At 68.2% G+C, this 54,969-nt stretch carries 52 protein-coding genes and 1 tRNA gene (2 of these 53 running past the window's edge); 21 read left to right on the top strand and 32 right to left on the bottom strand.

The features are described from left to right. Both ROJ8625_RS09265 and xylF read right to left on the bottom strand, forming a co-directional pair. A protein-coding gene (locus tag ROJ8625_RS09265) for a sugar ABC transporter permease (protein ID WP_085791603.1) crosses the window boundary here: on the bottom strand, positions 1–1,204 show its 5' portion. 92 nt of this gene lie to the left of the window's left edge; only the first 1,204 of its 1,296 coding nucleotides appear in the window; the start codon lies at positions 1,202–1,204; the stop codon falls past the left edge of the window. Between the two features lie 132 nt (positions 1,205–1,336). Next, positions 1,337–2,368 (bottom strand): D-xylose ABC transporter substrate-binding protein, encoded by a 1,032-nt coding sequence (gene xylF / locus ROJ8625_RS09270; RefSeq protein ID WP_085791604.1) that lies wholly within the window; start codon positions 2,366–2,368, stop codon positions 1,337–1,339. 311 nt (positions 2,369–2,679) lie between these two features. Here xylF and ROJ8625_RS09275 point away from each other — a divergent pair, with 311 nt between their 5' ends. Next, on the top strand, positions 2,680–3,927 hold the full coding sequence (locus tag ROJ8625_RS09275; RefSeq protein WP_085791902.1) for an ROK family protein: 1,248 nt from the start codon (positions 2,680–2,682) through the stop codon (positions 3,925–3,927). Then, positions 3,924–5,441 carry a CRTAC1 family protein gene (locus ROJ8625_RS09280; RefSeq protein ID WP_085791605.1) on the top strand — a complete coding sequence of 506 codons (1,518 nt, stop codon included), beginning with the start codon at positions 3,924–3,926 and terminating at the stop codon, positions 5,439–5,441. The genes ROJ8625_RS09275 and ROJ8625_RS09280 overlap by 4 nt, the downstream gene beginning before the upstream one ends. Here the strand turns inward: ROJ8625_RS09280 and ROJ8625_RS09285 are convergent, their stop codons facing one another. Beyond that, the gene (locus ROJ8625_RS09285) at positions 5,442–6,767 is read right to left on the bottom strand and encodes a cytochrome-c peroxidase (protein WP_085791606.1); all 1,326 of its coding nucleotides are present in this window, start codon (positions 6,765–6,767) and stop codon (positions 5,442–5,444) included. It abuts the gene before it with no gap. 156 nt (positions 6,768–6,923) lie between these two features. Here ROJ8625_RS09285 and paaG point away from each other — a divergent pair, with 156 nt between their 5' ends. From paaG to ROJ8625_RS09305, 4 genes are read left to right on the top strand one after another with little or no spacing between them, the layout of a single operon-like run. Beyond that, the gene (paaG, locus tag ROJ8625_RS09290; protein WP_085791607.1) at positions 6,924–7,718 is read left to right on the top strand and encodes a 2-(1,2-epoxy-1,2-dihydrophenyl)acetyl-CoA isomerase PaaG; all 795 of its coding nucleotides are present in this window, start codon (positions 6,924–6,926) and stop codon (positions 7,716–7,718) included. Position 7,719: 1 nt separating this feature from the next. After that, a complete protein-coding gene (gene paaI, locus ROJ8625_RS09295) occupies positions 7,720–8,172 on the top strand; it encodes a hydroxyphenylacetyl-CoA thioesterase PaaI (RefSeq protein ID WP_085791608.1) in 453 nt (150 codons plus the stop codon). After that, entirely contained in the window at positions 8,172–9,482 is a 1,311-nt protein-coding gene (gene paaK / locus ROJ8625_RS09300) for a phenylacetate--CoA ligase PaaK (protein WP_085791609.1), read from the top strand. The genes paaI and paaK overlap by 1 nt, the downstream gene beginning before the upstream one ends. Position 9,483: 1 nt before the next feature. Then, a complete protein-coding gene (locus ROJ8625_RS09305) occupies positions 9,484–10,083 on the top strand; it encodes a TetR/AcrR family transcriptional regulator (RefSeq protein WP_085791610.1) in 600 nt (199 codons plus the stop codon). A gap of 6 nt (positions 10,084–10,089) precedes the next feature. Here ROJ8625_RS09305 and paaZ read toward each other — a convergent pair whose 3' ends face one another. From paaZ to pyrH, 8 genes are all read right to left on the bottom strand, one after another. Beyond that, positions 10,090–12,138 carry a phenylacetic acid degradation bifunctional protein PaaZ gene (gene paaZ / locus ROJ8625_RS09310; protein WP_085791611.1) on the bottom strand — a complete coding sequence of 683 codons (2,049 nt, stop codon included), beginning with the start codon at positions 12,136–12,138 and terminating at the stop codon, positions 10,090–10,092. Positions 12,139–12,166: 28 nt separating this feature from the next. Further along, positions 12,167–13,243: a 1,2-phenylacetyl-CoA epoxidase subunit PaaE gene (paaE, locus tag ROJ8625_RS09315; protein ID WP_085791612.1), complete on the bottom strand. Its 1,077-nt coding sequence runs from the start codon at positions 13,241–13,243 to the stop codon at positions 12,167–12,169. Between the two features lie 48 nt (positions 13,244–13,291). Next, positions 13,292–13,810 carry a 1,2-phenylacetyl-CoA epoxidase subunit PaaD gene (gene paaD, locus ROJ8625_RS09320; RefSeq protein WP_085791613.1) on the bottom strand — a complete coding sequence of 173 codons (519 nt, stop codon included), beginning with the start codon at positions 13,808–13,810 and terminating at the stop codon, positions 13,292–13,294. Further along, positions 13,804–14,634, bottom strand: a complete 831-nt coding sequence (paaC, locus tag ROJ8625_RS09325; protein WP_085791614.1) for a 1,2-phenylacetyl-CoA epoxidase subunit PaaC — start codon at positions 14,632–14,634, stop codon at positions 13,804–13,806. Before paaC ends, paaD begins: the two co-directional genes overlap by 7 nt. Then, a complete protein-coding gene (gene paaB, locus ROJ8625_RS09330; RefSeq protein WP_085791615.1) occupies positions 14,634–14,918 on the bottom strand; it encodes a 1,2-phenylacetyl-CoA epoxidase subunit PaaB in 285 nt (94 codons plus the stop codon). Before paaB ends, paaC begins: the two co-directional genes overlap by 1 nt. 40 nt (positions 14,919–14,958) lie before the next feature. After that, positions 14,959–15,951, bottom strand: a complete 993-nt coding sequence (gene paaA / locus ROJ8625_RS09335; protein ID WP_085791616.1) for a 1,2-phenylacetyl-CoA epoxidase subunit PaaA — start codon at positions 15,949–15,951, stop codon at positions 14,959–14,961. An 82-nt stretch (positions 15,952–16,033) separates the two neighbouring features. Continuing rightward, positions 16,034–16,909: a PaaX family transcriptional regulator C-terminal domain-containing protein gene (locus ROJ8625_RS09340; RefSeq protein WP_085791617.1), complete on the bottom strand. Its 876-nt coding sequence runs from the start codon at positions 16,907–16,909 to the stop codon at positions 16,034–16,036. 73 nt (positions 16,910–16,982) lie between these two features. Next, positions 16,983–17,708: a UMP kinase gene (gene pyrH, locus ROJ8625_RS09345; protein WP_085791618.1), complete on the bottom strand. Its 726-nt coding sequence runs from the start codon at positions 17,706–17,708 to the stop codon at positions 16,983–16,985. Positions 17,709–18,192: 484 nt separating this feature from the next. Between pyrH and ROJ8625_RS09350 the strand changes: the two genes are divergently transcribed. The 5 genes from ROJ8625_RS09350 (at position 18,193) to ROJ8625_RS09370 (ending at position 23,873) form a co-directional block, all read left to right on the top strand. After that, complete coding sequence (locus tag ROJ8625_RS09350) at positions 18,193–19,806, top strand: peptide ABC transporter substrate-binding protein (protein ID WP_234984221.1); 1,614 nt, start codon at positions 18,193–18,195, stop codon at positions 19,804–19,806. 132 nt (positions 19,807–19,938) lie between these two features. Beyond that, entirely contained in the window at positions 19,939–20,862 is a 924-nt protein-coding gene (gene oppB / locus ROJ8625_RS09355; RefSeq protein WP_085791620.1) for an oligopeptide ABC transporter permease OppB, read from the top strand. A 24-nt stretch (positions 20,863–20,886) separates the two neighbouring features. Further along, a complete protein-coding gene (locus tag ROJ8625_RS09360; protein WP_234984237.1) occupies positions 20,887–21,792 on the top strand; it encodes an ABC transporter permease subunit in 906 nt (301 codons plus the stop codon). Positions 21,793–21,906: 114 nt separating this feature from the next. Then, on the top strand, positions 21,907–22,875 hold the full coding sequence (locus ROJ8625_RS09365) for an oligopeptide/dipeptide ABC transporter ATP-binding protein (protein ID WP_085791622.1): 969 nt from the start codon (positions 21,907–21,909) through the stop codon (positions 22,873–22,875). Continuing rightward, positions 22,872–23,873, top strand: coding sequence for an oligopeptide/dipeptide ABC transporter ATP-binding protein (locus tag ROJ8625_RS09370; protein ID WP_085791623.1), 1,002 nt, complete (start codon positions 22,872–22,874; stop codon positions 23,871–23,873). Before ROJ8625_RS09365 ends, ROJ8625_RS09370 begins: the two co-directional genes overlap by 4 nt. A gap of 151 nt (positions 23,874–24,024) precedes the next feature. Here the strand turns inward: ROJ8625_RS09370 and ROJ8625_RS09375 are convergent, their stop codons facing one another. The 9 genes from ROJ8625_RS09375 to tgt form a co-directional block, all read right to left on the bottom strand. Continuing rightward, positions 24,025–24,885 carry a CE1 family esterase gene (locus ROJ8625_RS09375; RefSeq protein ID WP_085791624.1) on the bottom strand — a complete coding sequence of 287 codons (861 nt, stop codon included), beginning with the start codon at positions 24,883–24,885 and terminating at the stop codon, positions 24,025–24,027. 105 nt (positions 24,886–24,990) lie between these two features. Further along, positions 24,991–25,509 carry a YHS domain-containing (seleno)protein gene (locus ROJ8625_RS09380; protein ID WP_085791625.1) on the bottom strand — a complete coding sequence of 173 codons (519 nt, stop codon included), beginning with the start codon at positions 25,507–25,509 and terminating at the stop codon, positions 24,991–24,993. Between the two features lie 133 nt (positions 25,510–25,642). Then, positions 25,643–27,547, bottom strand: coding sequence for a glucans biosynthesis glucosyltransferase MdoH (mdoH, locus tag ROJ8625_RS09385; RefSeq protein WP_085791626.1), 1,905 nt, complete (start codon positions 27,545–27,547; stop codon positions 25,643–25,645). Then, positions 27,535–29,085 carry an OpgD/OpgG family glucan biosynthesis protein gene (locus ROJ8625_RS09390; protein ID WP_234984222.1) on the bottom strand — a complete coding sequence of 517 codons (1,551 nt, stop codon included), beginning with the start codon at positions 29,083–29,085 and terminating at the stop codon, positions 27,535–27,537. The genes mdoH and ROJ8625_RS09390 overlap by 13 nt, the downstream gene beginning before the upstream one ends. A 6-nt stretch (positions 29,086–29,091) precedes the next feature. Then, positions 29,092–30,327 carry an OpgC family protein gene (locus ROJ8625_RS09395; RefSeq protein ID WP_085791628.1) on the bottom strand — a complete coding sequence of 412 codons (1,236 nt, stop codon included), beginning with the start codon at positions 30,325–30,327 and terminating at the stop codon, positions 29,092–29,094. A 31-nt stretch (positions 30,328–30,358) separates the two neighbouring features. Further along, positions 30,359–31,732 carry a tetratricopeptide repeat protein gene (locus ROJ8625_RS09400; RefSeq protein WP_085791629.1) on the bottom strand — a complete coding sequence of 458 codons (1,374 nt, stop codon included), beginning with the start codon at positions 31,730–31,732 and terminating at the stop codon, positions 30,359–30,361. Between the two features lie 144 nt (positions 31,733–31,876). Then, positions 31,877–33,094 (bottom strand): CaiB/BaiF CoA transferase family protein, encoded by a 1,218-nt coding sequence (locus ROJ8625_RS09405; RefSeq protein ID WP_085791630.1) that lies wholly within the window; start codon positions 33,092–33,094, stop codon positions 31,877–31,879. Then, positions 33,078–34,694, bottom strand: coding sequence for a thiamine pyrophosphate-binding protein (locus ROJ8625_RS09410; RefSeq protein WP_085791631.1), 1,617 nt, complete (start codon positions 34,692–34,694; stop codon positions 33,078–33,080). The genes ROJ8625_RS09405 and ROJ8625_RS09410 overlap by 17 nt, the downstream gene beginning before the upstream one ends. A gap of 93 nt (positions 34,695–34,787) precedes the next feature. Further along, positions 34,788–35,915 carry a tRNA guanosine(34) transglycosylase Tgt gene (gene tgt / locus ROJ8625_RS09415; RefSeq protein WP_085791632.1) on the bottom strand — a complete coding sequence of 376 codons (1,128 nt, stop codon included), beginning with the start codon at positions 35,913–35,915 and terminating at the stop codon, positions 34,788–34,790. Positions 35,916–36,052: 137 nt separating this feature from the next. Here tgt and ROJ8625_RS09420 point away from each other — a divergent pair, with 137 nt between their 5' ends. Beyond that, positions 36,053–36,832, top strand: coding sequence for a DUF2189 domain-containing protein (locus ROJ8625_RS09420; protein ID WP_085791633.1), 780 nt, complete (start codon positions 36,053–36,055; stop codon positions 36,830–36,832). 81 nt (positions 36,833–36,913) lie between these two features. Continuing rightward, positions 36,914–38,329, top strand: a complete 1,416-nt coding sequence (gene rimK / locus ROJ8625_RS09425; protein ID WP_085791634.1) for a 30S ribosomal protein S6--L-glutamate ligase — start codon at positions 36,914–36,916, stop codon at positions 38,327–38,329. A gap of 63 nt (positions 38,330–38,392) precedes the next feature. Here the strand turns inward: rimK and ROJ8625_RS09430 are convergent, their stop codons facing one another. The 3 genes from ROJ8625_RS09430 to ROJ8625_RS09440 are packed head-to-tail and all read right to left on the bottom strand — an operon-like array spanning position 38,393 to position 40,363. Further along, a complete protein-coding gene (locus ROJ8625_RS09430; protein WP_085791635.1) occupies positions 38,393–38,782 on the bottom strand; it encodes a DUF4149 domain-containing protein in 390 nt (129 codons plus the stop codon). Further along, a complete protein-coding gene (ubiG, locus tag ROJ8625_RS09435; RefSeq protein WP_085791636.1) occupies positions 38,779–39,489 on the bottom strand; it encodes a bifunctional 2-polyprenyl-6-hydroxyphenol methylase/3-demethylubiquinol 3-O-methyltransferase UbiG in 711 nt (236 codons plus the stop codon). Before ubiG ends, ROJ8625_RS09430 begins: the two co-directional genes overlap by 4 nt. Continuing rightward, positions 39,482–40,363, bottom strand: coding sequence for a methyltransferase family protein (locus ROJ8625_RS09440; RefSeq protein WP_234984223.1), 882 nt, complete (start codon positions 40,361–40,363; stop codon positions 39,482–39,484). Before ROJ8625_RS09440 ends, ubiG begins: the two co-directional genes overlap by 8 nt. A 113-nt stretch (positions 40,364–40,476) precedes the next feature. Here ROJ8625_RS09440 and ROJ8625_RS09445 point away from each other — a divergent pair, with 113 nt between their 5' ends. From ROJ8625_RS09445 to ROJ8625_RS09455, 3 genes are all read left to right on the top strand, one after another. After that, a complete protein-coding gene (locus ROJ8625_RS09445) occupies positions 40,477–40,839 on the top strand; it encodes an SUF system Fe-S cluster assembly protein (RefSeq protein ID WP_085791637.1) in 363 nt (120 codons plus the stop codon). Between the two features lie 63 nt (positions 40,840–40,902). After that, positions 40,903–42,576 (top strand): mechanosensitive ion channel family protein, encoded by a 1,674-nt coding sequence (locus ROJ8625_RS09450; protein WP_085791638.1) that lies wholly within the window; start codon positions 40,903–40,905, stop codon positions 42,574–42,576. A gap of 122 nt (positions 42,577–42,698) precedes the next feature. Then, complete coding sequence (locus ROJ8625_RS09455; RefSeq protein ID WP_085791639.1) at positions 42,699–43,946, top strand: glycerophosphodiester phosphodiesterase family protein; 1,248 nt, start codon at positions 42,699–42,701, stop codon at positions 43,944–43,946. Positions 43,947–44,088: 142 nt separating this feature from the next. Here the strand turns inward: ROJ8625_RS09455 and ROJ8625_RS09460 are convergent, their stop codons facing one another. Beyond that, positions 44,089–44,499 carry a SufE family protein gene (locus ROJ8625_RS09460; RefSeq protein WP_085791640.1) on the bottom strand — a complete coding sequence of 137 codons (411 nt, stop codon included), beginning with the start codon at positions 44,497–44,499 and terminating at the stop codon, positions 44,089–44,091. 173 nt (positions 44,500–44,672) lie between these two features. Between ROJ8625_RS09460 and ROJ8625_RS09465 the strand changes: the two genes are divergently transcribed. Further along, positions 44,673–45,191 carry a hypothetical protein gene (locus tag ROJ8625_RS09465; protein WP_085791641.1) on the top strand — a complete coding sequence of 173 codons (519 nt, stop codon included), beginning with the start codon at positions 44,673–44,675 and terminating at the stop codon, positions 45,189–45,191. Between the two features lie 25 nt (positions 45,192–45,216). On the opposite strand, the gene rnd is transcribed toward ROJ8625_RS09465, so the two are convergent. Next, positions 45,217–46,389: a ribonuclease D gene (gene rnd, locus ROJ8625_RS09470; protein WP_085791642.1), complete on the bottom strand. Its 1,173-nt coding sequence runs from the start codon at positions 46,387–46,389 to the stop codon at positions 45,217–45,219. Positions 46,390–46,577: 188 nt separating this feature from the next. Here rnd and ROJ8625_RS09475 point away from each other — a divergent pair, with 188 nt between their 5' ends. Next, positions 46,578–46,775 carry a hypothetical protein gene (locus ROJ8625_RS09475; protein WP_085791643.1) on the top strand — a complete coding sequence of 66 codons (198 nt, stop codon included), beginning with the start codon at positions 46,578–46,580 and terminating at the stop codon, positions 46,773–46,775. Positions 46,776–46,787: 12 nt separating this feature from the next. On the opposite strand, the gene purN is transcribed toward ROJ8625_RS09475, so the two are convergent. Then, positions 46,788–47,375: a phosphoribosylglycinamide formyltransferase gene (gene purN / locus ROJ8625_RS09480; protein ID WP_085791904.1), complete on the bottom strand. Its 588-nt coding sequence runs from the start codon at positions 47,373–47,375 to the stop codon at positions 46,788–46,790. Continuing rightward, positions 47,372–48,415 (bottom strand): phosphoribosylformylglycinamidine cyclo-ligase, encoded by a 1,044-nt coding sequence (gene purM / locus ROJ8625_RS09485; RefSeq protein WP_085791644.1) that lies wholly within the window; start codon positions 48,413–48,415, stop codon positions 47,372–47,374. The genes purN and purM overlap by 4 nt, the downstream gene beginning before the upstream one ends. A 136-nt stretch (positions 48,416–48,551) precedes the next feature. Here purM and ROJ8625_RS09490 point away from each other — a divergent pair. Further along, positions 48,552–48,628, top strand: a tRNA-Ile gene (locus ROJ8625_RS09490). Between the two features lie 32 nt (positions 48,629–48,660). Here ROJ8625_RS09490 and ROJ8625_RS09495 read toward each other — a convergent pair. From ROJ8625_RS09495 to ROJ8625_RS09515, 5 genes are all read right to left on the bottom strand, one after another. Continuing rightward, complete coding sequence (locus ROJ8625_RS09495; RefSeq protein ID WP_085791645.1) at positions 48,661–49,350, bottom strand: fumarylacetoacetate hydrolase family protein; 690 nt, start codon at positions 49,348–49,350, stop codon at positions 48,661–48,663. Between the two features lie 120 nt (positions 49,351–49,470). Next, the gene (locus ROJ8625_RS09500) at positions 49,471–50,262 is read right to left on the bottom strand and encodes an FAD binding domain-containing protein (protein ID WP_085791646.1); all 792 of its coding nucleotides are present in this window, start codon (positions 50,260–50,262) and stop codon (positions 49,471–49,473) included. A gap of 106 nt (positions 50,263–50,368) precedes the next feature. Further along, a complete protein-coding gene (locus ROJ8625_RS09505) occupies positions 50,369–52,738 on the bottom strand; it encodes a xanthine dehydrogenase family protein molybdopterin-binding subunit (RefSeq protein WP_085791647.1) in 2,370 nt (789 codons plus the stop codon). A gap of 106 nt (positions 52,739–52,844) precedes the next feature. Beyond that, complete coding sequence (locus ROJ8625_RS09510) at positions 52,845–53,330, bottom strand: (2Fe-2S)-binding protein (protein WP_085791648.1); 486 nt, start codon at positions 53,328–53,330, stop codon at positions 52,845–52,847. Positions 53,331–53,417: 87 nt separating this feature from the next. Further along, positions 53,418–53,945 carry an SRPBCC family protein gene (locus ROJ8625_RS09515; RefSeq protein WP_085791649.1) on the bottom strand — a complete coding sequence of 176 codons (528 nt, stop codon included), beginning with the start codon at positions 53,943–53,945 and terminating at the stop codon, positions 53,418–53,420. A 196-nt stretch (positions 53,946–54,141) separates the two neighbouring features. On the opposite strand from ROJ8625_RS09515, the gene ROJ8625_RS09520 reads away from it, so the two are divergent. Next, positions 54,142–54,897 (top strand): lanthanide ABC transporter ATP-binding protein PedB/LutE, encoded by a 756-nt coding sequence (locus tag ROJ8625_RS09520; protein WP_085791650.1) that lies wholly within the window; start codon positions 54,142–54,144, stop codon positions 54,895–54,897. Beyond that, positions 54,894–54,969, top strand: partial view of a lanthanide ABC transporter permease protein PedC gene (locus tag ROJ8625_RS09525; protein ID WP_085791651.1) — the 5' portion only. Its footprint extends 716 nt past the window's final position; the window shows 76 of its 792 coding nt (coding positions 1–76); its start codon is at positions 54,894–54,896; its stop codon lies off the right edge, out of view. The genes ROJ8625_RS09520 and ROJ8625_RS09525 overlap by 4 nt, the downstream gene beginning before the upstream one ends.

The raw sequence follows: 54,969 nt of genomic DNA on the forward strand, positions 1-54,969 counted from the left end.
CGACGCCGACCATGGCCATCCCGGATTGCAGCGACTGCATGATGAGCGCACCGAGGATCGCGCCATAGATCGTACCGATCCCGCCGGCGAGCGCGGTGCCACCGATGACCGCCGCCGCGATCACGCGCAATTCGTCCAGCGTGCCGATGTCGTTGGAATGGAACGTCAGGCGGGCCGACGCGACCGCGGCCGACAGTGCGCAAAGAAAGCCCATGATCGCGAAGACCTTCACGGTCAGGAGCCGCGTGTTGATGCCCGACAACTCCGCCGCGTCGGGGTTACCGCCGGTGGCGAAGATGTATCGTCCGAGCCGCGTCTTGCGTGCCACCACCGTCATCACGATGGCCACGATGATGAGCAGGAGAACCGAATACGGGATGCCGTAGCCTTCGGTGTAGCCCTCGGGCATGGTCTCGCCGCGCGCCTCGAACAGGCGCTCCAGCCGGTTCTCCGGCACGTCGTAGGCATTCAGGACCGCCACGAAGCCTAGGATCACGGCCGCCATGATCGCGCCGAGGAGGATTTCCGCCCAGAGCGGTTTGACGGGGAAGTCGTGCGCCTTCTTGGAGCGGCGGCCGGAGGCGAGCGCGAGCAGCGCCGCGACGACCGCAACGATGCCGACGATCCAGGACCCGGTTTCGCCCAGGGTGCCGTTGATTCCGCCCAGGAGGCGGAAATTGGCGTCGAGCGGGCCGATCGTCTGACCGTTCGTGAGGTACCATGCGACGTTGCGCCAGACGAGCAGCCCGCCCAGCGTCACGATGAACGCCGGGATCGTCAGGTAACCGATGAGCCAGCCGTTGAAGGCGCCGATCAGAGCCCCCACGCAGAGCCCGATGACCAGCGCGATCGGCGCGGTCAGCGGGTGGTTGAGACCGCCCAGCAGATCCGGAAGGATCGCCGTCTGGGTCATCGCCATGACCGCCGAACAGGTTGCCAGGAGCGAGCCCACGGACAGGTCGATGTGGCGAGTGACGATGACGAAGACCATACCGGTCGCCATCAACGCAACGCTGACGGTCTGAATCGTCAGGTTGAACACATTGCGCGGTGTCAGAAAGCGCCCGTCGGTGATGATGTTGAACACGAGGCACAGCACCACGAAGGCGCCGATCATGCCCAGAAGCCGGGTATCGACCTCGAGCGTGTCGAGCAGAGACTTGCGGCGCGGCGCGTCGCCCTTGGCTGCGGCGGTATCGGCCATGCTGCCCTCCTGCGGTCTCGGAGAATAACGTATCACGGATCGCGCGCCGGCGCGCCTCTGCCCTGTGGCGGCACGTCACGGACCCGGACGGAAAACGGCGGACGGCCCGTGCCGTCCGCCGCGATCAGAGGATCAGTTGCAGGGTGCCGGGCCGTCCGACACGCCCTGGCAGAGCGTTTCCTGATCGATCCAGCCCGCATCGACGACCTCGCTGAGGTTGTCCTGCGTGATCGGAACCGGGTTCAGGAACTCGGACCAGAGGGTCGTGCCGCCCGGCGAGGTCCACGCTTCCGCGCCTTCGATGTCGGACATCGCGGTCCCCGAAGCGAGCTCGAGAGCGATCTCGCCCGCGCGCTGGCCGAGATCGCGGCTGTCTTTCCAGACGCTTACGGTCTGCGTTCCTTTGGCGATGCGGTTGAGCGCCGCGTGGTCGGCATCCTGGCCGGAGACCGGGATCCCTTCCATGCCCTGCGCCGTGAGCGCCGCCACGGCGCCACCCGCGGTGCCGTCGTTCGACGCGACCACGGCATCGACCTCGTTGCCCTCGGCGGTCAGGATCTGCTCCATGTTGCGCTGCGCGTTCGCCGGCAACCAGCCGTCGGTATAGGCCTCCCCGACGATGGTGATGTCGCCCGCGTCGATCGCGTCCTGCAGGACCTCCTGCTGGCCGCCGCGAAGGAAGTCCGCGTTCGGGTCGGTGGGCGAGCCCTTGATCATCACGTAATTGCCGGAGGGCTGCTCCTCGAGGATCGCGCGAGCCTGCATCCGGCCGACCTCGATGTTGTCGAACGTCAGGTAGAAGGCGCGCTCGTCCTCGATCAGGCGGTCATAGGCGATGACCGGGATGCCCTCGTCGGCGGCAGCCTGCACTGCGGGCCCGATGGCCGAGGCGTCCTGCGCAAGAATGATGAGCGCGTCGACACCCTGCGCGATCAGGCTCTCGACGTCCGACAGCTGCTTGGCCGACGACGATTGCGCGTCGGTCGACACGTATTCTGCGCCCGCTTCGTCGAGCGCGCCCTGGATCGCCGCCTCGTCGGTCTTCCAGCGCTCTTCCTGGAAGTTGGACCAGCTCACACCGACGGTCATGCCGTCTTGTGCAAAGGCCGGCGCCGTCAGGCAGGTTGCGGCCGCAAGCGCCGCGAAGAGCGTTCTTCTGTGCATCAGATATCCTCCCATGTCGTGACCCGTGGGTTCCGGGCCTTGCGGCGGAATCGCCGTGACGCGAAATACGTTGCCACATTAAATTCGGTTGTCAAAATAAATTTTGGAGACGATAGTGGCGAAACCGGGCAAATACACCCGGCCAGTGCTCAATGCGGAGGAGCGAGCAGATTATTTCGCTGCAGAGCGGCATGATTTGTTCGGAGCGCGAATTAATGGACGAGTATCGCAATCGCGATCCAGAGACCGCGTCCGCGCGGTCCCGCACCGCCGCGCCGGACCCGGCGCAGCCGCTGCCGCTCGCCCCCGGAATGGAGGCGGCACCGCAGGGGTACGGGCCGCTGATCGCGCCGATGTCGGACATGCAACGCCCGCTCCGCCAGCAGGTTTTCGAGTGCGTTCGGGCAGCCGGCGCCATCAGCCGGGCACAGATCGCCAAGGACGTGTGCATCTCTCCGGCATCGGTGACCACGCTCGCGGCCGACCTGATCGAGGCCGGCTTCCTGACCGAAGTGGCGATCCCGCGCGAGGCGCAGGACGGTGGCCGCGGGCGCCCTCCCGTGGCGCTCGGGGTGCGCGCCGATGCCTTCGCGGTCTGCGGGATCAAGCTGTCCGACCACGAGCACGGCGCCGTCATTCTCGATTTCGCCGGGCGTGAGCTTGCGCGCCTGTGTGCGCCGTCGGCCGGGAGCCAGAGCCTCGCCGACACGCTGTCGACGCTGGAGCACCTTGTGGCGGCGGCCGCCGACCGCGCCGGCCTCACGCCCGGCGCGTTGGCCGGGGTCGGCGTGGGTCTGCCCGGGCTTGTCGATGCGGAGGCAGGCCGGGTTCCGTGGTCGCCGCTGTTGTCGGGCGAGAATGTCGCGCTCGCCGCGGCCGCGGAAGCGCGACTGGGTCTGCCGGTCAGCCTGGACAACGACGCCAACCTGGTGGCGCTCGCGGAGTTGTGGTTCGGTGTCGGGCGCCGCGCCGCGGATTTCGCCGTCGTCACTGTCGAGCAAGGCGTCGGCATGGGCCTCGTGCTCAATCATCGGCTTTATCGCGGGGCGCGCGGGCTGGGGATGGAGCTCGGGCACGTGAAGGTCCAGCTCGACGGAGCGTTGTGCCGGTGCGGCCAGCGCGGCTGCCTCGAAGCCTACATCGCCGATTACGCGCTTGCGCGCGAGGCCTCTGCCGCACTCGGCCGGATCGGAGAACCGGAACTGTCGACGCCGCAGCTCCTCGACGCGTTGCACGAACGGGCCATGGCAGGGGATGCCGCCGCCCGGTCGATCTTCAACCGTGCGGGACGATACCTCGCGCTCGGCCTCGCCAACGTGGTCAACCTGTTCGACCCAGAGATCGTCATCCTTGCCGGAGAGCGGATGCGCTACAAGCGGCTCTACGCCGAGGACACGCTCGCGGACATGTCGCGCCTGGTGCTCGCCACCGGGCGGCCGGCTCCGCGGATCGAGGTGCACAGCTGGGGCGATCAGCTCTGGGCCTACGGCGCCGCGGCGCTGGCGCTCGCGGCCGTGACCGAACGGCATCTCGGCGCCGCGCGGGAGGAGGTGGCATGAGGTGGCACCTCGCCCTCGCCCTTGCCGCCGCTGGCCCGGTCGCCGCCGATCCGGTCTTCGTCGACCGCAGCGCCGGACTTCCGGCGCCGCACATCTATTCGGGCGGATGGGAGCATTTCGTCGGCGGCGGCGTCGCGGTGTTCGATTGCAACGGGGACGCGCGGCCGGACATGCTGGCCGCGGGCGGCGAGTCGGCCGCCCGTCTGTTCGTGAACGTGACCGACGGCCCCGGCGCGCCGTTACGCTTCGACGCCGGGCCCCTGCCCGAGCTGACCGGGGTGACCGGCGCCTACCCGCTCGACATCGACGGCGACGGTCCGCTGGACCTCGTGGTGCTGCGAGTCGGCCCGAACGTCATCCTCGAGGGCGACGGCGCCTGCGGCTTCACCGATGCGACCGCGAAGCTCGGCCTTGTCGCAGGCGACGCCTGGACCACCGCGTTCAGCGCGACGTGGGAAGGACCGAACCGCCTGCCCACCCTCGCCTTCGGCAACTACGTGGACCGGTCCGATCCCGACGGGCCGTTCGGCGCCTGTGACGACAACGCCCTGATCCGGCCCGACGGCGAGGTCTACGGACCGCCCGAGACGCTGTCGCCGGGATACTGCGCGCTGTCCATGCTGATCTCGGACTGGCAGCGCACAGGCACCCCCGAGTTGCGGATCTCGAACGACCGCCACTACTACGTGCGCGACGGATACGAGGAGATGTGGCGGCTGGATCCTCTCGTGCCCCGGGGGTCGGAGGACGGCTGGCCCGAGATCTCGCTCTGGGGCATGGGCATCGCGAGCGGCGATCTCGACGGTAACGGCTATCCGGACGTGATGCTCACCTCGATGGGGGATCAGCTTCTGCAGTTCAACGACGGCGAGGCCTACGAGAACGCGCCGTACGAGACTGGCACCTATGCCCAGCGGCCGCATGTCGGCGACGACGGCCGGCCTTCGACCGGCTGGCATGCAGAGTTCGGCGATATCGACAACGACCGGCGGCTCGACCTGTTCATTGCCAAGGGCAACGTCGACCAGATGCCATCGAACGCGATGGCCGATCCGAACAATCTTCTGATGCAATCCGCCGACGGCACCTTCACGGAGGCCTCGGTCGATGCGGGACTCGCGAGCACCGCACGATCGCGGGGGGCCGCGCTCGCGGATTTCGACGGCGACGGACGGCTCGATATCGCCGTGGTGAACCGCCGCGCGCCGATGGAGGTGTGGCAGAACGCGACGCCCGGCACCGGCCACTGGCTGTCGGTCGCGCTCCGGCAGCCGCCGCCGAACACCCGCGCCGTGGGCGCGTGGATCGAACTGCGCGCCGGCGGCGCCGTGCACGCGCGTGAGGTCACGGTCGGAGGCGGTCACGCCGGTGGCGGCGCCGGACCGGTCCATTTCGGGCTTGGCGACGCGACAGATGCGCAGATCCGTGTGCGCTGGCCCGACGGCACCTGGACCGAGTGGGCCGACATCACGCCGAACGTGCGGCACGTCATGAACCGCGCCAACGGGTCCTGACTAGCGATCGACCGGCAGCCCGCTTGGTACCGTCTCCGGGATCCCGAGCCGCCCTTCGAGCGCCTGTGGATCGGTCAGCGTGTCCAGGAAGGCGAGGATGTCGTCGATCTGTGCCGGGTCGAGCGGACGGCCCGCCGACGCGGCGGCGGCGATGGCGGCCGTCTCCTCCGGATCGTCCAGCACGCGCCACACGGCGTCGGCCAGCGGCGTCTCGGGCAGGATCACGCGTCGCGCATAGGTGCCCGTGCCCGTGGGATCCACATGCTGGGCCACGAAGGCACCGAGGTCCGGATAGGCGCCAGCATGCCCCCATGGCCCGGTCTCGGCAACGTTGCGCAATGGCGGCGTACGGAACGCGTAGGCGTCGTCGGGTCGGCCCGTGACACGCATGCGCCCCTCGTCGCGGGCATGGCGCTCGAACCGCGCGGCCTTGCCGGGACCGAGCTGTGGCTGGCCCATGGCGTGAAAGTCGAAATCCGACAACAGCGGCCCGGAATGGCACGCAGCGCAGCCCGCGTCGCCGTAGAACAGCGCGGCGCCCCGCGCCGCTGCGCCCTGAAGCGTCGCCTCGCCTCGCAGCACCGCATCGAACGGCGCAGTATCAGAGCGCCACTCTTCCGCGACGAAGGCCGCGATCGCGTTCGAGATGTCAGTGAAGCCGATCGGCCGGCCCGCCGCGATCTCGGGGTACACAGCGGCGAAACGCGCCTGATAATCCGGGATCGCCGCGACACGCCGCGACAGCAGGTCCCAGGCGCCGTCAGGGCCGGTGATGAAGCCCTGCCGCACGGCTTGAGCGACCTCGTTCTCGGAGTAGTGCCCCGCCATCTCGTCCTGGCTCAACACCGGAAACATCGTCTGCGCGGACAGCAGGCTGTCGAAGCCGGCGACCATCTCCTCGGCCATCGGAGTGCGCAGGCCGGAAGGCTTGTCCGGATCGACCTCGATCCGGCCATCGGCGAACATGGCGGTCACCTGCCGCGCGCTCATGTTGAAGAGGGGCGGCGCATTGCGCGGGATGAGCTGTTCGGGCGGGTTGTCCGGATCGGACACGCGGTCCGGCCCGAGGCCCTGCCCTCCCTCGCCCAGACCGAGCGACAGACCGTCACCTGTCGCGAAACGCGGGTGGTGGCACGTGCCGCAGGAAATGTTGCGATTGCCCGACAGGATCGGATCCCAGAAAAGCAGACGCCCGAGCGCCGCCTCGTCGGCGTCGACCGGCGGAAAATCCGCCTCGGTCAACGGCGCCGGCAGATCGGGCGCAGCGCCGGCGAGCGTCGCGCAAATCGCGAGCGGGATCGCGCCTGCGAGTGTCTTGCGAACCATCGGCCCCCTCCTCCAACAGGTTCGCTGAGGAAACGCGACCCCGGGGTCGCGCGCAAGGGGGCGCGCGGTCGCGGAAAGCAGTGACGGAGTTCATTGACCGACCGGACGGTTTATCCGTAGCGTGCCCCGGCGGCACGTGGCCGCAAGGGAGGAGACATGACTGCCGAGGACCCGCTCGTCACGCGTGACGAAGACGGCGTGCTGGAAATCACGCTGAACCGTCCGGAGACACTCAACGCCTTCGACGAAGCGATGCATCTGAAGCTGCGGGCCGCGTTCGACCGCGCGAATACCGAGCCGACGATCCGCGCGGTGCTACTGACCGGCGCGGGCCGCGGATTCTCCTCGGGGCAGGATCTGAGCGACCGCGACCCGCGCCAGCGCTCCGAGCCGCCGAACCTCGGCCGCACGCTCGAGATGCACTACAACCCGCTGATCCGGCGGATCCGCAGCATCGACAAGCCCGTCGTGGCCGCGGTCAACGGCGTGGCGGCCGGCGCCGGTGCGAACGTGGCGTTGGCGTGCGACATCGTGCTCGCCGCCCGGTCGGCCCGCTTCATCGAAGCATTCGCGCTGGTCGGGCTCGTGCCCGACGCCGGCGGTAGCTGGCTGCTGCCCCGCCTCGTCGGCGAGGCCCGCGCCAAGGCGCTCGCCCTAACAGGCGAACCGGTCAGCGCCGAGCAGGCCGAGAGCTGGGGCCTGATCTGGCGCGTCGTCGACGACGCGACGCTAATGGACGAGGCCCGCGCGCTCGCCCGACGCCTGGCCGAGGGCCCCACCCTCGGGCTCGGGTTGACCAAGCGGCTGATCCACGGCGCGGCAGGCCGCAGTCTCGACGCCCAGCTCGACGCCGAGCGCGACGCGCAGGCCAAGGCCGGGCGGTCGTCCGACTATGCCGAGGGCGTGCTCGCCTTCCTCGAAAAGCGCACGCCGCGCTTCGAGGGGCGGTGAGATGACACCGGACGCGCTCGCGCGCGCCAGTGCCGACGAGATGTGGCGCACCGATCGTGCAAGCCGCGCACTCGGCATGCAGATCGTTTCCGTCGGACCCGGAACCGCCGTGCTGACGATGCCGGTCACCGTAAACATGGCGAACGGCCACGGCATCTGCCACGGCGGATACATTTTCACGTTGGCGGATTCGGCCTTTGCCTTCGCCTGCAACAGCTACGGCAAGGTGACCGTCGCGCAGTCGAACACGATCACCTACCTGCGGCCCGGCCCCGTGGGCGCGACCCTGACGGCGACGGCGCGCGAGGTCGCGCGGTCCGGGCGCTCCGGGCTCTACGATGTGCAGGTGACCGGGCCGGACGGTGTGGCGATCGCGGAGTTCCGCGGTCAGTCGCGCAGCCTCGATCGCGACATTCTGCCGGCACCGGATACGACCCGACGGGAGGAGAGATGATGCAGGACCTGAACCCGCCACGCGAGATCCTCGATCCGATCGAGGTGGCCAGCCGCGACGAGATCACCGCGCTTCAGCGCGAACGGCTGTCGTGGACGCTTCACCACGCCTACGAGAACGCGCCGTTCTACCGCGCGCGGTTCGATGCCGCGGGCGTCCATCCCGACGACATCCGTAATCTATCGGACCTCGCCAAACTGCCGTTCACGACCAAGCAGGATCTTCGCGACGCGTACCCCTTCGGCATGTTCGCGGTGCCGCGCGACCGTATCGCGCGGATCCACGCCTCGTCCGGGACAACGGGCAAGCCGACGGTCGTGGGCTACACGCAGGGCGACATCGACCACTGGGCGGATCTCGTCGCACGCTCGATCCGCGCCTCGGGCGGACGTGCCGGCGACATATGCCACGTCGCCTATGGCTACGGGCTCTTTACCGGTGGGCTGGGCGCGCATTACGGGGCCGAGCGGCTGGGGTGCACCGTGGTGCCGGTGTCGGGCGGCATGACCGAGCGCCAGGTGACGCTCATCACCGATTTCCGCCCAGATATCATCATGGTGACGCCCTCCTACATGCTGTCGATCCTGGACGCGTTCCGCGCCGCGGGGATCGATCCGCGCGAAAGCTCTCTCAAGGTCGGGATCTTCGGCGCCGAACCGTGGACCAACTCCATGCGGCACGAGATCGAGCAGGCGTTCGACATGCACGCGGTCGACATCTACGGGCTGTCCGAGGTGATGGGCCCGGGCGTCGCCAACGAATGCGTCGAGACCAAGGACGGCCTGCACCTCTGGGAGGATCACTTCTACCCCGAGATCATCGACCCGGAGACCGGCGATGTCCTCCCCGACGGGGAACTGGGCGAGTTGGTCTTCACCACGCTGACCAAGGAAGGCCTGCCGATCATCCGTTACCGCACGCGGGATCTGACCCGTCTCCTGCCAGGCACGGCGCGGTCGATGCGGCGCATGGAAAAGGTGACCGGGCGGTCGGACGACATGATCATCCTGCGCGGCGTCAACGTCTTTCCCACGCAGATCGAGGAGCAGGTGCTGAAATGCGAGGGTCTCGCGCCGCATTTCCAGATCGAGCTGCGCACCGAGGCTCGGATGGACGCGATGATCATCCATGCCGAGGCCGCCGAAAGCCACGCGAGCCCCGAGGCCCGCGCGGCGCAGGCCGACACACTGGCGCATCACGTCAAGTCCGTCGTCGGCGTCAGCGCGCGGATCGAGGTCCACGATCCGGCCGGCGTGGCGCGGTCCGAAGGCAAGGCCAAGCGCGTGATCGACGCGCGGCACCGCGACTGACATGGCCCGCCCCCGCGCGCGAGACTTCGACGCGAAGCGGCACGGCCTGCTCGTCGAGGCCGCGCGCGTCTTCGCGGACATGGGTATGGAGCACGCCTCCATGGCGCAGATCGCTGCGGCGGCGGGCGTGTCGAAATCGCTCCTGTACCATTACTACCCGTCGAAGCATGCACTGATCTACGCCATCATCGCGACGCATCTCGAGGCTCTCGATGCGGACCTTGCCGCGACGGACGCCGAGGGGGCCGCACCCGAGGCGCGGCTTCGCCGCCTCGTCGGCGTCGTTCTCGACGCGTACCGGGGTGCGGACGACTTCCACAAGGTTCAGCTGAACGCGGGACCGGCGCTGCCCGAGGCGGAACGCACGGCGCTGCGCCGGATCGAGCGCCGGATCGTGCGCCGCTTCTCGGATGTCATAGCCGCGGTTCGCCCGGATCTCGACGACAACGCAACGCCGCGGCTGATGCCGGTCACCATGTCGCTCTTCGGGATGATGAACTGGGTCTACCTGTGGTTCCGCGAGGACGGCCCGATCAGCCGTGACGCCTACGCCGACCTCGCGACCGACCTTATCCTCGGCGGCGTTCGCGGGCTCGACTGACCACGCTCAGGGCCAGTGCCTGGCCACCATCGTCAGCACGTCGTATTGCGCGACGACGGCCTCGTCCTGGTTGGTGACGCGGCACTCCCACCGCACCTCGCCGTGATCGGCCCCCTCGCGCGGATTGATCTCCTTGCACGTCAGGCGCACCTGCAGACGATCGCCGAAGTAAACCGGTGTCTGGAACCGCAGATCGTCGATGCCGTAGTTGGCGAGAACGGGACCCGGCTCCGGCGATACGAAGAGCCCGGCGGCGAAGGACACGATCAGATAGCCGTGAGCCACGCGCCCGTCGAAGAACGGATTGGCGCGCGCGGCGGCCTCGTCCATGTGGGCGTAGAACGTGTCTCCGGTGAACCGGGCAAAGTGCTCGACATCCTCGCGCGTGATTTCGCGCGCCTCGGTCAGCAACTGGTCCCCGAGTCGCAATTCGGCCAGCGACTTCCGGAACGGGTGCACATCGTCGCGCACATCTGCACCGTCCGACCATTGCCCTGTCACCGCCGTCAGGAGATGCGGCGCGCCCTGCACGGCCGTCCGCGCCATGAAGTGCTTTACGCCGCGCATCCCGCCCATTTCCTCGCCGCCGCCGGCGCGCCCAGGGCCGCCGTGGACAAGAGGGGCGAGCGGCGACCCGTGCCCGGTCGAAGACGTGGCGGAGGCCCGGTTGCCGATCAGCACGCGGCCATGAAACGGGGCGAGCCCGCCGACGACCGCCTCGGCGGTTCGCGGGTCGTCGGTGAAAAGCGACGCGCACAGGGACCCGCGACCCATGCGGGACAGGGTCACCGCCTCCTCGGGGTCGCGGTAAGCCATCAGCGTTGCGACCGGGCCAAAGGCTTCGACGTCGTGCACCGCGCGCGCGGTAGTCGGCGCCGCGCACCGCAACAGCACCGGGTTGAGGAATGCGCCCTGGTCCGGGTCGCCGGAGACGAGGCGCACATCGTCGGGATCTCCCGCGACGATCTCCGCCTCTGCGGCCAGCGCCGTGATGCGCTCTCGGACACCGTCGCGGTCGCCCCGGCTCACCAGCGCGCCCATCCGCACCGCATCGTCATCAGGAAGCCCGACCGCGATGTCAGCCAGGCGCCCGCCTATGGCGTCGGACGCTGCGTCTGCCAACGCTTCGGGCACGATCAGGCGACGGATCGCGGTACATTTCTGGCCGGCCTTCACCGTCATCTCGCGCACCGCTTCGCGGACGAAGAGGTCGAATTCCGGCGTGTCGGGCTCGGCATCCGGTCCCAGGATCGCGCAGTTGAGGCTGTCGGCTTCCATTGTGAACGGCACCGCACATTCGACAACCCGGGGATGCGTCTTCAGCCGGCGCCCGGTTTCGGCAGAGCCGGTGAACGTGACAACGTCGCTCTCCTCCACATGATCTAGGAGATCGCCAGCCGAGCCGCACAGGATCTGCAGCGCGCCCTCGGGCAGCACCTCCATCTCGACGATACGGCGCACCACCAGCTCGGTGAGGTACGCGGTCTGCGAGGCGGGCTTCACGAGGCACGGCATCCCCGCGATGAGCGCCGGCGCGATCTTTTCCAGAAGGCCCCAGACGGGGAAGTTGAAGGCGTTGATATGGATCGCCACACCCGGCCGCGGCGTAAGAATGTGCTGCGCTGAAAAGGTGTTGTCGCGCGACAGGGGTTCGACCGCACCCTCCGGAATGACATGCGCATTGGGCAGTTCGCGCCGCGCCCGCGAGGCGAAGGTCAGAAATGTGCCGATGCCGCCGTCGATATCGATCCAGCCATCCTTGCGCGTCGCACCGGTGTGGAAATTCTCGAGATAGAATTCCTCCTTGCCCTCCATCAGGCGCAGGCCGATCTCTTTCAGCATCAGGGCGCGCTGGTGCAGCGTCAGCGCGCGCAGCGCGGGCCCACCGACGCGCCGCGCGTGATCGAGTGCGGCCGCCCTGTCGAGCCCATCCGCGCCGATCCGAGCGATGGCGATCCCGGTCGCGGCGTCGAGCAGCGCGGCGCCGTCGCCGTCTCCCGCGCGCCATGCGCCGGAGAGGTAGGAACGAAGCCGACGGGGCGCCGATGTAAGCATTGGACCGGTCCTTTCGTGGGAAGTCAGCTCAGGCGTCGTAGGTGACCACGAGCCGGTCCGACAATGGCACGCATTGACAGGTCAGCACGTAGCCGGCGCGCACCTCGTAATCCTCGAGCGCGTGGTTGGTCTCCATCTCCGCCTCGCCCTCGAGGATCTTGGCGCGGCAGGTCGAGCAGACACCTGCGCGGCAGGAGAACGGCGCATCCATCGCGTTGTCGAGGGCGGCCTCGAGCAGCACCGTGCCGTCGCGCGGCATGGTGAAGCGTCGGGTCGCACCGTCGAGCGTAACCGACACGTCGCAGCCCTCTGCTGCGGCCGATGCTGCGGCCGACACCGCGCGGCGCTTCGCCCGCCCCGGCTGCGCCGACTTGAACAGCTCGAACTTGATTCGGTCGTCCGGCAGGCCGTGCGTCTGGAGGCTGGTGGCGATGGTCTTCATCATCGGCTCCGGCCCGCAGATGAAAGCCGTGTCCACGTCGTTGGCGTCGATCCAGTGCGCGAAAAGCGCATCCATCTTCGCGGCGTCGATGCGGCCCGAGAACAGGTCGATCTCCTGCGCCTCGCTCTCCAGCACGTGGATGATCGAGAGCCGGCCAAGATAGGTGTTCTTCAGGTCCTCTATCTCCTCGCGGAACATGATCGAACCGACCTGCCGGTTGGCATAGACCAGCGTGATCCGCGATCGCGGTTCGCGCGCGAGGATCGTCTTCATCAGGGACAGGACCGGCGTGATGCCGGACCCACCGGCGAACGCGAGGTAGTGCCGCTCGGCGCCCGCATCGATCGGGGTATGGAACTTGCCCATCGGCGGCATCGCCTCGAGCGTGTCGCCGGGGCGCAATTCCTCGTTCGCCCATGTCGAGAAGGCACCCCCGTCGACACGCTTGATCCCGACGCGGATCACCCCGTCATCCTTGCCCGCGCAGATCGAGTAGCAGCGGCGCAGCTCGACCCCGTCGAAGTCGCGCCGAAAGGTCAGGTACTGTCCCTGAGTGAAGTCGAACGCCGCCGCCGAGTCGTGCCCGGGCGCAAGCGTCACCACGACCGCATCGCGCGTCGTCTTCTGCACGTCCGTCACTGTCAGAGAATGAAAGCGTGACATGAGAAAAGCCCTCTAGAGCCTTGCGATGACGGGAAAACTCCCGCGAGATCAGATGCATTTGAAATAGTCGAACGGCTCCAGGCAGTCGCCGCAGCGATACGCGGCCTTGCACGGTGTGGACCCGTGGCGGCTGACCATCTGCGTCTTGGTCGAGGCACAACGCGGACAAGCCACCGCGACCTCGGCGCCGCCCATCCGGACCGCGCGCAGCGAGCCCACATCGCCGGCGGTGCCGTCGACCGGAGGCGCGATCCCGTAACCGCGCAATTTCTCGCGCGCCTCCTCGGTCAACCAGTCGGTGCTCCAAGGGGGCGAGAGGCGACGTTCGACCCTGACGCTCTCGACGCCCTTGGCGCGCAGATGGGCGTCGATCTCCAACTCGATGACGGCGACGGCGGGACAGCCGGAATACGTCGGCGTGACACCGACGACGAGCGTATCGTCCTCCCAGCCCACATCGCGCACGATGCCGAGATCGGTGACCGAGATCACCGGGATCTCCGGATCGGGAACCTCGGCCAGCCAGTCGCGCACAGTGGCCGCGTCGGGACGCGTCTCGATCACCATTCCGCCCCCGGATAGGCGCGCTGCAGGAACTGCATCTCCGCGAGGAGGTATCCCAGATGCTCCGTGTGACGGCCCTGCCGGCCGCCGCGCTGCACGTCGTTTCGGCCCTCGGGTACGGCCAGCGTCGCCTCGGCCAACGTCTCTCGCACGGTCGCGTCCCATGCCGACCGAAGGTCGCCCGGCTCCGGCAGGATCCCTGCCTCGGCAAGCGCGGCGTCAGTGTCGTCGCCGAAGCAAAGCTCACCCGTGTAGGGCCAGAGAAGATCGAGCGCGGCCTGCATCCGGGCGTGGCTCTCCTCCGATCCGTCGCCGAGGCGCACGACAAGGTCACTGGACCGGTCCAGATGGTAGTGCACCTCTTTCAGCGCCTTGGCGGCGATCTCCGCGATCTCGGTCGCCGACGACGAGACCAGCCGCTCCAGCAGGGCGTGGTGCCACGCATCGAACAGAAACAGGCGCATTAGCGTGCGTCCGATGTCGCCGTTCGGGACTTCGACCAGCAGCGGATTGCGAAAATGCATCGCGTCGCGGTGATAGGCGAGATCATCGGCGCTGCGGCCCCTGCCCTCGACCTGCGCGGCCAGACCAAGCCACATCTGGGTGTGCCCGATGAGGTCGAGCGCGGTGTTGGCGAGCGCGATGTCCTCCTCGAGCGCAGGGCCGTGCCCGCACCATTCCGACACCCGGTGCCCGAGAATCAGCGTCGCGTCTCCCAGACGGCACAGCCCGGTGACCAGCGGTGCCCGAAGCTCCGGCGCCGCGGCCAGCAGGTCGTCGACCGGACGCGCTGGCGCGAGCGGAGCGATCGTCGCGTCCGCAGACATCACATGTGCCCCACATCGTCGGGGATGTCGTAAAATGTCGGGTGGCGATAAACCTTGTCTTCCGCAGGGTCGAAGAGCGGTCCCTTATCCGAGGGCGTCGAGGCGGTGATCGCCGCCGACGGCACGACCCAGATCGACACGCCCTCCTTGCGGCGCGTGTAGACGTCGCGGGCGTTGCGGACCGCGGTTTCGGCATCAGGGGCGTGCAGGCTGCCCACGTGGCGATGGTTCAGCCCCTGCTGGCTGCGAATGAAGACCTCCCAGAGGGGCCATTCCTTGCGCATATCGCGTCCTCCCTGACGGCGGTGTGTCGTCGAACCGGTGCTACTCGGCGGCCGTCGCCGCAGCGGCACGCCGCGCCGCGGCCTTCTCGGCATAGGCGGTCAGACCGTCGCGAAACCACGCGCCGTCGTCCCACGCCTTCTGCCGGGCGCCGAGCCGCTCGCGATTGCAAGGCCCGTTGCCCTTGAGCACCTCGTAGAACTCCGACCAATCTGGCTCGGTGAAGTCGTAGCCCTGCTTTTCCTCGTTCCACGCAAGGTCCGGATCGGGCACCGTCAGTCCGAGAAACTCCGCCTGCGGCACGGTTTCGTTGACGAAGCGCTGGCGCAGTTCGTCATTGGTGTTGATCTTGATCTTCCACGCCATCGACTGCTGAGAGTGCACGCTGTCCTTGTCGGACGGGCCGAACATCATCAGCGACGGATACCAGAAGCGGTTCAATGCATCCTGCGCCATCTCGCGCTGCGCGTCGGTGCCCCGGGCCATCTTCATCATGATGTGGAAGCCCTGCCGCTGGTGGAAGCTCTCTTCCTTGCAGATGCGGATCATCGCGCGCGAATAGGGCCCGTACGAGGTGCGCTGCAGCGGCACCTGGTTCATGATCGCGGCGCCATCGACCAGCCATCCGATCGCGCCCATGTCGGCCCAGGTCAGCGTCGGATAGTTGAAGATGGACGAATACTTGGCCTTGCCGGACAGCAGCTGCTCGGTCATTTCGTCCCGGCTGATGCCGAGCGTTTCGGCGGCGGAGTAGAGATAGAGGCCGTGGCCTGCCTCGTCCTGCACCTTCGCCAACAGGATCGCCTTGCGCTCGAGCGTCGGCGCGCGGGTGATCCAGTTGCCCTCGGGCAGCTGGCCGACGATCTCTGAATGGGCGTGCTGGCTGATCTGGCGGATCAGCGTCTTGCGATAGCCCTCGGGCATCCACTCCTTGGGCTCGATCTTCTCGCCGGCGTCGATGCGAGCCTGAAACGCGTGCTCTTCGGGCGTTTCCCCGCCACCCTTCGGCTCGGTCGTGACCATCTGCGCATACATGGGCGGACTCCTCCGTGGTGTCGGGGAATATAACGCAAAAAGCGTCACACTTGAAGTGCCGCCTCGCGGAAAACGTGACGCGTCAGCGAGTGACGGCGGTCTTGCGCACCCGTTCGAGGCTTTGGAGCCGGGCGCGCGTTGCGGGCGTTTCGGCCGGCAGCGGGCCGTCGGCTGCGTCGAACGACGCGCCGACATGCGCGTCAGATGCGGCCGCCAGTGCGAGATAGATCTGCGCGAAGAGCTGCTGTGCCCGAGCCCCCGGCCAGTCGATCGGTTGGGCCGAGCGCGGCAGCCGCGGATCGGCGAGAACCGCCTGCCGATAGGCATGGACGAGCCGCAGGCGCAGCGCGAGACAGGTCCCGCCGTCGGGCACCGCACCCGAGGACAGCGTCGCACCGGCCGGGCCGAACCGGTCCAGCACATCGCGATACCCGGCCGCTGCGGACTCGAGATCCCAATGCGCCTGCGCGAAGGTCCGCGTGTCGCCGTCCGCGGAGCCCGCAACGATCGGGGAGTCGGGCCGCGCGAGATCGGACCGGTCCGGTCCCATCAGGACATCGGGGGCCAATCGGACCCAGCCAGCGCCGCTCAGCCCCGGCGGCGGACCGCCCGGACCCAGCGCCACCAGCCAGCCCTCGGCTTCTGGCAGCGGATCGTAGAAGAGCCGCGCTGCCGCGCGGAATTCCGTCCGCGCGCTCTCGGTCAGTCGATAGAAGCTTCGCCGGCCGACCCGTGCACCCTCGAGCGCGCCGGACGCCACGAGCCGCGACACCGCCGTCCGGGCGAGCGTTTCCGAAATGCCGTGCACCGCGCAGGTGGCGATCAACGCCGCCATGGACAGCGTACCGCCGCGCGGTTCGGCGACATCGCCATAGATCGTCACGATGAAGGACGTGGCACGCGGCGCTGGCAGGCCCATCGCGTGCTCGAGCGGGGTGGCATTCTGGCCGTCGGGCATGTGTCGGTCTCGGCGCAATGACAGCGTGGGTCTTCGAGGACCGACCCTACCGCGCCGTTGCGCGGCGCACCACTCAGGCGTCCTCGTAGAAGGTCACGCCGCCGTCGTCGGTGATCGTGGTGCCCACGGTTTCGCCCTTGAGCACGCGGCCCGCCGCGCCGGACTGGTCGAACCCGACGACGTGGACCCGCATCTTGTGCTGCTGCGCCAGAACCAGCGCCGCCTGATCCATGAACGTCAGACGATCCTTGATCGCCTTCTCGAACGTGAGCGTGCGGTAGAGCTTCGCGTCGGGATCCTTGCGCGGATCGGTGACGTAGACGCCGTCGATCCCGTTCTTCATCGCCAGCACGCAGTCGCAATCGAGCTCGATCGCGCGCTGGACCGACGGATAATCGGTGGTCAGGTAAGGCTCGCCAATCCCGCCACAGAGCAGCACGAGGCGCCGCTTCTCAAGGTGCCGCGCGGCACGGCGGCGGATGTAGGGCTCCCCGATCTGGGGGATCGTCAGCGCCGACATCAGCCGGACCTCGACGTCGGATGTCGCCTCGATCTTCGCGCGGAGCAGGATGCCGTTGGCGATCGTGCCGAGCATGCCGACATTGTCAGCTTCGACACGCTCGATGTTCCAGTCGGACGACACGGAGCCGCGGAAGATGTTGCCGCCGCCGATGACGCAGGCGACCTCGGCCCCGTCGTTGTGCAGCTTCAGGATTTCCTGGACCACCGCGGAGATCGCCGAGTCCGAAAACACGCCGCTCGATCCGCTCGCCAGGGCCTCGCCGCTGATCTTGACCATCACCCGCACGTGGCACCCCCGGTTCTCTGCATCGCCGCCGGTGACGTATCGAAGCCCTCGCCGCAAGTCAACGCGCAGGAATTACATCGCGTTATCAATACGTTGAACGCCGGTCCGCGCAGCCCGCGCTCTGTGCGCGGCGAATGACCGCCGCAAGTGACACGATCCGCGGCCGGACCTGCAGCGCAGGCGGATCATGCCGCGTCCGTCTGTCCCGCTGCGCGCGAATCGGCCGCTGCAACATTCGCCAAGAAGGACGGCCGCTCGACATCAGATCATTGCGCAGCCGCACATCACGGACGCCGGGAGACGCACCGATTTCCGGCGTCGGGCCGGCTCCATCGGCAAAATCCGGCCGACCGACGGATGCAACAGCGCCTTCCGCGACGAGAGGCTTGATGCGCGGTGGCCGGCAGTCGTCAGACTCCCGCATTCCGGGCGGGCGACCGCCCCGGTCCAAAACATCAACTCGGAGGTCACACCCGTGCTGAAACACAGCCTCGCCGCATCCGCGCTGGCGCTCGCAGCCGCATCGCCCGTTCTTGCCGACAATCCCGTGCCGGAAGACGTCACGCTGGCGGAAGACCAGTCCTACACATTCTGGCTGCTCGATGCGATCAAGTCGATGGACCCGCAGATCAACACCGACGTCGAAGGCTCGGACGTTCTGCGCAACCTGTTCGAGGGTCTCTACAACGAGGACGCCGAGGGCAACATCGTGCCGGGCGTGGCCGTCGATCACACGGTATCCGACGACCAGAAGACCTACACATTCACCCTGCGCGAGGATGCGCAATGGTCGAACGGTGACCCGGTGACGGCGGAGGACTTCGTCTTTGCGTGGCGTCGCCTCGCTGATCCGGCGACCGCCTCGGAATACGCCTGGTACATGGAGCTGATGCAGGTCGAGAACGCCCCCGAAATTATCGCTGGCGAGATGCCGCCCGAAGAGCTCGGCGTGACTGCCGTGGACGAGCGCACGCTCGAGGTGCGGATCACCACGCCCTTGCCCTACTTCCTGCAAATGCTGGTACACGCCTCCACCTTCCCGACCCATGCCGCGACCATCGAGGAGCATGGCGACCAGTGGACCCGGCCCGAGAACATGGTCGGCAACGGCGCCTACGTGCTCGACGAGCACATTCTCGGCGAACGCGTGGAAATGTCGAAGTCCGACACGTATTGGGACGCCGAGAATGTCGTGATGGAGACACTGACCGCGCTGACCATCAACGACGTGAACCAGGGTCTCACCCGCTATCTGGCCGGCGAGCTCGATCGTGTGGACATCCCGGCAGGCCAGTTTCCGCGTCTGAAGGAAGAGTACCCCGAGCAGGCGACCTCGTCGCCCTATTCCTGCTCCTACATCTACATGATGAACGTGGGCGAGAAGGGCCCCGAGGCGCTGAAGGACGTGAACGTGCGCAAGGCGCTGTCCTACGCCATCGACCGGGACATCGTCGTCGAGCGCATCCTGCAGGGCGGACAGGAGCCGTCCTACAACTGGACGCACTGGGCGACCGCGGGCTTCGAGGCCCCCGAGATCGACTACGCGACCTGGACCCAGGAAGAGCGGCTCGAGCGTGCGAAGGAGCTGATGGCCGAGGCCGGCTACGGCCCCGACAACCCGCTCGACCTCACGCTTCAGTACAACACGTCCGAGGATCACAAGAAGATCGCGATCGCGGCGAGCCAGATGCTCAAGGCGATCGGCGTGAACATCACGCTCGATAACTACGAGTGGAAGGTCCACACCGACCGGATGCAGAACCAGGACTTCGATCTGGCCCGCTACGCGTGGTGCGGCGACTACAACGAGGCGTCGACCTATCTCGACCTCTTCACCTCGTATTCGGGCCACAACAACGGCGAGTTCTTCAACGAGGAATACGATGCCGTGATGCGCGAGTCGAAGACCGCCGAGGATCCGCTTCCGCTTTACCAGGAGGCCGAGTCCATCCTCGCGGCCGAGATGCCGATCATTCCGATCTATCACTACGCCAACGTCGACATGCTCAATCCGCAGATCGGCGGCATCCCGACGGAAAACGTGATGCAGACGTGGTACGGCAAGGACCTCTATCGCGCGGCCGAATAACGCCGCGCCGGGGGCGCCCGTGTTCGGGCGCCCTCACCGGTCCGTGCGCGGGGCTGCCGCCGGGCGGCGCCGCGCTACCCTCCTTAACCTGATCGCTCGTCCGACGCGTCGCCCTTCCTCCGGGAGCCGTCCATGCTGTCCTATTCGCTCAAGCGTCTCGCCATCGCGGTGCCGACGCTTCTGATCCTCATCGTGGTGTCCTTCGTGCTGATGCACGCCGCGCCCGGCGGGCCGTTTACCTCGGAGCGTGAGCTTCCGCCCGAAGTGCTGGCCAACCTCAACGCGAAGTACGGCCTCGACCAGCCGCTCTGGCGCCAGATCGTCACCTACGTCTGGGGCATCTTGACCGAGTTCGATTTCGGGCCGTCCTTCGTCTACAAGGACCGCACGGTGAACGAGATCATCGCGCAAGGCTTTCCGGTCACCCTCACCTACGGGATCCTGTCGTTCCTTGTGGCGGTCGCCGTCGGCGTGACGCTGGGCGTCGTCGCCGCGATCCGGCAGAATTCGCTGCTCGACTACCTCGCCGTCGGCGTGTCGATCGGCGCGCAGGTGCTGCCGAACTTCGTCATGGCGCCGATCCTCGTGCTGGTCTTCACGCTCTGGCTCGGCTGGCTGCCCGGCGGCGGCTGGCAGGGCGGACAGTGGCAATACGTCATCCTGCCCGTTATCGCGCTCTCGACCTCGTTCATGGCCTCGATCGCGCGGATCACGCGGTCTTCGATGCTCGAGACGCTGAACCTGAACCACATCCGAACCGCCCGGGCCAAGGGCCTGCCGGAACGGCGGGTGATCCTGCATCACGCGCTGAAGCCCGCGATGCTGCCGGTAATCTCGTATCTCGGGCCCGCCTTCGTCGGCATGATCACCGGCTCGGTGGTGGTCGATGTCTATTTTTCCACCGGCGGGATCGGAAAGGCCTTCGTCGACAGCGCACTCAACCGCGACTACGCGGTGATGATGGGGGTAACCATCCTCATGGGCGCGCTGACGATCCTGTTCAACCTCGTGGTCGACATCCTCTACGGCTGGATCGACCCAAAGATCAGGTACTGAGCCATGGTCCACGACACCCAACGCATGCAGTCGCTGGCCGAGCGCATGGCCGAGGACGAGGTCGCGGGCCGCTCGCTCTGGGCCGATGCGCGGCGGCGATTCTTCTCCAACAAGGCAGCGGTGATCGGTCTCGCGCTCTTGGCCTTCGTCGCGGCCTTCGCGCTCTTCGGCGGCCAATTCGCCCAATGGTCGAACGAGGAGCTCGACTACAACGTGATGGGCGTGGTCGCGCAGGAAGGCGGGCCATCGCTCGCCAATGGTCACTATTTCGGCGTCGACGAGCTCGGCCGCGATCTCTTCGCGCGCACCGTCCAGGGCACCCAGGTGTCGCTGCTGGTTGGCCTGGTGGGCGCGCTGGTCGCAGTCGTCGTCGGGACGATTTACGGCGCCACCGCCGGCTATGTCGGCGGCCGCGTCGACGCCGCAATGATGCGCGCCGTCGATGTCCTGATGGCCATTCCCTACATGTTCGTTCTGATCCTGATCCTCGTGATGTACGGCCGCTCGATGATCGCTCTCTTCGTCGGTCTCGGCCTGATCTCCTGGCTGGAGATGAGCCGGATCGTCCGCGGCCAGACGCTCAGCCTGAAAAACCGCGAATTCATCGAGGCCGCGCGCGCAACCGGCGTGTCCGGGGTGACGATCATCCGCCGCCACATCGTGCCGAACCTCCTGGGCGTGATCGCCGTCTACGCCACGCTGCTGGTGCCGCTGATGATCCTGACCGAGAGTTTCATCTCGTTTCTCGGCCTCGGCGTTCAGGAGCCGCTGACCTCGCTCGGCGCGCTGATCTCGCAAGGCGCCTCGACCATGGCCTACGGCACCATCTGGCAGCTGGCCTTCCCGCTTCTGTTCTTCTGCCTGACGCTCTTCGGCTTCTTCTTCGTCGGCGACGGCCTGCGTGACGCGCTCGACCCCAAGGACCGTTGAGGATGGGCCGGGACCGACACGCCGCGACGCAGGTCGCGCCGGCGCATTGGCCGGCGCCATCGCGCCGCGCCCTCCGCCACGCAACTCTCACACCGACGCGGGAGACCCGCTGACATGCCGCTGCTCGAGATCGAGAACCTCAACATCACCTTCGACACCGGCGACGGCACCGTCCACGCGGTCAACGATCTCTCGCTTGCCCTCGACCGCGGCGAGACGCTGGGCATCGTCGGCGAGAGCGGGTCGGGCAAGTCCCAGACCGCCTTTGCCATCCTCGGGCTTCTGGCCCGGAACGGGCGCGCCACGGGTTCGATCCGCTTCGACGGCGACGAGATCCTCAACGCGCCCGCCAGAACGCTCAACCGCATCCGAGCCGAGCGCATCGCCATCATCTTCCAGGATCCGATGACCTCGCTGAATCCGTACATGCGAATCTCGGATCAGATGGTCGAGGTGCTGACGCTGCACCAGGGCATGGGGCGGCGCGCGGCCGAAGCCGAGGCCGTCCGCATGCTCGACGCGGTGCGCATTCCCTCCGCGCGCGAGCGCATCCGTCTCTACCCGCACGAGTTCTCGGGCGGCATGCGCCAGCGGGTCATGATCGCGATGTCGCTGCTGTGCCGCCCGGACCTGCTGATCGCGGACGAGCCGACCACCGCGCTCGACGTGACCGTGCAGGCCCAGATCATGGCGCTCCTTCAGGAATTGCAGGGCGAGTTCGGCATGGCCACGATGCTGATCACCCACGATCTCGGCGTCGTCGCGGGCTTCTGCGAACGGGTGACCGTCATGTACGGCGGCCGCGTCATGGAGCGCGCACCCACCGATCCGCTCTTCGAGCGGCCGACCCATCCCTACACGCGGGGGCTCCTGAACGCCGTGCCGCGGCTCGACCGCGCCGACGAGGCGATGGCGGCGATCCCGGGAAACCCGCCCAACATGGCGCGCCCGCCCCGGGGCTGCCCGTTCCGTCCGCGCTGCGCCTTCGCCGGCGAGGATTGCGCCGAGATGCCGCCCCTGTCGCAGGCGGGCCCGGCCCGTCAGCGCGCCTGCCACCGCACCGCCGAGGAGGTCGCCGCATGACCACGCCGCTTCTGTCCGCCCGCGAGATCGACGTCACCTTCGGCACCACCCGCCCAGGCGACATGCCGTGGACCGCGCCGCGCAAGCTGCGCGCGGTCAGCGGCGTCAGCTTCGACCTCGCGGCCGGCAAGACGCTCGGCGTCGTCGGCGAGTCGGGCTGCGGCAAGTCGACGCTCGCCCGCGCGCTGATCCGCATGGTTCCGGCTTCAGGCCAGGTGCTCTGGCAGGGCGACACCGATCTGCTGTCGCTCTCCCCTGCGGCGATGCAGCGCTACCGCTCCGAGATCCAGATGATCTTCCAGGATCCGCTCGCCTCGCTCAATCCGCGCATGACGCTCGGAGAGATCATCGCCGAGCCGCTGCGCACCCATCGCCGCGACCTGTCGCGCGCCGACATCCGTGACCGCGTGCGCCGGATGATGGACCGGGTCGGGCTCCTGCCGCAGATGATCAACCGCTATCCGCACGAGTTCTCGGGCGGCCAGTGCCAGCGGATCGGCATCGCCCGCGCGCTGATCGTCGAGCCCAGGCTCCTGATCTGCGACGAGCCGGTCTCGGCGCTCGACGTCTCGATCCAGGCACAGGTGATCGAACTCCTGCAGGAACTGCAGCGCGACCTGAACCTCGCCATTCTCTTCATCGCCCACGACCTGAGCGTCGTGCGCCACATCTCCGACGAGGTCATGGTGCTCTATCTCGGGCGGGTCATGGAGGCCGCGCCGGCCGAGCGGCTCTACGCCGCGCCGCGCCATCCCTACACGCAGGCGCTGCTCTCCGCCGTGCCGGTGCCCGACCCGGCGGTTGAGCGGGACAAGCGCATCATCCCGCTCACCGGCGACCTCCCCTCGCCGATGGCCCCGCCCTCGGGCTGCGTCTTTCGCACCCGCTGCCCGCGCGCCGAGGCCGCCTGTGCCGCCGAGGTTCCCGCACCCGGCCCCGGCCCGCATCGCTGCGCCTGCCTGTTCCCGGGCACCATCACCGCCGACGAGGTCGCCTGACCCCCCTCTGCTGGATGCGCGCGGCCCAGCCCATGTGCACGACCCGCCCCCTTCTTCTTGGCGCAAATACTCCGGGGAGCGCGAGGGGCAGCGCCCCTCGCCCGCCGGCGCGACCGGGCGCACGCGTCAGCGACGCAGGGCAGCGCTCCCGTCAGGACCGCTGGTCCTCGAACCAGTCGAGCGCCATGTCGGCCCAGCCCGGCGGCACGCCGTGCCCGCCATCGAAGAGCGCGAAGCTCAGGGTCGCGCCGGGCGCGCACGAGGTCCAGTCCTTGCGCCAGTAGGTGCCGTCCCCCGAGGTGCCGTCCGCCTGCAGGCGGCAGCCCCCGGCGGACCGCCAGAGCGCCATCGCGTGCCAGACATCGCCCTGCGCCAGCGCGTCGGGCGCCTCGAGAGCCTCGCCGCGGAGGAGCCGGCCCTCGAGCGGCACCGTGCCGTCGCGCCAGCCATGCGTGTGCAGAAGCCGGACCGGGCCGGCGCAGCCCTCTGGGTGCGGGCGCCAGAAGCTGCCCGAGACCGGCGCGTAGGCGGCGAACGCCTCCGGCGCCGCGCAGGCGAGGTAGCTCGCCATCGACCCGCCGATCGAGAAGCCGGCCAGCAGCATCGCGTCCGGATCGAGGTCGAATCGCGCGGCCGCGTTGTCGCGAACGGCCTGCAGGAAGGCGACCTCGTCCCGTCGCTGCGGCCGCTCGGGATGAAACGCCCAGGTGCGCCCGGAGCGTCCCTCCCGCGGGATGCCGTCGGGCGCGATGACCGCGTACCCGCGCTCCAGCGCCGTCTCGACGACGCCGCGCATGGTCAGCGTCCCCTCGCCGCTCGACCCCCAGCCGTGAATGAACATGAGTGCCGGCGCGCCCGGTTGCGGTGCCTCCGGCAGTTCGACGTGGTAGGAGCCTCCCGCGATCTCGCAGGGCGCAGACGTGTCCGGGCCACAAGCCGCGCGCGCCGCGCCGGCGAACAGCGCGACGAGCGGCAGCAGGATCGCGGCCAGGCGCAGGACGGATCGGGGCATCGGCACTCTCCCTGTCATCACCTTGCCAAGAGCTAGGCGAGGCGCGGGGAAGTCGAGCGGCGAGCGATCCCGGTTGCGTGATGCCGGGACCGCCCGCGCGCCGGGTCACTGCGTGACCGGCGCCGCCGAGGTGAATTGCGGGATGGTATTTTCGGAGGCGGCGTCGGGTTCGATCGAGACCCAGTTGCCCTCTGCGGTGTCGATGTTGCCGGGAATGTCCTCTTCCCAGAAGCCGACGACGTTCGGCGTGATGTTGAGGTAGAGCGCGCCATCGACGATCCGCCAGAGGTTGGGGTTGCCGGGCACCTTGCCGCCCTTGGCGACGCCGTAGGCGCAATGGCCGTCGTAGCGCGGCACGAAGGCCTCCGGGTCGGCGAGGAAGCGGTCGCGGTTTTCCTCGGAGGCAAAGGCGAAGGTGGCGCCGTTGTGCTCGGCGGTGATGCTCGCGCGGCCGGGCACCGCGGCGGGCTGCGGCGCGCCGACCGGGGCCTGCGGCAGGTCGAAATAGGCGACGACGTCGTAGCCCGACACGGCAAAGCCGGTCTCGTCGACGAATTGCGGCCCGGCGATGGACGCGGCGGGCGCGGCGAAGGCCAGCGCGGCGGAGAGGATCAGAATGCGCATGAGGGGTCTCCCGGTGCGGGTTGCTGCAAGGATCGTGCCTTGCACGCTACGGCAGGAGATGACGCGCGGGCACCCAGGCTCCGCCCTTCGTGACGCGCCGTGGGCCCGCGTCAGCGCGTTGTAACAAATGCCCTCACTCGGCGGCGATGCCGGCCGCCGGCGGCGTCTCGATCAGCGCGCGGAAGCGGGCCCGTTCGACCCGGGCGCGACGCTGGACCTTGGGCTCGCGCAGGCTCAACGGAGTGTCGAGCCGGAGCGGTCGCAGGGCGCTGTCCGCCACGCGCACACCCGACAGACGCGACAGCGGCACGGCCGCGGCGAGGCTCAGGGCCACGGGCGCCAGCCAGACCGACAGCGTCCCGGTTGCCATGCCCGCGAGCATCACCGCGCCCAGGATCGTCTCGAGCCAGTGAAACCGCAGGAGCGTTCCCCAACCGTGCCGGCAGGCGCCGCGTCGCTGCGGCGCCCAGGGGTTCGGACGGCCGAGCGCGGCGCGCAGGACCGCCGCGCTCTGCTGCACCATCAGGATCGGCGCGTAGAGTATGGCGAGCGCGATTTCGGTCAGCGTCGTCGCCGCGAAGCGCCCCGGCCCGCCATAGAGCCGCGCGACGCCCCTGGTCGCCGCCATCATCAGGGCCGCCGCGATTTTCGGCAGCAGCAGCATCGCGTAGATGAAGATCAGGAACCACGTGCCGTCGATCCGGCTCATCTGCGGCCAGACCGGATATAGCGGGTTCGACGCGCTGAAGTAGTTGACCGGGGTGCCGTCCCCCATCGGCAGCAGGATCGACCACACCACCAGCAGCACGAACCATGCCGGCGACAGAAGATAGGCAAAGGCCCCCTGCAGCATGTGAAAGCGCGAGATCGGGTGGAACCCGCGCGCGCGCAGAAGGCGGAGGTGCTGCAGGTTGCCCTGGCACCAGCGCCGGTCACGCAGCACGTAGTCGATCAGGGTCGCCGGCGTCTCCTCGAACGACCCGCCGACCCGGGGGCGAAAGCGCACGGCCCACCCGGCCCGGCGCAGCATCCCCGCCTCCACGAAGTCGTGGCTCAGAATCAGTTCGTCCCGGCCGCCGCGGCCGCGCAGGTAGGGCAGCCGAGCACTGTCGGCGAACGCGCGGGTCCGGATGATGGCGTTGTGGCCCCAGTAGTTGCCCTCGGACCGAGACCAGAGCGCCAATCCCTCGGCCAGGAGCCAGCCGTAGACCGAGGTGGCGAATTGCTGCATCCGTCCGAACAGCGTTTCGGCGGAGATCAGGACCGGAAAAGACTGGATCAGGCCGGCATCCGGATCGCGGGCCAGCGCGTCGGCGAGCCCCCGGATCGCAGAGCCGGACATCAGGCTGTCGGCGTCGAGAACGATCATCGCGTCCCAGTCCGCGCCCCAGCGCAGGATCCAGTCGTTGATGTTGCCCACCTTCTTGTCGGTGTTCTCGGCCCGGCGGCGGTAGTGCACGCGGATGCCGCTCTCTTGGTCGAGCGCGCATGCGGCACGTACCTCTTCCCCGGCGATCTGCGGATCCCGCGTGTCGCTGAGGATGAAGAAAGCGAAGTGATCGGTCTCCCGCTCCTGCACCAGTTCGGCGCGCATGGCCGCGATGTTGCCGGCCACCTCCCACGGGCATTCGTTGTAGACCGGCACAAGCAGAGCCACCCTCTGGCGAGCGCGGGGGGCCGCGGGCTCGGCCACGCGACCGCGGCGCGCCCGCGCCAGCCCGAGCCGCAGGATCGCCATCAGCACAGCCGAGACGGACAGCGACACCCAGACGAAGGTCAGGCCGATCAGGAAGACCAGCACGCCTTCGCCGAGCGTGAAACCGCCCGACCGAAACCACCGCGCGATGCCCCAAATCAGCGACAGCGTGATCGCGATCGCGGGGCCGAACGCACCGAGACGCCAAGCCACGTCGCCGATCGTCCAGCCAGGCAGCGTGCGGCCCGCCTCGGGACGGTCGCGGAAGCTCTGCGCGCGCATCGGCAGCGGCGCCTCGGGCGGCATGGCCGCGCCCGTCGGCGCAAAGGTCAGGCGGTCCATCGGTAGAGCCACACCTCGCTCAGAGGCGCGCCGTCCATCCGGAGCTGCGCGCGCATTTCGACGAGAGGGGCCTCGTTGGGAAACAGCGAGAAGCCGAGCCGGGCGCCGCCCGTCTCGGGGTTGCGTTCGACGATCGCGGGGCCGAGTTCGCCACCGCCGGCCGACCGCACCAGAGTGTCGACCTTGCTCAGATCGTCCGGCAGGGCATCGCCGTCCTCGAAGTCGATGGCAAACCGGATGCCACCGTCGCGGCCGCGCCCGGCGCGGGTGTTCAGCACCCGAAGGCCGGTGGCGTGGTCGCTCTGCGCGCTCCACGTCATGTCGTACGCGAAGCGCCGTGAGGATCCGGGCGAGAGCGGCTCGGACGGCCGCCAGTAGGCGACGATGTTGTCGTAGACTTCGTCGTCTGTCGGGATCTCGACCAGCGTGACGGCGCCTGGCCCCCAATCCTCGCGCGGGGCGATCCAGAGCGACGGGCGACGATGGTAGAGCGCTTCGAGATCGCCGTAATCCTCGAACGCGCGGGCGCGCTGCATCAGGCCGAAGCCGCGCGGGCTGTCGTCCACGAACACGCTGACCTGCAGCGTCTTCGGATTGGCGAGCGCGCGCCACAAGCTTTCGCCCGCGCCGTTGTGGATCAGAAGACCATCGGAATCGTGGATCGCCGAACGGAAGTCGGAAAAGCGGTGCCGATTGGTTTCGTCGAACTGGAACATCGAGGTCAGCGGCGCGAGGCCGACATGATCGAGCTGTTCGCGTGCGAAGATCTCGGCTTCCACGCCGATCTCGAGCCGGCGTCCCGGGCGCAGCACGAAACGGTAGGCGCCCGTCGCGCGCGGGCTGTCGAGAAGCGCGTGCACCACCAAGGTCTTGGCTCCGGGGGCCGGACGCTCGATCCAGAAGCGCCGGAACTCCGGGAACTCCTCGCCTTCGGGCTCGGCTGTATCAATGGCGAGGCCGCGGGCCGAAAGGCCGTAGATCTGGCTCGCCCCGATCCCGCGGAAATAGCTCGCGCCCTGGAAGACCGCGAACTCGGTGAACACGTCCGGACGCTCCAGCTCGGCCCTGAGCCGGAAACCCGAATAGCCCAGCGTCTCGTCGATCGGCAGATCGGGAAACTGATCCGTGCGGTCGAACACCTCGAGGTCGAAGAGGACGGGCCGCGCCTCGCCGTTCTCGACCACCGCTATGTCGATCGGCGTCGGGTAGTAGAGCCCCGGCGCGAATACGTCCATACGGAAGGGCTCTTTGCCGCTCGCGTTCCACAGCGCGTTGCGCGGGTCGAACCAGATCGCGCGATACTGGTCGTAATCGATCGACGTCCACGCTTCGGGAATGCGCTGCGGCGCGGTGTAGGGCTCTGCCGCGAGCGCGCGCGCAAGCTCGCGCACGTCTTCGGGCGCGAACGGGTCGGGCGTTCCGAGTTGCAGCCCCGGCACCTCGGGATCTGCCGCTCCGCCGGAGGCGCCCTCCTGCTGTGCGCGCACGGGAGCCGCGAAGCAGGCCATCAGTCCCGCCAGAACCTGTCTTCTGTCCATATGTCCTTACGTCCTCGGCTGCCGCCAGGGCTGAGATTTGAACCAACCGACCATATACGCCATCGCGACGAGAAATGCCGCACCGCAGCAGTTAACGATCAACATGGTCAAAGCGTTCCGTCCGATCACGTCGAGAACGAGGCCCAGAACCCGGGCGAGGAACATCGACGTGATGAAGATCGCCAGCGATTGCTGCCCGACCTTTAGGATCGCCGCGAGGCCGGCGCGCCAGGTGCGCGCGACCGGCCCGTCGCCGGCCGGCGGCTTCAGCCGGGCCCCGCGATCACCGACCGCGACCCAGGCGAGATAGGCGAGCGCGAGAAAGTGGAGGTAGCGCAGGATCGCGAAGTCGGTTTTCTGCCGCAGCACGTAAATGTCGGGATAGACGTCCATCGACCACTCGGCCGCCGCGGGCCACGTCACGGACAACAGTTCCACCACCCGCGGCGAGGACAGGGGCGATGTCAGCACCAGGAAGGCGATCGACAGCCAGATAAGTCCGTTTGTCTTGGGCGGCGCCGGAAGCCAGCCCGCCATCAAAGCGAACCCCGTGAAGAACACCAGTTGCCAGCCGAACGGGTTGAAGAACCATTCGCGGTCCGACCACGGCTCGGCCGGGAGCGCGAGGATCTGCAGCTGCGCGAGGAGCCAGACGACGATCACCGCCGCCGCACCGAGCCATTTGTGGACGCCCACCAGCGCCACGAGGATCGGCATCATCGCGAGGATCACGAGATACATCGGCAGGATGTCGAAGTAGTTCGGCACGTAGGTGAGCGTCAGCAGCCCGATCAGGTTCTGGCCGGTATCCTCGAAGAACGGCACGAGGTTGAGTTGCCCCACGTAGTCGCGTTCGAACGTGCCGGTGGCGTTGAGCCCCGCAACGAGCGCGGCGACGGCGAGGAAGAGGCCGATATGAGCCCAGTAGACCTGCCAGCACCGGAACGCGACGCGCGCGGCGCCAAGAAACCAAGAGCGTTCGCGAAACACCTTTCCGAACGCGAGCGCGGACGCCATGCCGGAGCAGAACACGAAGATCTCGGTCGCGTCGGAAAAGCCGAAGCGCGCGGGTATCCAGCCGGTCACCCAATTGCCGGGCGTGTGGGCGATCAGGATGATGAACATCGCGAGCCCGCGGAAGAAATCGAGCCGCGGGTCGCGAACACCCGCGCGGGGTGCCGTCTCCGCGGCGCGCGGCGCGGCCGAGGTGCGAACCGGGGGAACGGCAGTGGCGTCGGTCATGGGCGCAGACTCATTGTTCGTTCGCGCTGCGCTATGCGCTGCGGCGCTGCGCCTCGTAAAGAGGGCGCCCCGCGCGCGCATCGTCGATGGCGGATCGCCGCGTCTCGGCGAAGGCATCGGCGTGGCCGTCCCGCAGGACGGTGCGCTCGGTCAGGATCGCCTCGGCATCATCGAGGCGGCCGGCACGCAGCCCCGCATCGACGGTGATCCGCTCGAACACGTCGCGTTGTGCGTGACTGCCGCCAATTGTCGGCAGGTGTGCGCGGGCCGCGCGCAGACGCTCGAACGCGACCGCGTACTGGCCCTCGCCAAAGGCGGCCAGCCCCTCGGCGGCCGCGTGCCCGGGATGATCGTAGAGGCGTCCGTGCTCGGTGCGCGGCGCGCCGGTTTCGCCGATGCGCGCTGCCAGCCGCGCCGCGGCGCCCGGACGATGATCGCCGGCCAGCGCCAGCATGTAGTGCAGGTCGGCGAAGACGAGGCAGCCGTCCGAAAGCCGGCGTTCTGCCAGATCGCCCAACTCGTGCCACCGGTCACCGCAGGTCACGCCCTCCAGTTCGAGGCGCATGAGCAGCGACGAGGCATTGGCGACATCGCGATAATCGTCGCTGTGCTCCGCCCGGATCTGGGTGTCGTAGAGGTCGAGCACCAGATCGTGCTCGCCCCGGTCGAGGTGCAGGAGCGCCTTGTGCCACCACACGTGGTAACGGAAGTTGTTGCAATGATCCCAAGCGCGGCGGTTCTCGTCGATAAGCGCGATCCCGTCGCCCGGGCGGTGCGTCATGTCGTGGACATGCGCAACTGCGTGCAGGCCCCACGCGTCGTCCGCACAGAGTGCGAGGCCCGCGCGCCCGGCCCCCTCCGCCTCGGTGTAGGCGCCCGTCTCCTCCAGAGCGAAGGCGTGGCACCCCATCGCGTAGCCGCGCAGCGGATGGTCGGGCGCGTGTCCGGCCAGCGCGCGCTCTACCGAGCGACGCATGCCTCCGGCGTCGCCGAGGATAAAGCGGATCCCGTGCACGACCTTCAGGGTCAGCGTGTCCTCGGGCGTCGCGGACAGCACGCTCTCGAGGTGGAACACGGCGCCCGACGGCGCCCCGTCGAGCCAGCATCCGAGCGCGTCGGTCCATGCCCTCGCACGCGCAGGCGCCCCGCCAAGGGTCAGCGCCGCCCGGGCCGTGGAATACGCCCCCCGCGCGGCCTCGGTCATCTCGGCGCGGCCCAGCATGAGGCAGAACAGCCCCTTCGCCGCGAGAGGCATCGCCGCGTCGGGCGAGCGGTCCAGCACGTTGGCGAGGTGATCCGGCGTGCTCTTGGAATGCGCGAGAAACGCGACGATCATGGCATTCCACGCCGCCAGGGCCTCGGGGTCGTCGAGGCCGCAATCGGCGCGACAAAGGTCAAAGGCCATGTGTGCGTCGTCCTTGCAGGCAGGGCGTGGTCCGCAGGCGTCGTGCCTGCGGGTTCGTCCTGACCAATGTAAACATGGGTCGACGCAGCCGAATGTCACATGGCTGCCAGCCTGCGGTTTTGTGATCGCGTCGCTGCCGTCACGTCATCGTTTGCCGCGCCGCGCGAGCGCGTCCCGCAGCCGGTCGAGCGCAATGTCCGTATGCTCGCCCACGCGTGGCGGCGGAGCCGACGCGGCGACCGGCGTTCGCGAGAATTTCAACGGATTGCCAAGGAGTTGCACCGAACCCGAGGTGACATCGTCGCGCGGAACCGAGATCACCGCTCCCCGCGCCTCGGCCTGGTCGGAACCGAGCGCCTGAGCGACCGTGTGGATCGGTCCGGCCGGAACGGTCACCGCGCTCAACTGCTCAAGAATGTCTCTTTGCGACCGCTCTGCGAAGAGATCTGTAACAATTTCCGTCAGCGCGACCCGGTTCTCGAGCCGCAAGGGGTTGGTCAGAAAGCGCGGATCGACGGCCAGGTCCGGCCGTCCCATGGCCGTGGCGAAGCGGCCGAACTGGCCGTCGTTGCCAACCGCGAGAATCACGTGGCCGTCAGCACATGGATACACGTCGTAGGGGCAGATGTTCGGATGTGCGTTGCCACGCCGCTCGGGGTCACGGCCAGACAGCAGGTAGTTCGTGCCCTCGTTGATAAGCCACGCCATCTGCGAGTCGACGAGCGCGAGGTCGATATGCTGGCCCTCGCCGGTCGCGTCTCGGTGACGCAAGGCCGCAAGAATACCGATCGCGGCGTACATCCCGCACATCACGTCGGCGATGCCGACGCCCACCTTGTGCGGGGTGCCCTCGGCAGGACCGGTCAGCGACATGATCCCGCCGAACCCCTGCGCCATCAGGTCGTAACCGGCGAGTTTGCGGTTCGGCCCGGTCTGTCCGAACCCCGAGATCGAGCAGTAGACGAGGTCGGGGCGCTCGGTGCAGAGCGTTTCGTGGTCGAGCCCGTACTTGCGGAGCCCGTCAGGCTTGAAGTTCTCGATCACCACGTCGGCAGCCATCGCGATCTCGCGCACGAGCGCGCGGCCCTCTTCCGTCCCGATGTCCGCCGCGACCGACAGCTTGGAGCGGTTGGCCGCCATGAAATAGGCCGACAGATCCGTCACCCCGTCGGTCGTGTCGGCGTAGGGTGGGCCCCACGCGCGGGTGTCGTCGCCGCCGGTCTTGGGGTTCTCGATCTTCAGGATCAGCGCCCCCAGGTCGCCGAGCATCTGCGTGGCCGTCGGCCCCGCCAGAATGCGCGACAGGTCGCAGACGATAAGCCCGTCGAGCGGGCCCTTGGGCGTGTCAGATGCGTCCGTCATAGCTCCTCCGGTCGATCTCCGCGGCGATCACGGTGAACGCGTCGGCGGCCATGGCGCGCGTCAGGGCGGCCTCGAGATCGGGCACGGACGACACCGTGGCCCCGTCCCCGCCCATTGCGCGGCCGAGCGCCGCGAAATCGGTGCGTCCGAAATCGACGCCCGTGTTGGTCAGCTGGCGCTGGCGCTGCTTGAGCTCGATGAGCGCGAGCGAGCGGTCCACGAAGACCACGAAGATCGTGCGCAACCCCAGATCGGCGGCGGTGGCCAGATCGCCCGCCACCATCAGAAAGCCCGCGTCGCCCGAGAATGACACGACCGTGCGCTCGGGCGAGGCCAGCGACATTCCCATGGCCAGCGGCACCGCGCACCCCATCGTGCACAGGCCCGAGGACTGCACCAGCGCGCGAGGTTCGTGGCACCGCCACATCTGGCTCAGCAAGATACGGTGCGCGCCGCTGTCGGCCGTGGCCAGGACATCGCCGGGAAGCACCCGCCGGCAGGTCTCGATCACCTGCGCCGGTCCCCAATCGGGCCCGGGAGCGAACGCTTCGGCCAAGGCTGCGCGCGCAGTGCGGATCCGACCGTTCCAGCCGGTCGCTTCGGTCGTGCCATCGGTCAGCGCGCGAAGCGTCGGACCGATCGCGGCCTGCACGTTGACGCTGCCCTGATGCATGTAGTGCGTGTTCGGCTCGGGCCCGATGTCGATCACGGTCTGTCGGTCGGGATGGACGGCATCCTGCCAGCCGATCCGCATCTCGACCGGATCATACCCTGCAAGGAGCACGACGTCGGCATCGGCCACGAGCGGCAGGAGATGCGTGTCGGCCAGAGGCGACAGGCCCGCCCCGCCAAGTGCCAGCGGATGGTCCTCGGGCATCAGGCCCTTGGCCTTGTAGGAGGTGACGACCGGGGCGCCGAGGCGTTCTGCCACCGTTGCGAGATCGGTCACCCCCTCGTTCACAGCGTCGACGCCCGCGACGATCAGTGGCCGGTCGGCGCCCGCGACTGCGACGCGCGCAGCGTCGAACTCCGCCGACGGTGCCGGCGCGACCGGCAGGGCGGGACGGCGGCGCTGCGCCGGCGCCGGGCGGGCCGGCGCAGCGGCCACCGAGATCGGCAGGTCGATATGGACCGGACCGGGGCGGCCGTCTGTCGCGATGGCGAGCGCCTTGTCGGCAATCGCTTCCGCCGCGCCGGGCACCATCGTGAAGCTCGCCTTGCAGACCTGAGCGAAGACCGCGCGCTGATCCAGCACCTGGTGGGTATAGCGTGCCGCGGTATCGGCATCGACGGCGCCGGTCACGAGGATCATCGGCACCCGGTCTTCGCGCGCGTTCTCGGCCACGTTGACGGCGTTGAGCGCACCCGGCCCCACCGTGGCGACGAGGAGCGCCGGCGCGCCGGTGCGGTGATGCACGCCCTCGGCCATGAAGCCGCCGGCGTTCTCGTGACGCACCAGCACGAAATCGATGCCTGCGACGCCCAGCGCATCGAGAAACGTCAGCACTTCGCCTCCCGGCATGCCGAACGCGGTGCGGCAACCCGCGGCGGCGAGCCTCCGCGCGAGAATGTCGGCCGTCCGCACGCTCTGGTCGGTCATCGGCTGTCCGGGCCTCTCTGTTGGTCGTCCACCCCGCCGGCAGGAAGCCCGCACGCGCGCCGGAACGCAAGCCGGTAGGCGTCGGGGCGCCGGTTACAGGCGCTCGATGTCGCCCTCTGCGCGCGCGGCGTGGAACGCCGCCTCGAACTCCGAGAAGCGTCCCTCTGCGATCGCGTCGCGCATGCCCTGCATCAGTTCCTGATAGTAATGAAGGTTATGCCAGGTCAGCAGCATCCCGGCGATCATTTCCTGCGATCGCGTCACGTGGTGCAGGTAGGCGCGCGAATAACCGCGGCAGGCAGGGCAGCCGCATGCCTCGTCGAGCGGTCGCGGATCGTCGGCGTGGCGCGCGTTGCGCAGGTTGACCTGCCCGCGCCGCGTCCAGGCCTGCCCGGTGCGGCCCGAGCGCGAGGGCAGCACGCAATCCATCATGTCGACGCCGCGCGCGACCGCGCCGACGATGTCGTCAGGCTTGCCAACTCCCATGAGATAGCGCGGCTTGTCTTCGGGCAGCATCGCCGGCGCATGATCGAGGCATCCGAACATCGCCTCCTGCCCTTCGCCAACGGCCAGCCCGCCGATCGCATAGCCTTCAAAGCCGATCTCGCGCAGTGCGGCCGCGCTCTCTTCCCGCAGGTCGTGCTCCAGCCCGCCCTGCTGGATCCCGAAGAGCGCATGGCCGGGCCGGTCGCCGAATGCCTCACGCGATCGGCGCGCCCAGCGCATCGACAGGTGCATCGACGACGCGAGGCGGTCGCGGTCGGCGGGCAGCGCGGGGCACTCGTCGAAGGCCATCACGATGTCCGAGCCGAGAAGGCGCTGGATCTCCATCGACCGTTCGGGCGACAGAGCGTGCTTCGAGCCGTCGATATGGCTGCGGAAGGTCACGCCGGACTCGTCCAGCTTGCGCAGATCGGCGAGCGACATGACCTGGAAGCCGCCCGAATCGGTGAGGATCGGCTTGTCCCAGTTCATGAAGCGGTGCAGCCCGCCCAGCGCATGCACCCGCTCGGCCCCCGGGCGTAGCATCAGATGGTAGGTGTTGCCGAGCAGGATGTCGGCGCCCGTGGACGCCACGCTTTCGGGCAGCATCGCTTTGACCGTCGCGGCGGTCCCGACCGGCATGAAGGCCGGGGTGCGGATCGCACCGCGCGGCGTGTCGATGCGACCGGTGCGCGCCGCACCGTCGGTCGCCTGAAGGATGAAGGAAAACCGGGACATCGCCCTCCTTTGCAACAGCGCCGCGGACGCGGCAAGGGTGGCGTGAGGGCGCGAGCGTTGCAGACTGGCCGCCACCGGGTGCAGCGCCCGAGAATCGTGTATCATCGACGTGGAACCCTGCGCCGAGGACCAGCGCCATGACGACACTGCCCGATCCCTCCGCCGACTCCGCCGTCGCGCCGCTGGCTTTTTCAGACCTGTCCGACGCGCTGCGGGCCGGGCTCGCCGATTTCCGCGCGGCGCCCCAGTTCGGGCTCTTCTTCGCGGCGGTCTACGTGATCATGGGGCTCGCGCTGGTGCGGCTGGGCGCGGGCATGCTGACGTGGACGCTGACGATGACGCTCGGGTTCCCGCTCGCCGCACCGTTTCTCGCGGTCGGGCTCTACGAGGTCAGCCGGCGCCGGGCCCAAGGCGCGCGCCCGCGCTTTGCGGAAGTGCTGGGCGTGGTGTGGGCCGAACGAAACCGCCAGATCCCGTGGATCGGTGCCCTCATCCTGATCTACGTGCTGTTCTGGAGCTTTCTTGCGCACATGCTGTTCGCCCTGTTCATGGGGCCGTCGGCGATGATGGGGCCACCGGAGTCGCTGTCGACTTATCTGACGGGCGACGGGCTGACGATGCTGGCGACCGGCACCATTGTCGGCGCAGTCCTGGCCTTCCTGCTGTTTGCGCTCACCGCCGTCAGCCTGCCGATGCTGCTGGACCGCGAGGTCGATTTCGTGACCGCCATGCTGGCCAGTGTGCGGCTGGTCCGCGACAACCTCGCGGTGATGGCGCTCTGGGCGGCCATCATCGCCGTGCTGACCCTGGCCGCGCTCGCGCCGGTCTTTCTGGGTCTGTTTCTGGTGCTGCCGGTCCTCGGCCATGCGAGCTGGCATCTTTATTGCCGCGCGGCAGGCAAGGGCCTTCTCGACTGACATCGACGCTTCGGGCGCACCGACTTGCCGGACCGGCGGGGGCTTGGTAGCCGTGACGCGCCGTTCCCGAAGGACCCCGACATGACCGATGACGACCGTACCGATCCCGCGCAGGACCTGATCCGCTTCGGCTGGGAAGAATGGGTCGCCCTGCCCGATCTCGGGCTTCCCGCCCTCCGCGCGAAGGTCGATACCGGCGCCCGGACCTCGGCGCTGCATGCCTACGACATCGAGACCTTCGGCTCGGCAAAGGCGCCGCAGGTCCGCTTTACCGTGCATCCCGTGCCGGGCCGCGAGGATCTGGTGATACCCTGCTCGGCCAAGGTGCTCGATCGACGCATGGTCACCAGCTCGAACGGCGAGAGCGAGAGCCGCTACGTGATCGGCTGCACCCTGCAGGTCGGTGGCGAAAGCTGGCCGATCGAGCTCACCCTGACGAACCGGTCGGGCATGGCGAGCCGGATGCTGCTCGGACGCGAGGCGCTCAAGGATCACATCACCATCGTCGCGACCGACCGCTTTCTGCAGAAGGAGCTGTCATACGACGTCTATGCCTCGTCGGCGGTGCGCCAGCGCGCGCCGAACCGGGCGCTGCGGATCGCCGTCCTCTCGCGTGAGGCGAACTACTCCACCCGACGGCTGGTCGAAGAGGGCGAGTCCCGCGGGCACACCGTCGAAGTGATCGACACCACGCGGTGTTACATGGCGATCAACGCGATGGCGCCCGAGGTGCATTACGACGGCGCGCGTCTGCCGCGCTACGACGCGGTCATCCCGCGTATCGGGGCGAGCGTGACGTCCTACGGCACCGCCGTGATCCGCCAGTTCGAGACGATCGGAACCTTCTGCGTCAACGGCTCCGAGGGGATCACCGCATCGCGCGACAAGCTCTACGCCCACCAGTTGATGGCGCGCCACCGGATCGGGATGCCGAACACCGCTTTCGCCTCGTCGCCGAAGGACACGGATTCGCTCATGCGGCTCGTCGGCACGGCGCCAATGATCGTGAAGCTGCTGGAATCGACGCAGGGCAAGGGCGTGGTGCTGGCCGAGACGAAGAAGGCCGCGCAATCCGTGATCGACGCATTCCGCGGCCTGCGCGCCAATTTCCTCGTACAGGACTTCGTCAAGGAAGCGGCGGGCGAGGACATCCGCTGCCTCGTCGTCGGCGGCCGGGTCGTCGCCTCGATGAAGCGGACCGGCGCGGAGGGCGATTTCCGCTCCAACCTGCATCGCGGCGGCTCCGCGAAGGTCGTGCGCATCAGCCGCGAGGAACGCGATACCGCCGTGCGCGCGGCCCGGGCGTTCCGTCTCAATCTGGCGGGGGTCGACCTTTTGCGCTCCGAAAGCGGGCCGAAGGTGCTCGAGGTCAATTCCTCGCCCGGGCTCGAAGGTATCGAGGGCGCATCGAAAAAGAACGTGGCGGGCATGCTTTACGACCACATCGAAGAGCGCGTCCGCCCGGCGCCGGTGCGCAAGCGAAAACTCCTCGGCTGAGGGGCGCCGCACGACGACGACACGCGGAGAGGCGATGACGTTCGATCCGCTCGCGTGGGCGCTCTAGAGGAAGCGCAGAAGTGCCCAACCGACCAGCACGATCTGGACGAGACCGAGCGCCACGGACGCACCGTGCAGCCATTTGAACCGCGCCGACGCGCCCGCGTCGCTCGCCGCGTTGATCGCCGGCATCAAAGTCTGGCGCGCCGGGACCGTTGTCACCGCGACAATTCCAAGCAGAAGCGCGCCAACCCCGTCCGATGGCAGCCGCAAGAGTGCGGCCGCCGCCCCGGCGACGATCACGAACAGGTAGAACTGCGGAAAGGCTGCGCGAAGCAGTCGGCCGGCTTCTGCGGCTTCCGCGTTCTTTAAGAGGAACGCCGCGAAGCCGAAGGAGTAGAGCACCATCCCGCCGAACAGCAGACCGGTCGCGAGCAGCGCGAGCGCGGTCATGCGGCTTTCCTCGCGAGGCCCATATACTGAACCGTCTGCAACGGGAGCGGTCCGAAGGTCATGTCGCCGCGCCGGTTCATGCCGCGCGGACCGAGCCCGGTGAACGTGTCGGGTTCGAGGCCGGCCGCGCGAAGCTCGGCCTTCAGGTCCTTGGGCTTGATGAACATTTCCGGGTCGTGCGTCCCGCGCGGCAGCAATCCGATCACGCGCTCGGCCATCGTGACGGCGAGGAAGGACGCCACGGCGTTGCGGTTGATGGTGTCGAACAGGAACACGCCGCCCGGGGCGAGCACCCGCGCGCATTCGCGGAGCACTTTCGAGAGGTCCGCCACGTGCTCCAGTACGTCAACGCACACGACCGCGTCGAAATCGCCGTCGGCAAACCGCATGTCCTCGCCCACGCCGATCTCGTAGCGGATCGACAGGCCCTGATCCTCGGCATGCTCTCGGGCCGCCGCGATCGCCTCTTCGGCGGGATCGAGGCCCACCACGTCGGCCCCGCGACGCGCCAGCGGTTCGGCCATGAAGCCGCCCGCGCAGCCGAGATCCAGAACGCGCTTGCCCGCCCAATCCACGTGCTTGTCGAAGAACGCGAAGCGACCCGGCACGAGATTCTTGAGCGTGCGCACCCAGCGCACCTCGTCGGACCACCACTTCGAGGCGGCGTCGTCGTAGATGCTCAGATCGTTGCGTGCGGTCTCAGCCATCGCGCGCTCCTGTCGGCCACATGTACGGAACTGTCTCCTGATAGCGGCGGAACCGCTTGCCGAAACGCGCGCGGTAGCGCTTCTCCTTGAAGCGGCCGGGCGCGACCACGTTGTAGGCGGTCAGCGTGGCCGCGACAGCGAGCTGGTCGGGCGTCCATGTCGGAACGGTCCAGAGCACAAGGCTGAACCCCACGTAGATCGGCTGTCGTATCACTGTGAACAGGCCCGTCGTCGGCATCCCGGGCCAGCGCGGGTCGCGCCGTTGGAGCAGCGACATCCACCCGAGCGCACCCGACTGAAGCTCGACGCCCGCATCGAAGTTCGACCGCATGAGAAACAGCCACGCGCAGAGATGCGCAGCGCCGACGACCCAGAGCATCGCGCCTTCCGCTTGCCACCAGACGATGCCGGACGGCGTCCACAGCAGGAACAGCGCCAGCAGCTGCAGCGACGCGATGATGGTATAGATCGTCGTCCAGAGCGTCCGGCCCCAGGCTCCCGGAACGACACGCCCCACGATCTTGCCCGCGCGGGTATTGAGCAGCAGCGAATGCAGGATCGGAAACTGGAGCACGAGCGCCGCGTTTGCGAGCGCCGCCCAGGGCCACGGAACAGCGCCCAGACCGGTCGTCATCCCGTTCCACAGCGTCCAGACCATAGCGGCGATCGCGGCAGCGAACGTCAGGTGGCACACACCCCCGATCGCGAGCGCGAAGAGGATCCGGCCCTTGCCCGGTGGCGGGTTCAGGTTGCCGAGAACCAGGTTCAGCAGCCGCGGCAGCGGGCGGTCAGTGTCGGAGATGTCAATCACGACGGCAAAGCTATGACGGCGCCCCGCCCCGTCCAGCGTCGCGGGGTGCGACAGGATGCGCATCGATCCTGGCGCCTTCGAGACGCCGCCCGTCGCCCCGCAGTGGCGAAGCGCACTTTACCCTCAGGCCTGCATTTCCTATATCTTTGGTCGGATACGCGAAGAGGACTCTCCGCATGAATGATGTCAGCCCGAAGCTCGAAGGTGCTCCGCTGATCGCGCCGTCGACCACGGATCACCCGCTCTACGATCAGATCGTCGAGGCGTGCCGAGGCGTGTACGATCCGGAGATCCCGGTCAACATCTACGACCTCGGATTGATCTACACGATCGACATCGACAGCGAGAACGCGGTCAAGGTCATCATGACGCTGACGGCACCCGGATGCCCCGTCGCCGGCGAGATGCCGGGGTGGATCGCCGACGCGGTCGAACCCATCGCCGGGGTCAAGCAGGTCGACGTGGAGATCACCTGGGATCCGCCCTGGGGCATGGACATGATGTCGGACGAGGCGCGGCTCGAACTGGGCTTCATGTAACCGTCATTTCTTTGCGCATCGCTTCGGCGGGAACCGGCCGGCGTCTGGGCGGGTTCGCTTCACATGCGGCGGGTGACATTCGTTCTCTTGGCTCTGGTCCTGCTGGCGCAGGCGCTTGTCGGACCGGCGTGCGCGCAGGAGAACGCGGGCACGCAATCGTGGTACGAGGTCGACGCGATCAATCCCGGCCTGGGCGAGCGTCCGGACGAGATGGATCTGTCCACGCCGCAATCCTCGGTCGAGAGTTTTCTGGCGGCCGGCGGTGCCGATGACTGGGATACTGCGGCCCACATTCTCGACCTCGCGCTTATTCCCGAGGACGAGCAGGCCGAGGTCGGTCCGCAGCGCGCCGAACAACTCTTCACGGTAATCGACCGGAAGATCGTCGTGAACTGGTTCCAGCTTCTCGACCGGCCCGACGCGCTCGACGCGCGCGCTGCCAGCGAAAGCGCGATGGCCGGAGAGCCACGGCGCTCTCTGCTTCTCGCCCTAGTGGAAATGGACGGGCGACCGGTCAGCCTGCGCCTCAACCGTTTGCACGTGGAGGGCGCCGAGCCGGTCTGGCTGTTCTCGCGGCAAAGCGTCGAGAACCTGCCGGCGCTCTACGCCCTCTATGGCCCCTCGCGGCTCGAACTCGCGCTGCCCGAGGCGCTGCGCCAGCCGGCCTTCTGGAATTTGCGCTGGTGGGAAGTCATCGCGCTGCCGCTCGTGATCAGCGCGGCGCTCGGCCTCGCGCGGCTGACCTACAAGCTCATGTCGCGCGGCCTCGGCCGGGATCGTCGCGACTCCGGCGCGGCAAGCCTGCTCGTCGCGTTGCGCCCCCCGGTGATCCTGACGGTCATCGCCTTCACCCTCGCCTTCTGCACGCAGCACCTCTTTGTCTTCTCGGGGCGGATCGATACTTTGCTGTCTCCTCTCGTGGCGATCTGCTTTGTCGCCGCGACGATCTGGGCGATCATCAACGTGGCTGACGCCATCATCGACCGGCTGGTCAGCTTCGACGGCGACGCTCTGACGCCCACCGGATCCGGGCAGGAGAAAAAGCGCGAGTTCGCCACCAAGGTCGCCGCCATCCGCCGCGCGATGATCGTGGTCGTGACGATTGCCGGCGTCGGCGTGATCCTGCGTGAGGCGAACCTGATGCAGACGCTGGGCTTTTCGCTGCTGGCCTCGGCCGGGGCGTTCACGCTCGTGCTCGCCTTCGCCGCGCGCAACATCCTGACCAACGTCATGGCGAGCCTGCAGATCGCACTCAACCAATCCGCCCGGATCGGTGACAAGATCGTCTACGACGGGCACCTGTGCTCGGTGGAGCGGATCCATTTCACCTACGTCCAGTTGCGCGAGTGGACGGGCAAGCGCATCGTCGTCCCCGTCGTCGACTTCGCCGCCGAACCGTTCGAGAACTGGATGATGCGCGAGCCGTCGATGATCGGCGAAGTGCGCCTGCGGCTCGCGCATGATGCGGACGTCTCGAAGCTGCGGGAGCGCTACTTCGCCGCGCTCGACGACATCGACGACGAGAGCGAGGCCGCGATGTCGGACGATCGCGGCGTTTATGTCGCGGGGCACGACGCCTTCGGCATGGAAGTTCTGTTCATGGTGCCCTGCCCCGATCCCAATACCGCTTGGGCGCGGATCTGCGATGTGCGCGAAAGGATGCTCGCGGAGGCGGCAGACCTCGCGCAGGATTCGCGACCTGTCTTTCCGGCGATCTCGGCCGCCGACGCCGGCTGACCGCGAGGCGCGCGCTGACGCTGACGCTGACTCGGCGTCATGGAATCGTTATCCCGGTGTCACGAGACATTTGCCGTGTCACGGCATGGCGAAACTCTCAAACGAACAGAGAGGTTTTTTCGATGACCCGTGCGTTTCTTCTCGGCACCGCGATGCTGATGCTGCCCGTGGCGGCGCCTGCCCAATCGCAGGATGGCGGCACCTACGACGAAGGCCTGTCCTACGGCCCGCGTCCGTTCTTCCTGATCGGCAAGATGGCCGACAGCGAGCTCAAGTCCGAGCTGATGTCCTGCATGGGCCAGGAGCCTCAGCGGACCGCGTTTTCCATCGGCCACCGCGGCGCGCCGCTGATGTTCCCCGAGCACACGGTGGAATCGAACCGCGCGGCCGCCGGACAGGGCGCCGGAATTCTCGAATGCGACGTGACCTTCACCTCGGACGAGGAATTGGTCTGCCGCCACGCGCAGAACGATCTGCATACGACGACGAACATCCTGCTCACGGATCTCGCCGAGACCTGCACCACGCCGTTCACGCCCGCCGCTGATGGCGAGGATGCAACGGCCGAGTGCCGCACGTCGGAGCTGACTCTCGAGGAGTTCCGCACGCTCGAGCCCAAGATGGACGCCGCCAATGCGCAGGCGACCACGGTCGAGGACTATGTCGGCGGCACCGCCGATTGGCGCACCGATCTCTACGCGAACGACGCCACGCTGATGACTCACGCGGAATCGATTGCGCTGTTCGACCAGATGGGCGCGGACTTCACGCCCGAGCTGAAGGCGCCGTCGGTCGACATGCCGATGGGCGAGTTCACGCAGGAAGCCTACGCGCAGAAGATGATCGACGAGTACAAGGACGCGGACATCGATCCGTCGCGCGTCTGGCCACAAAGCTTCAACCTGTCGGACATCCAGTACTGGATCGAGAACGAGCCCGAGTTCGGCGCACAGGCCGTCTATCTCGATGATCGTTACGAAGCGTTCGACGAGGACGAGGGCGAGATCGATCCTATGGACGCATCGACCTTCATGCCGACGATGGCCGAGCTGAAAGAGATGGGCGTCAACTACATCGCGCCGCCGCTGTGGATGCTCGTCACGCTCAACGAGAACGGCGAAATGGTCCCGTCGGTCTACGCCGAAGAAGCCGCGGCCGCGGATCTCGACATCATCACCTGGACCCTCGAACGCTCCGGCCCGCTCGCCTCGGGTGGCGGCTGGTACTTTCAGTCGGTGACGGACGCGATCGACACCGACGGCGACTACTTCGAGATCCTCGACGTGCTCGCTCAGGATGTAGGCGTTGTCGGCGTGTTCTCCGACTGGCCGGCCACGGTGACCTACTATGCCAACTGCAAGGGCCTCTGAGCGCCACGCGCGTCAGATTTGACAGAACCAAGGGCGGCTCGAGCGGGCCGCCCTTTTTCAATTGCTAACGGTCTGGCAAGCGCGGCGCGACAGCGTCACGTTCTGCGGGCCGTCGCAAGCTGCGGTGCCCTGCTCCGAGAGATCAGGCGTGCTCGGCCGCGAGGCCGCGGATGCGCTCGATCATCGCGCGCAGGCCGTTCGAGCGTTGGGACGACAGGTTTTCCTCGAGGCCCAGCCGGCCGAGCTCGGCCTTGGCGTCGACGTCGAGCACCGCCGGCATCGGCAGCCCGTCGTAGAGCCGGCGCAGCAGTGCGATCAGACCGCGCACGATCACCGCGTCGCTGTCGCCCTCGAAGTGGAAATGCCCGTCCTCTATGCGCGGATGCAGCCAGACTTGGCTGGCGCAGCCGTCGACCTTCGTCGCGGGCACCTTGAGCGCATCGTCGAGCGGGTCCATGGCCTTGCCCATCTCGATGACCATGCGGTAGCGATCTTCCCAGTCGTCGAGGAACTCGAAATCCTCGACCACCTCCTCGAATGCCGGTTGCGCCATCGCGCGTCCTTCCCTGCGATCTGTTGCAGGTGAAGTATGCGTCGCCGGCCCCGGCGTCCAGCCCTGCCGGCCGGACGTCGCGCGCGGCAGTGCTTTTCAAAGAGGCCGCAATCGGATAACCGAAAGCCAAGGGCAACAGACCGCATCGGGTCGACGGAACGGGACGGGCAGGCATGAAGGCATCACTCGGGGGCATCCTGATCGGCGCGCTCGTGCTGTCGAGTTGCGGCACCGTCCGGGACTCGCGGTTCAATCCGTTCAATTGGTTCGGCGGCGCCGTGTCGCGCCCGGCCCCGGTCGCCACGGCGCCCGGCGCGAACCCCCTGATCCCGACCACGCCGACCGTGTCGATCTTCCGTCGCAACCGCGCCGAAGAAACCGTCTATCTCGGGCAACCGATCGCCGTGATCAACGAGCTCTTGGTGGAGCGGCGGCCGGGTGGCGCGATCGTGCGCACGACCGGCATCGCGAGCCAGGCAGGCCCGTTCGACGTGAGACTGACGCTGGAGGACCAGCCGGACCCTTCAGCGCTCGTCTACACGCTCAACGCGCTGCAGCGGCCGGGGCCGCGCAACACCGGGCCAGACGCGCGCAAGGTCACCGCGGCGACCTACCTTTCGGACAATGAACTGATCGGCATCTCGCGCATCGAGGTGCGCGGCGCGCAGAACATCCTGACCACGCGCCGCTGACGGCAGCCGCACGCGGCAACGGGCGTCAGATCTCGATCACCGACACTGACCGGCCCTTGGCGGAGAGCGCGATCCGGCCCTCGCACAGCTTCAGCGCATCCTCTCCGAAGACCTCACGCCGCCATCCCTTGAGCGCCGGAAGATCTCGCTCTCCGGCCGCAATCGCGTCGAGGTCCGCCGCCGGAGCGATCAGCTTCGGCGCGACGCCCGAGCTTTCGGTCTTGGCCTTCAGCAGCACGCGCAGAAGATCGGCGAGGGCGGGGTTCACCTGCAGCCGGTCGCGCGACTGGTCGGGCTGCGGCAGGTCCTCTTTCGGGCGATCGAGTCCGCGCTGGACCGCCGCGAGGATACCGTCGGCGATGTCGCCTTTGCGCGCCTCGCGCAGGAGCAGCCGCGAGCGCCCGAGATCGGCATGGGATTGCGGTTTCGTGGACGCGATCTCGGACAACGCGTCGTCCTTGAAGACGCGATTGCGGGGAATGTTGCGCTCTTGCGCGTAGGCCTCACGAAACCGCGCGAGCTCCTGCACGATCGCGAGGAAGCGCGGCGAGTTCGAGCGTGTCTTGATCCGCTGCCACGCCTCGTCGGGCTCCGTGCGGTAGGTCGCTGGATCGGTCAGGATGCCGAGCTCCTCCTCCACCCAGCGGTGGCGCCCGGTGTCGCGCAGGCGCCGGTCGAGATACTCGTAGATCTGCCGAAGATGCGTCACGTCGGCCGCGGCATAGGCCTTCTGCGCGTCCGACAGCGGGCGCCGCGACCAGTCGGTGAAGCGCGAGGACTTGTCGAGTGACGCTTTGGCGATCCGCTTCACCAGCGTCTCGTAGCCCGCCTGCTCGCCGAAGCCGCAGACCATCGCCGCCACCTGTGTGTCGAAGAGTGGCGTCGGCAGCACGCCGTGATCGACGTGGAAGATTTCCAGATCCTGCCGCGCGGCATGAAAGACCTTCACCACCGACGTGTCGCGAAAGAGCTCCAGCAGCGGCTCGAGCGACATGTCCGCGCCCTCGATCGGATCGACCAGCACGACCTCGTCGCCGGGCTCCGCTGCCGCGGCTTCGGGCAGCGCGATCTGGATCAGGCAGAGCTTGGAGTAATACGTCCGCTCGCGCAGAAACTCGGTGTCGACCGTCACGTAGGGCTGGCCTTTCGCCCGGTCACAATAGGCGGCCAAGGCGTCGGTCGTGGTGATGGTCTGCATGAATGCCTGCGGAAATTATGTGTCGTTCCGCGGCAGCTTATCGAAGGAATGCGGGGCCTGCAAAGCGACAGTCCGGCCCGACAAGCCATCACGACGAGTGATGCTGTATCAAACATACATTCGCTTCAAGAATGATGCACCAAGTCCCATATTCGCGGCATGACACAGCGACCTCGAAAGGACGAACCATGACCGCGACAGACATCTTCTCCGCCGCCGGCGCGACGCGCAGGCATCTCCACATCGACGGTGGCACGATCGCCGCGGCGGCCACCGCCGTGATCCTGCTTCTTGGCGTTCTGGCCATGGCGCTCGAGGCGCCCGTGCCGCAGGAAGGCGCCTTGGAATGGCACGGCAACGTCGCAACGCGCGGCGCGGCTCACTAGGCCCGTGCGAGATCAGAGATCGATGCGGCGTCGGTCGCCCGTGGCGACACGGGCGACCACTGCGGGATAGAGCCGGTGTTCCTGGACCAGCACGCGCGCGGCCAGCGTCTCGGGCGTTTCGTCGGTCCGGATCGGTACGCGGGCCTGCCCCAGGACCGGCCCGTCATCGAGCGCGGGCGTCACCTCGTGCACGGTGCACCCGGCCTCGCTGTCGCCCGCCGCGATGGCGCGCGCATGGGTGTCGAGACCGCGATACTTGGGCAGAAGCGAGGGATGGATGTTCAACATCCGCCCGGCCCACGCCTCAACGAAATTCTCGGTCAGAACCCGCATGAACCCGGCAAGGCAGATGAGATCGGGCGCGGCCTGAACCAGCCTGTCGTGCAGCGCCGCCTCGAAGGCCGGCCGGTCGCCACGAAAGGGCCTGTGATCGACGCAGGCGGTCGCGATCCCGCGCGCCGCCGCCTTTTCGAGCCCACCGGCGTCCGGTTTGTTGGACAGCACCAGAACGGGACGCGCCGGATGCGCGCCGGTCATGCTGTCGGCCAGCGCAAGCATGTTGGACCCGCCGCCGGAGATCAGGATGGCGACGCGCATTATGCGAGCGTGCCGGTATAGGCGACCCCCTGCCCCGCGACGACGCGCCCGAGGCGATGTGGCGTCTCTCCGGCCAAGGCCAGCGCGTCGCAAAGCGCCTCGGCCCGGTCCGGCGCCACCACGAGAACCATGCCGATCCCGCAATTGAACGTCTTGAGCATCTCGTCAGATGCGAGGCCGCCTTCCGATCGCAGCCAGTCGAACACCCCGGGCAGGCGCCAAGCGCCGAGGTCGATTTCGACGCCGAGCCCGTCGGGCAGGACGCGCGGCACGTTTTCGGTCAACCCGCCGCCGGTGATGTGCGCCGCGCCGCGAAGCCCGCCCGCCCCGCGCGCGTCGAGCACCGGGTGCACGTAGAGCCTCGTCGGTGCGAGGAGCGCCGCACCCAGCGTGCCCTCTGCCCAGGGGCACTGCGTCTCCCAGCCGAGCCCCGCACGCTCGACGATGCGCCGCACGAGGCTGTAGCCGTTGGAATGTACGCCGTCCGACGCAAGCCCGATCAGGACGTCACCCTCGGTCACGTCCGAAGGAAGGGCCGTGCCACGCTCCATCGCGCCGACCGCGAAGCCCGCCAGGTCGAAGTCGCCGGCCGCGTACATGCCCGGCATCTCGGCCGTTTCGCCGCCGATGAGCGCGGCGCCGGCGCGCGCGCAGCCCTCGGCGATCCCCTCGACCACCCGCGCGGCGCTGTCGGTGTCGAGCTTGCCCGTGGCGAAGTAGTCGAGGAAGAAGAGCGGCTCCGCCCCCTGGCAGACGAGATCGTTCACGCACATCGCGACGAGGTCGATCCCCACGCCGTCGAGATACCCGGTGTCGATGGCGATGCGGAGCTTGGTGCCGACACCGTCCGTCGCCGCGACCAGAACCGGGTCGTCGTACCCCGCGGCCTTGAGATCGAACAGAGCGCCGAAGCCGCCGAGCCCGGCCATCGTCCCAGGACGGTCCGTGCGCTTCGCCGCCGGCTTGATCCGCTCGACCAGCGCGTTTCCGGCGTCGATGTCGACGCCCGCCTCGGCATAGGTGATCCCGGTCTTTTCGGTCATGGCCCGCCCCTTGCTGCCCGCGCTTGGCGCCTAGCGCAGCCACGCGCGGCTGTCCATGCCGGAGCGTCACGCCCCGCGATCCCCGGCGCGCGGCGCTTGACGTCCCTCCCTGCGGCTGCAACATCGCGGACACGGCGGGCCTGTAGCTCAATTGGTTAGAGCAGAGCGCTCATAACGCTTTGGTTGGGGGTTCGAGTCCCTCCGGGCCTACCACCACACGTCCGGATCGCGCCGAACGTCGGTTGTCAGTCGGCGGACACTGTCATCTGTACGGCGGACAATCCCTCGATCGTTCCGGTCAGCACGTCACCGGGGCCGACCGCGGCCACGCCCGCGGGTGTGCCTGTCATGACCAGATCACCGGGGGCCAGAGTGTAAAGCTCCGACAGGAAGGCCAGAAGCGCCCCGACCGGACGCACCATCTCGTCGAGCCGGGCGTCCTGCCGGATTTCGCCGTTGACGTCGAGGGAGATGCGCTGCGGTCCAGGCGCGCCGAACGCTTCTGCCCGGGTCAGCGGACCGATCACCGCCGATCCCTCCGCGTCCTTTGCGGCGTCCCACGGCAGGCTCTTTGCCTTGGCCCGCGCCTGCAGATCCCGCCGGGTCATGTCGAGACCCACGGCATAACCGAAGACCGCCTCCATCGCCGTGTCCGCTGTCGCCGCGGTCAGTTCGGAGCCAAGCGCGACCACGAGTTCGACCTCGTGGTGATACTCGGCCGTTCCGGGCGGATAGGGCTGCATCACGCCGGACTGCGCCAGATGGTGGCAGGACTTCGTGAAGAAGAACGGCGTATCCTCGACCGCGTTTCCCATCTCCTCGGCATGCGCGGCGTAATTCCGGCCGATGCAGAAGATGCGCGCGACCGGATAGAGCGCGACCGCGTCGGCGACGGCGAGCGCGGGCTGCGGCCGGGCGGCAAAGAGCGTTTCCATGAGCAGGTCTCCAGGCACGGAGCGATGCGCGAGTGTGCCCCGCCCCTTCGCGAAAGGCAAAGGGCCCGGCCCCGCGATGGCGCGGAACCGGGCCCCGAGACCGTCGCGCGGTGCAGCGGGTCAGCTGGCCGCGGCGACCGCGCGCTTTGTCATCACGCCGACGAGGTGGGCGCGGTACGCGCCGGTCCCGTGCAGGTCCGAGATCATGTCCGAGGCATCGGGCGCGGTCAGCCCGGACACCGCATCCGCGGCGAAGTTTGATCCGAGCGCCTGTTCCGCCTCGCTCCAGCGGAACACGCCGTCATTCGATGCGCCGGTCACGCCGACGCCCACCTTGTCGGCGAACTTGGCGACGAAGACCCCGACCAGAGGAAAGCGCGAGGCGATCTGCTCGAACTTCATGTAGGCGGACTTCTCCGGGATCGGGAACCGGATCTCGGTGACGATCTCGCCCTCTTCGAGCGCCGTCATGAACATCCCCTGGAAGTAGTCGTCGGCCGCGATCTCGCGCTTGTCGGTGACGATGGTCGCGCCACAGGCCAGCGCCGCGGAGGGATAGCAGGCCGAGGGATCGTTGTTGGCGATCGAGCCGCCGATCGTGCCGCGGTTGCGGACCGCCGGGTCGCCGATGCGCGCGGCGAGGCCGGCGAGGCCGGGAAAGTGCTCGGCCGTCTCGCGCGCGATCGTGCCGTGCGTGGTCCCGCCACCGATGACGAGCGTGTCGCCATCTCGGCGCACGTACTTCATCTCTTCGATGCCCGACAGCGCCACCAGCTTCGACGGGCTGGCGAGGCGCTGCTTCAGCGTCGGGATCAGGGTCTGGCCGCCGGCGATCGGCTGCGCCTCGTCCGCGCCGAGCGCGGCAACCGCGTCGGCCACCGATTTCGGACGTTCGATGTCGAAGGAATACATTTGGCGTCTCTCCTCATGTCGGCCGGGACGGCGCACGCGGCGCCCGTCTCCGGGCCGGAACTGTCGTGGCCGGCCGGCGGGATGTCCGCCGGCCCGGCCCGTGATCTCAGCCGTTCATGGCGGCCCAGACTCGCCCGGGCGTCAGCGGCATGTCGATGTGGGTGACATGTTTGTGCCCGCCCGACTGGACCGCGTCGACCACCGCGTTCACGACCGTCGGAGTCGAGCCGATCGCGCCGGCCTCGCCGCAGCCCTTCACCCCGAGAGGGTTGTGCGTGCACGGTGTCCCGTTGGTGTGGTCGACCTTGAAGAACGGCACGTCGTCCGCCCGCGGCATCGCGTAGTCCATGTAGGACGCCGACAGGAGCTGACCGGTCTCGGGATCGTAGGTCGAGTTCTCGAGCAGCGCCTGTCCGATCCCCTGCGCGAGACCGCCATGCACCTGGCCGTCGACGATCATCGGGTTCATCACGTTGCCGAAATCGTCCGCGGTGGTGAAGCGGTCGATCCGTACCTTGCCGGTCTCGGGGTCGACCTCGACCTCGCAGGCATAGGCACCGGCAGGATAGGTGAAGTTCGCCGGATCGTAGAACGCCGTCTCCTCGAGCCCGGGCTCGATGTCCTCGAGCGGGTAATTGTGCGGCACGTAGGCCGCGAGGCAGACATCGCCCCAGGCCACCGACTTGTCGGTGCCCGCCACCGAGAAGGAGCCGTCCTTGAGCTCGATATCGCCCTCGGCGGCCTCCATTAGGTGGGCGGCGATCTTCTTCATCTTGTTGATGATCTTCTCGGTCGCCCGAACCATCGCCGAGCCGCCGACCGCGATCGAGCGCGAGCCGTAGGTGCCCATGCCCATCGGTGTGTTCGCGGTGTCGCCATGCTCGATCTCGACCATGTGCTCCTCGAGGCCGGTCATCTCCGAGATGACCTGCGGGAAGACCGTCTCGTGGCCCTGGCCGTGGCTGTGCGAGCCGGTCATTACCACAAGGCCACCGGTGGCGTTCACCCGCACCGTCGCGCTTTCGTAGAGGCCGGCGCGCGCGCCGAGCTGGCCGACGAGGTTCGACGGCGCGATGCCGCAGGCCTCGATGAAGCAGTTGATGCCGAGCCCGCGCAGCATGCCCTTCTTCTCGCTCTCGGCCCGGCGGGCGGCAAAGCCGCCGAAGTCCGCGGCCGCCTCGAGCTTGTCCATGAGGCGATGGAAGTCACCCGAGTCGTACTCGACAGCCACCGGCGTCTGGTAGGGGAACTCGGTGACGAAGTTCTTGCGCCGGATCTCGATCGGGTCGACGCCGAGCTCGCGCGCCGCCTTGTCGATCACGCGCTCGAGCTGGTAGGTCGCCTCCGGCCGCCCGGCGCCGCGATAGGCATCCACCGGCACGGTATTGGTGAAGACCGCGCGCACGTTGCAGTAGACGAGCGGCGTCGTGTAGTTGCCGGCCATCAGCGTGCCGTGCAGCCATGTCGGGACCGACGGCGCGAAGGTCGACAGGTAGGCGCCCATGTTCGCCAGCGTCGACGTGCGCACCGCGGTGAACTTGTGATCGGCGTCGAGCGCCAGTTCGATCGTGGTGACGTGGTCGCGGCCATGCGCATCCGACATGAAGGCTTCGGACCGGGTCGAGGTCCATTTCACGGGACGCTTCAGCGCCTTGGCCGCGAAGGTGCAGAGCGCCTCCTCGGCGTAGTGGTAGATCTTCGAGCCGAACCCGCCGCCGACATCGGGTGCTACGACGCGCAGCTTGTGCTCTGGGATGCCGAGGACGAAGGCCCCCATCAGAAGCCGGATCACGTGCGGATTCTGCGACGTGGTGTAGAGAGTCGAGTCGCCCGAGGCCGCGTTGAAATCGCCGATCGCGACACGCGGCTCCATGGGGTTCGGCACGACACGGTTGTTCACCAGTTCGAGCGTGGTGACGTGGGCGGCGTTCTTGATCGCCTCGTCCACGGCCTCCTTGTTTTCCTCGACGAAGCCCCAGTCGTAGCAGAGGTTGTCGCCCAGATCGTCATGGACCAGCGTCGCGCCGTCCTCGAGCGCCTTGGCCATGTTGACGACCGCCGGCAACTCGTCGATGTCGAGCTCGATCGCCTCGGCCGCGTCGCGGGCCTGCTCCAGCGTCTCGGCCACGACCGCGCAGATCGGGTCGCCCACGTGGCGCACCTTGCCGTGCGCGAGAACCGGGTGCTTGGGCTCCTTCATCGGCTGCCCGAACCGGTCCGTCACCTGCCAGCCGCAGGGAATGCCGCCGACCGCCTCGAAATCCTTGCCGGTGAAGATGTGCAGCACGCCCGGCATCGCCTCTGCCGCCGCGGTGTCGATCCCGTTAATCGTGCCATGCGCCACGTCCGAGCGCAGAAAGTGCACGTAGGCCTGACCGTAGACGTTGATGTCGTCGGTGTAGTTGCCGGTGCCCGTCAGAAAGCGCACGTCCTCCCGGCGCTTCGTGCTGGCTCCGATGCCATGATCCTTCGGCATTTGGCTTGTCCTCCCAAGGGTGGCGGGCCCTGCCCGCATGTGTCGGCGTTGATCGGGCGGCGCGCCGCCCTGCCCGGCCCGTCACGCGGGCCCGGCCCTCAGCGGATCATTCGGCGGCGATCTTGCCGGCGTCCTGTCCCGACGCGGCCATGATGGCCTTGATGATGTTGTGATAGCCGGTGCAGCGGCAGATGTTGCCCTGCAGGTAATGCCGGATCTCGGCCTCGGTCGGCGTCGGGTTGTCCTTCAGGAGCGCCGCGGCCGCCATCACCATGCCCGGCGTGCAGAAGCCGCACTGCAGGCCGTGATGATCCTGGAACGCCTGCTGGATCACGTTGAGCGAGCCATCGGCATTCGCCATGCCCTCGATCGTCGCCACCTCGGCGCCGTCCGCCTCGGCCGCGAACATGGTGCAGGCCTTCACGAGTTCGCCGTTCACATGCACGCAGCAGGCGCCGCACTGGCTGGTGTCGCAGCCCACGTGCGTGCCCGTCAGCCGCAGCTGCTCGCGCAGGAACTCGACCAGCAGCTCGTTGCCGCGCACCGGACGGCTGACGGACTTGCCGTTCACCGTCATCGTCACTTCAGTCATGGAATCCTCCCGTTGGATAGCGTGTTATGGCTGTCTTGGCCGCGAGCGTGCCCCGGCGCGACCGGGGTCTGTCAAGCGGCCAGGATGTCACGTCGAGATCATGCGCTTGAACCAGCCTTTCTTGGCCGCGTCCGGCGTCGCCTCGGCCTCGGGCGCCTCGGCCTCGTCGGCCGGGCCCTCGATGGCCTCCTGAAGCCGCGTGAAGAACTGGTCCGCCATCTTCTTGGCGAAGCCGTCGATGATGCGGCTTCCGAGCTGGGCGAGCTTGCCGCCGACCTTCGCCTCGACATCGTAGGTCAGCCGCGTCACGCCCGGTCCCGCCTCCTCGAGCGCGACCGCCGCCTCGCCCTTGGCGAATCCCGCGGCACCGCCCTTGCCCTCGCCCGACAGGGTCAGGCGGTCGGGCTTGTGCATGTCGGACACGGAAACATGGCCCTTGAAGGTCGCCTTCACCGGGCCGACCTTCTGCACCACCGTCGCCTCGTAGCCCTCTTCGGGGGTACCGGTCAGCTCCTGGCAGCCCGGGACGCAGGCCTTGAGGACCTCCGGGCTCAGGATCGCCGCCCACACCGTCTCGCGATCGGCCTGGATCTCGCGGGAGTCGCTCATCTGCATGGGGTCTGTCCTCTCGGTTCTGGTCCGAACGTTATGGGCTCGGACGGGGGTCGGAAATAAGACCATTCTCCTAGAGGTGCGCGCCATGTTCCAGCCCCGCCGGACGCGGGCCGCGACCTTGGTGGGCGTTTGCGACGCCCATGCGGCCCGTCTAGTCTCGACGCCGGACGCGGCGGGGAGCAGAGGAGCCGGCCCGATGACGAGGAACGACGAGGGGCTGAGCGTGCACGCGGTGAGCTACCGCTACGGCGCGAAGACCGCGCTCGACGAGGTGTCCTTCGACGTGGCGCCGGGCCGCTTCGCGGCGCTTCTGGGCCCGAACGGCGCCGGCAAGTCGACGCTCTTTGCGCTGCTCACCCGGCTCTTCACCACGCCGACGGGCCGCATCCGCATCGCCGGGCACGACATCGCGCGCGCCCCGCGCGCCGCGCTCGCGCGAATGGGCGTGGTGTTCCAGTCGCCCACGCTCGACCTCGACCTGACGATCCGCCAGAATCTGCGCTACTTCGCGGCGCTGCACGGCCTCTCGGGACGCGACGCCGAACGCCGGATCGACGCGGCGCTCGCCCGGCTCGACATCGCCGAACGCGCCGGCGAGCGGACGCGCGACCTCAACGGAGGACACCGCCGGCGCACCGAAATCGCGCGCGCGCTCGTGCATGCGCCGGCGGTCCTGCTGCTCGACGAGCCGACCGTCGGGCTCGACGCTGCCGCCCGCGCGTCCATCACCGACCATGCCCACCGGCTCTGCGCCGAGGACGGGCTGACCGTCCTTTGGGCCACGCACCTCACGGACGAGGTGCGCGACGACGATCGGCTGGTGATCCTGCACCGCGGTCAGATCCGCGCGGACGGCGAAGCCGGCGCGCTGCGCGGCCCCAGTGGCCTCACCGACTATTTCCTTGCCGAGACCGGCGTTGACCCCGCGGTCCCCCCGGGACCGGCGGCATGAGCCCCTACATCACCGCGCTCCGGGCCATCGTCCTGCGCGAGGCGCTGCGCTTCGTTCACCAGCGCGAGCGCT

This window comes from Roseivivax jejudonensis (genome assembly GCF_900172265.1).
Classification (GTDB): domain Bacteria; phylum Pseudomonadota; class Alphaproteobacteria; order Rhodobacterales; family Rhodobacteraceae; genus Roseivivax; species Roseivivax jejudonensis.

What these genes read in the sequence shown, in the direction of transcription:
- ROJ8625_RS09520 (WP_085791650.1), top strand. Translation starts at nt 54,142, where the DNA reads ATGACGAGGAACGACGAGGGGCTGAGCGTGCACGCGGTGAGCTACCGC.
- paaA (WP_085791616.1), bottom strand. Translation starts at nt 15,951, where the DNA reads ATGTATGCGCAGATGGTCACGACCGAGCCGAAGGGTGGCGGGGAAACG.
- ROJ8625_RS09410 (WP_085791631.1), bottom strand. Translation starts at nt 34,694, where the DNA reads ATGACCGACCAGAGCGTGCGGACGGCCGACATTCTCGCGCGGAGGCTC.
- paaI (WP_085791608.1), top strand. Translation starts at nt 7,720, where the DNA reads ATGACACCGGACGCGCTCGCGCGCGCCAGTGCCGACGAGATGTGGCGC.
- paaK (WP_085791609.1), top strand. Translation starts at nt 8,172, where the DNA reads ATGCAGGACCTGAACCCGCCACGCGAGATCCTCGATCCGATCGAGGTG.
- ROJ8625_RS09360 (WP_234984237.1), top strand. Translation starts at nt 20,887, where the DNA reads ATGCAGTCGCTGGCCGAGCGCATGGCCGAGGACGAGGTCGCGGGCCGC.
- ROJ8625_RS09275 (WP_085791902.1), top strand. Translation starts at nt 2,680, where the DNA reads ATGGAGGCGGCACCGCAGGGGTACGGGCCGCTGATCGCGCCGATGTCG.
- ROJ8625_RS09395 (WP_085791628.1), bottom strand. Translation starts at nt 30,327, where the DNA reads ATGACCGACGCCACTGCCGTTCCCCCGGTTCGCACCTCGGCCGCGCCG.
- ROJ8625_RS09390 (WP_234984222.1), bottom strand. Translation starts at nt 29,085, where the DNA reads ATGGACAGAAGACAGGTTCTGGCGGGACTGATGGCCTGCTTCGCGGCT.
- ROJ8625_RS09465 (WP_085791641.1), top strand. Translation starts at nt 44,673, where the DNA reads ATGAAGGCATCACTCGGGGGCATCCTGATCGGCGCGCTCGTGCTGTCG.
- tgt (WP_085791632.1), bottom strand. Translation starts at nt 35,915, where the DNA reads ATGTCCCGGTTTTCCTTCATCCTTCAGGCGACCGACGGTGCGGCGCGC.
- ROJ8625_RS09455 (WP_085791639.1), top strand. Translation starts at nt 42,699, where the DNA reads ATGACCCGTGCGTTTCTTCTCGGCACCGCGATGCTGATGCTGCCCGTG.
- ROJ8625_RS09420 (WP_085791633.1), top strand. Translation starts at nt 36,053, where the DNA reads ATGACGACACTGCCCGATCCCTCCGCCGACTCCGCCGTCGCGCCGCTG.
- paaG (WP_085791607.1), top strand. Translation starts at nt 6,924, where the DNA reads ATGACTGCCGAGGACCCGCTCGTCACGCGTGACGAAGACGGCGTGCTG.
- ROJ8625_RS09340 (WP_085791617.1), bottom strand. Translation starts at nt 16,909, where the DNA reads ATGCCCGACGGCCAGAATGCCACCCCGCTCGAGCACGCGATGGGCCTG.
- ROJ8625_RS09440 (WP_234984223.1), bottom strand. Translation starts at nt 40,363, where the DNA reads ATGCGCATCCTGTCGCACCCCGCGACGCTGGACGGGGCGGGGCGCCGT.
- ROJ8625_RS09305 (WP_085791610.1), top strand. Translation starts at nt 9,484, where the DNA reads ATGGCCCGCCCCCGCGCGCGAGACTTCGACGCGAAGCGGCACGGCCTG.
- xylF (WP_085791604.1), bottom strand. Translation starts at nt 2,368, where the DNA reads ATGCACAGAAGAACGCTCTTCGCGGCGCTTGCGGCCGCAACCTGCCTG.
- ubiG (WP_085791636.1), bottom strand. Translation starts at nt 39,489, where the DNA reads ATGGCTGAGACCGCACGCAACGATCTGAGCATCTACGACGACGCCGCC.
- ROJ8625_RS09380 (WP_085791625.1), bottom strand. Translation starts at nt 25,509, where the DNA reads ATGCGCATTCTGATCCTCTCCGCCGCGCTGGCCTTCGCCGCGCCCGCC.
- paaZ (WP_085791611.1), bottom strand. Translation starts at nt 12,138, where the DNA reads ATGCTTACATCGGCGCCCCGTCGGCTTCGTTCCTACCTCTCCGGCGCA.
- ROJ8625_RS09445 (WP_085791637.1), top strand. Translation starts at nt 40,477, where the DNA reads ATGAATGATGTCAGCCCGAAGCTCGAAGGTGCTCCGCTGATCGCGCCG.
- purM (WP_085791644.1), bottom strand. Translation starts at nt 48,415, where the DNA reads ATGACCGAAAAGACCGGGATCACCTATGCCGAGGCGGGCGTCGACATC.
- ROJ8625_RS09500 (WP_085791646.1), bottom strand. Translation starts at nt 50,262, where the DNA reads ATGTATTCCTTCGACATCGAACGTCCGAAATCGGTGGCCGACGCGGTT.
- paaB (WP_085791615.1), bottom strand. Translation starts at nt 14,918, where the DNA reads ATGCGCAAGGAATGGCCCCTCTGGGAGGTCTTCATTCGCAGCCAGCAG.
- ROJ8625_RS09405 (WP_085791630.1), bottom strand. Translation starts at nt 33,094, where the DNA reads ATGACGGACGCATCTGACACGCCCAAGGGCCCGCTCGACGGGCTTATC.
- ROJ8625_RS09375 (WP_085791624.1), bottom strand. Translation starts at nt 24,885, where the DNA reads ATGCCCCGATCCGTCCTGCGCCTGGCCGCGATCCTGCTGCCGCTCGTC.
- ROJ8625_RS09370 (WP_085791623.1), top strand. Translation starts at nt 22,872, where the DNA reads ATGACCACGCCGCTTCTGTCCGCCCGCGAGATCGACGTCACCTTCGGC.
- rimK (WP_085791634.1), top strand. Translation starts at nt 36,914, where the DNA reads ATGACCGATGACGACCGTACCGATCCCGCGCAGGACCTGATCCGCTTC.
- ROJ8625_RS09400 (WP_085791629.1), bottom strand. Translation starts at nt 31,732, where the DNA reads ATGGCCTTTGACCTTTGTCGCGCCGATTGCGGCCTCGACGACCCCGAG.
- ROJ8625_RS09430 (WP_085791635.1), bottom strand. Translation starts at nt 38,782, where the DNA reads ATGACCGCGCTCGCGCTGCTCGCGACCGGTCTGCTGTTCGGCGGGATG.
- pyrH (WP_085791618.1), bottom strand. Translation starts at nt 17,708, where the DNA reads ATGGTCAAGATCAGCGGCGAGGCCCTGGCGAGCGGATCGAGCGGCGTG.
- mdoH (WP_085791626.1), bottom strand. Translation starts at nt 27,547, where the DNA reads ATGGACCGCCTGACCTTTGCGCCGACGGGCGCGGCCATGCCGCCCGAG.
- rnd (WP_085791642.1), bottom strand. Translation starts at nt 46,389, where the DNA reads ATGCAGACCATCACCACGACCGACGCCTTGGCCGCCTATTGTGACCGG.
- ROJ8625_RS09450 (WP_085791638.1), top strand. Translation starts at nt 40,903, where the DNA reads ATGCGGCGGGTGACATTCGTTCTCTTGGCTCTGGTCCTGCTGGCGCAG.
- ROJ8625_RS09515 (WP_085791649.1), bottom strand. Translation starts at nt 53,945, where the DNA reads ATGCAGATGAGCGACTCCCGCGAGATCCAGGCCGATCGCGAGACGGTG.
- ROJ8625_RS09495 (WP_085791645.1), bottom strand. Translation starts at nt 49,350, where the DNA reads ATGGAAACGCTCTTTGCCGCCCGGCCGCAGCCCGCGCTCGCCGTCGCC.
- ROJ8625_RS09510 (WP_085791648.1), bottom strand. Translation starts at nt 53,330, where the DNA reads ATGACTGAAGTGACGATGACGGTGAACGGCAAGTCCGTCAGCCGTCCG.
- ROJ8625_RS09285 (WP_085791606.1), bottom strand. Translation starts at nt 6,767, where the DNA reads ATGGTTCGCAAGACACTCGCAGGCGCGATCCCGCTCGCGATTTGCGCG.
- ROJ8625_RS09460 (WP_085791640.1), bottom strand. Translation starts at nt 44,499, where the DNA reads ATGGCGCAACCGGCATTCGAGGAGGTGGTCGAGGATTTCGAGTTCCTC.
- ROJ8625_RS09365 (WP_085791622.1), top strand. Translation starts at nt 21,907, where the DNA reads ATGCCGCTGCTCGAGATCGAGAACCTCAACATCACCTTCGACACCGGC.
- paaC (WP_085791614.1), bottom strand. Translation starts at nt 14,634, where the DNA reads ATGTCTGCGGACGCGACGATCGCTCCGCTCGCGCCAGCGCGTCCGGTC.
- ROJ8625_RS09280 (WP_085791605.1), top strand. Translation starts at nt 3,924, where the DNA reads ATGAGGTGGCACCTCGCCCTCGCCCTTGCCGCCGCTGGCCCGGTCGCC.
- paaD (WP_085791613.1), bottom strand. Translation starts at nt 13,810, where the DNA reads ATGGTGATCGAGACGCGTCCCGACGCGGCCACTGTGCGCGACTGGCTG.
- ROJ8625_RS09505 (WP_085791647.1), bottom strand. Translation starts at nt 52,738, where the DNA reads ATGCCGAAGGATCATGGCATCGGAGCCAGCACGAAGCGCCGGGAGGAC.
- paaE (WP_085791612.1), bottom strand. Translation starts at nt 13,243, where the DNA reads ATGTCACGCTTTCATTCTCTGACAGTGACGGACGTGCAGAAGACGACG.
- oppB (WP_085791620.1), top strand. Translation starts at nt 19,939, where the DNA reads ATGCTGTCCTATTCGCTCAAGCGTCTCGCCATCGCGGTGCCGACGCTT.
- ROJ8625_RS09475 (WP_085791643.1), top strand. Translation starts at nt 46,578, where the DNA reads ATGACCGCGACAGACATCTTCTCCGCCGCCGGCGCGACGCGCAGGCAT.